This window comes from Brasilonema octagenarum UFV-OR1, from assembly GCF_963888615.1.
GTDB classification, from domain to species: Bacteria; Cyanobacteriota; Cyanobacteriia; order Cyanobacteriales; family Nostocaceae; genus Brasilonema; species Brasilonema sennae.
On sequence record NZ_CAWPKW010000050.1, the window covers coordinates 57,672 to 110,356 of the forward strand.

A 52,685-nucleotide genomic window follows, 5' to 3' on the forward strand; every position below is an offset into this window, starting at 1 on the left:
GATTTTTTGCATAGTTGCTTATACCTGTCGGTTGAGAAAAAACAATAGATAGGTTAAATAATATATTAGTCATTTATATGAAAATTAACCCGCTCATAAATCTGACGGTGTGAGATTTGACAATTAGCCGAATTTAAAGTCAAAACTCCATCCTCAGCATCAGACTCACTAAATAGCCAGTTATTTTCTGGGGTTTTACTAAACTGCTCAAGATGGGCTTGATATTGATTAATGAGAATGTATTCTTGAAAGTGAGGAATAGAACGATAGTATGTGAATTTATCACCCCGATCCCGGCTACTGCTAGATTTAGAGAAAACTTCAAAGATAATGCAGGGATTAAGTATAGTGTCAGTACGTCCTTCCTCAAAAATCGGTTCACCTTTGATAATTAAGACATCTGGATACACATATTGGCGATAACGAGGAATCCACAAGCCTAGGTCATTAGCATAAATATGGTAATTTTGCTCTTTGAGTGTCAGGCTAAGGGCAAGAGTCACTATTAAGTTAACAACGATTTGATTATGGTTAATCGAACCACCTGTCATGGGAACAATTTCTCCATCACGGTATTCGGTGCGGTAATTGGTGTTTTCCTCAATTGCAAAATACTCCTCTATCGAGTAAAGACGGGGTGTAATCTGTACAACCATAACACGAGTCTGTCGGTTTTTGAATTTTACGCTATGACCTTAGCCTAGCATTAGAGAGAAAGCTTTCACGCCCTTAGCGATTACCTTCGGTAGAGCTTCGCTTAACGCCTCCAATACATCAACATTCCAGCAAATTTCCCAAATGCTACTTGAGGTTTGACAAACATCAAAACCAGAGCATGAGAAATCAAGCGAAGCAATCTAATCTTGACAATCCATTGATTTGTATATCTATCTAAAGATAACAAATAACCATAAGTACTATTTTTTATTTTCCTAAAAACATATCGATTTGTAATTGAAGAGGGCTGATGTATGACACCAAACTGCTTAGTCACTGCAATCAAATGTCCTTGATTGGCATAACGTCGGCAAAAGTCAAAATCTTCATAGTAGAGAAAATAAGCTGGATCAAACTGAGGACAATCATCGAAATTCCGAAGATTAACTATCAAGCTACAACCTGTAATCCAATCACAAACAACATAATCTGTATCTGTATTCGTCAACAAATCTTGAGTGACAATTGCTCCTGTTGAGAGAATAAAGCGACCACCGGCAAACCAAACTTCACCTGTCGTAGTATGATCAATTGTTCCAAGCAGAGAAATATTGGGATGAGTTTCAAAGAATAACGGAACTTTCTCTATAGTATTTTCTACAAAATAAGCATCTGGATTAATTATCCAGACAATTCCTTGGGAATCTTGGGTATAAATCCATTTCAGTCCGAAGTTGCAACCACCACCGAAGCCAAGATTACTCTCAGCATTAAAAATGACTACCGATTCATTTTTTAGATTATATATAGAGTTGTCATCGGGAGAGTTATTAACGATGACCACTTTATAATCATAACTGTCATAACTCGGGAGAGAACTAATCAATTTAGTAATGAGATTAGTAGAATAATAATTAACGACTAAAAAATAAATCACGTTAGCTTAATTGATAATTACCAACAATCAGATAATTTTTTTCTAATTATGAAACCATAAATAAAGACAGATACACGCAGATAAATGATCTGTACTCATCTGCGTCAGGGTGTGTGCATCTGCCGTTCTAAAGAACCTTAAACCAAATTTTTCCAAAAAATCTAATCTCCCTGCGGACAATCCTCCCATAATGTTGTAATCTCTCGCAAACTTTGATGATTACCATCGCCTAAAATCAGATGATCCAAAACAGGAATGCTCAAAAATTGTCCTCCCATTAACAACTGTCGCGTCAATTCAATATCTTCTTGACTCGGTTCCACATTTCCGGACGGATGATTATGTGCCACTATAACTCGTGTTGCTCCTTGGCGAATCACTTCACGGAAAATTTCCCGAGGAGGAGCTAAGGTTTCCGTAGCTGTACCAATGGTAATCACTTGCGTTCCAAGCAGGCGATTCTTCACATCTAACAATAACACCGCGAAACGCTCCTGATTTTGCCACATCAAGTCTTGACTCAAAGCCGCCGCCGCAGCTGCGGGACTATCAATTAACGTGCGTTCTCCTGGACGGGATTGAAAGGCTCGTTTCCCTAATTCAATCGCCGCCAAGACAGTCGTCGCTTTTGCTGGACCAACACCTGGAATTTGCATCAACTCGGCGGCGCTGACATCTCGCAAAACTGCTAAGGGGTCTCGCTGGTGTTTGCTCAGTTGCTGTAAAATATATTGCCCTAGACCCACGGCAGAAAGTTTTCCGTGTCCTTGACCAGTACCTAGCAGAATTGCTATTAACTCGGCTGTAGCTAAAATTTTTGGGCCATGCGTTAACAGCCGCTCACGCGGACGCTCAGTCACAGGTATATCGGCAATTCTGAGGCTATAAGTCATAGACTAATACAGGGGAAAAATCATCATATATAGACTTATTCCTAGTTATCCCCTGTAATTCTGAAAACATCTAAAGATTTGACAGAATATTTAATTTTATCGTTTTTTTTGACTTTATCTACTGGTTTCTACTGATACATTTGTGTAGCCTTGAGCATATGATACGTGATTAAGAGTTGAGTGAGGGCAAGCGGGTAACTTTGGATTGTTTCTCCTGTTGTACCAGCGACTTTGCCTAACTCTGGGTTTCCTTCGCGATCGCATATACTCTTGAGATGAGGCATATCACCACAAATAATATGTTCTAACTTATTGACCTGTTCCAAAGTGGCATGACCATCTACTTCCAGAACATCAACTGGTTTGCTCATATCCCGATCTAATCCCAAGCGGATTGCTGACTCTAAATGACCATCGCCATAATTGATAATCTGGAGAAAATCTGGATGAGGAATTGTCGGACGCAGTACCAAACGTACATTTAGGTGTCCATTAATTTGCTCCACTTCGTCATTTGGAGGGTAAAAACTCACCACAATATCCGACCATTGACGTTGTGGACGGATAAATTGCTCAGAATCTGGTTCGCGTTTTCTAAGTTCTTCAAGCACTTGTTCTTCTGTATACCCTCGTTTTTGGGTATCCCGCTTGACTTTCCACTGAGCACGCACAGATTCAGGGGGAGCAAGGTAAACTTTCACATCGTAGGAGTCACGAGCACCACGAGTAGAATAACCCAGTAATCCCTCCACAATCACAAATTTATTTGGTTTTATATAAACTGGTGGCTCAAAGCTACCAGTTGTGTGGCTGTATACAGGTTTCAGAATTGGCTGTCCTGTCCTAAGTTGCGACAGGTGTTGCTGCATAATATCGAGATAGTTGCAGTCAGGATGAAGAGCAGTGATACCAATTTCAGCACGTTGCTTACGGTCGTACTTATGATAATCATCTGTACAAATAACCGTAACATTCTCCGGTCCAAGAACCTGAGCAATCCCCTTAGTCAGTGTTGTTTTCCCAGGAGCACTGTCGCCAACAATACCAAGAATTATAGGACGGCTCATAACTTCCCCTTCTGAAAATACAGTAAAGTTTAATTTTAAATTGTATGTTATCTTACTATTTTTCAACAAAAAATAGAAGATAGCTTAATCAAGAAAGTGATGAAATTTTGACATGATTACTAAAAATGAAGATATTTATCTTTAAGAAATATCTGCATCTATGTTTGTAACAAAATACTTTTATAAGTATTATATGCTGTTTTCCTGCACACTTTAGTTAGTAAAATTCTGAGAATAACGTCATGCAGCCAGTTGCTAAGCTGCATTGTTAAAATGACGAATCATACTGGTATTTCTATTGAAATTTGTATAAAATTATGAAATTTGAAAATTTCTGATAAATAGTTTTCAGGTGCGTTAGCTTAAGCTAACGCACCTGAAAGTAAATACCTTATCGGAGATACATTTTTTACCTAGTTTGTTGGAGAATGACAAACTGCATCGGTTCAAGATCTATGTGTACAAATAAGCATGGATTACCCGGATATGGGTGTTTTTCTACAGTAACGCTTCCCTCCTTACCGTAAAGAAACTTCATTGTGCCACCGTTTTTTTGGATGGTACTGTCTACAATCACGAAATCACTGCGTCGTTCAGTGGTGGAGGTGTTGTAGGCAATCAGAATCTCTTCACTATCTAAAATGCGAGAAAAAGCTAGGGTACAAGATTGTTCTGCTATCAACTTGGGTAGGTGTATTTGGACTTGTATAGCGATGGATAGCGTCATCCGCACCAACTAACTCGCCATACAAGAAAAACCAGCGTTTACCCAAGCGGTAAGCATATTCACGAATAGCTGAGCAAAACCGGGAAATTGTTAACTCTCCCATATGTTTGACTGCATCCAAGCGAAAGCTGTCAATATCTGCCTCACGCATCCAGTAACAATGGGCTTTGATGAGAATATCCTGAAGCTTTAGTCCATCTGGATCGTCATCGTTATTGAAGTCTTTGAGAGAGAAGAAATCGCCATGTTGAGTTTCTGGATAACCATCCCAATTGTTAATCTCACCTCGGCGATGATAGTAATTTTCGTTTCTTAGTTCTTTGGGAATTGGTCTGTCTTCTGGCCGCCATCCACCAAAAGGAAACTGCTGGTCATTGGAATAATGGTATGAGTCATGATTTGGGTAAAACCAGTTGTCTGCGGAATGATTAGCGACGACATCAAGAAATACTCGGATTTCCCTATGATGGGCTGCGTCTACTAGGTCGATCAGGTCTTGTTTTGTACCGAAGCGCGGATCTACATCCAGATAATTTTGAATGGAAAATACTCTTTTCTAGATACATCTTGCTTTACAACAGTAGTGAGAACTACTAAACAAAGCTTTTCTAGCTTTAATAGAATTACGGAAATTTAACTTATGCAGTTTCAGTTCTCCTTAGCAATTAGGAAAATATGTCAAATAAAACCTTAGGACTCGATGAAAATCTTTATGAGTACTTGCACTCAGTCTCATTGCGAGAGCCACAAGTATTAGTACAATTGAGGGAGGAAACAGCACAGCATCCACATAGCAGAATGCAGATTGCTCCAGAACAAGGACAATTTATGGCACTGCTGGTGCAGTTGATGGGAGCAAAGAAAACTTTAGATATAGGTGTTTTTACAGGTTATAGCTCTTTGGTAGTGGCGTTGGCATTGCCAGCTGAGGGTAAGGTTGTTGCTTGTGATGTCAGTGAGGAGTATACGGCGATCGCCCGGAATTATTGGCACAAAGCAGGAGTGGCACAAAAAATTGAACTACATATAGCCCCAGCGCTAGAGAGTCTGGATCGTTTCATAACTGCTGGAGAAGCAGGCACCTTTGATTTTGCCTTCATTGATGCAGATAAAAACAACTACGAGAACTACTACGAGCGTTCTCTACAACTTGTGCATCCAGGTGGGTTGATTGCGATCGATAATGTCTTACAGTCAGGACGAGTCGCAAATCCCCAAGAGCAAGATAAAATAACCAATAGTATACGCGCTTTTAATCAGAAACTGCATCATGATTCACGCATCGCAATAAGCATGGTGCCAATTGCAGATGGCTTAACATTAGCGCTGAAGCTTCATTAATTCATAGAATGTCTGGACGGCAGCTGCGTCAAATTACGGTGATTCTAAGATCTCGATCACCAAAATCTCATATCTCGTTTGCTACACTTGTATAAGCAAACATTTAGTTTGCTCCTCACACCACACTCTAGCTCTCTTGTTCGTTAATGACAAGAGGGCTATTTCTTTACTAGACCTCTCCAAAAATGGCTATGAAACCAATACCCCGCGCTTGCACTAAAAATCATTTTTGGAGAGGTGTACTGGCAAAAAGTTTAGTTATGCATTCGATCTCCAGAAAACGAATAGTTTCAGCAAAAGCATAATTAACGGTAATCCGAAGTGTCAATATTAGTTATCAGGCAGAGGGGCACAGTTAAAAATTTCCAGTACGTGCCTGCAAAACTGTTTAAGTTTTTCTCCAATCTGTGGCGAAGGCAAAGATGTTCCCACAAAACTCCAGTTTTCGACTGTGGAAATTCGCCACTGTTCACCAAGATGGCTGAAACCAGCAACTTCTACGCCAATTGCACGACGTGAATCGTTTAAAAGGTCTTGATAAAAACGGATTTGTATTAATATACTGCGGCTTTGCCATGATTTACTGACCCCAGGGAAGTGAAAGCCGATGTCTATGGAATCTGGATCGACTAACTCTCTGGTTTGGGGATCGTTTTTCCAAGGTTTGAGATCTGATCTAGCATCTGGAAACTCAGATTTGAATAAATTAACTACGGTAGCAATCTTGCTGGCGAATTCAAGGTTTGTTGCCATCTCAGCTGCGTTCACGAAAACACTCCTATGTCGCTATTTCACCAGGGGTGTGAGGGAGAGACGGTTTTTGTCATAGTATATATATGTTAAGCAATTGTACTCAAATTTTGACGAAAATAACATCAAAATGTACCTTTAACAGAAAAAATTGTATGAAGATACAAGATTTTCAGCAAATCCGTCTTAAATAAGAACGATGTGATACGCCAGCGATCTAAAATGACACTGATCATTGATAAATAAAATAAGTTTAGCTTATGGCGCGTCAACGCTCAATTTTGTCATTATTTCTGGTATTGGTGGCAACCTTTCTGATTAGTTGTGGTGGTCCTGGTGTCGCAACACCACCTCCGACATACACACAAGAAAAACTGGCGAAAATTCAGGAATACGTTCCTGAGATTCAGGCTGTACAAAAACGCTCACAAGAACTGCAAAGGCTCATCCAAACAAAACAGTGGGTGAATGTTGGAAACTTCACACACGGTCCTATGGCAGAAGCAAGGCTGTCAATGAACTATGTCACATCCAATCTGCTATCCAAAGACCAACCAGCAGGGCGTGAGTTAGTGCGTGATTTATTAGATAAGCTGATAAAAATCGACAAAGCCGCTGAAGTTGGTAACATTAATGGTGCCTTGAATAGTTCTTTCGCTGCTTTCGCAGACATTGACAAATTCTTAGATCTGGTTCCAACAAACAGCAGCCCGTCGTCAGAAGAAAGCTAAGCGTGATAGGCTGAAGAGGAAGATAGGGAGTGAGGGAAAAAGGAATTTGGGAGTGTGCGAGTTAGGGAAAAGAATTTTTGAGCATTAACTTTTGCCTTCCTTCGTTCTTTCCCTCCTTCCCTTCCTCGCTCTTGTTGTACCCCCCACTTCCCCATGTTGTGTCTGTTGTGTTGTAGAAACAATGACTCATGTAGTTATCATTGGTTGCGGCGTGGTTGGGGCAGCAATCGCCTATGAACTTAGTAAAGTAAACAGGCTAAAAATCACAGTTGTTGACCAACAACCACCAGCACTTGCTTCTACAGGAGCAGCATTGGGTGTTTTGATGGGTATCATCAGCCAAAAAACCAAGGGGAAGGCTTGGCAGATGCGACGAACAAGTATCCTGGCTTATGAAACTCTGATTAGTGAACTAGAAGCGCTCACAAATCGTAAAATTCACTTCAATCGTCAGGGAATCCTCATGCTGCTACCTGAACCTTCTATGTCTTGCTTAGAAAAAGAAGATGAGGAGATCTCGCGATGGGAAAAGTTGCAAGAAATTCGCCAATCTCAAGGTTTTTCCCTAGAAATTTGGGATACTGATAAACTCAAGCAAGTTTGTCCTCAGGTTAATCACGAAAGGATGGTGGGCGCTGTTTACTCTGCGTGCGATCGCCAAGTTGATCCCACTTCCCTCACCTTAGCTTTGATTGATGCTGCAAAGCATAACGGTGTTGATTTCAAATTTGGTGTTCAGGTTTTGGCTATCGAACCCCAGCCGTTGTCTCCTTCTCAAGAAAGAGGTTCCGAAAAATATTGCAACCAACTTCAGACGACAGACGGAAAGATTACAGCTGATTGGTTTGTTGTCGCGGCTGGGTTGGGTTCTTCTTTATTGAGTGCGCAATTAGAGCAAATGGTTGATATTCGCCCTGTGCTAGGACAAGCTTTGTGTCTTCGCTTAGGACATTCTCTTGGAAACTGCGACTTTCAACCGGTGATTACAGGTGATGATGTGCATATTGTCCCCATCGGTGGTGGGGATTACTGGATAGGTGCAACGGTTGAATTTGCGAGCAACAAAGATGAAATTATCGCTGATAAAGAACTGTTGGAGTTGGTTAGACAACAAGCGATCGCCTTTTGCCCAGGCTTAGCAACAGCGACAACTATCCGTACTTGGTCAGGATTACGTCCCCGTCCTGAAGGACGTCCAGCACCTGTGATTGGTAAACTGCCTGGATATAATAACATCCTCCTTGCGACTGGACATTACCGCAATGGCGTTTTACTTGCACCAGCGACAGCTTACGCAATTCGTGAGATGATTATTCCTAATTAATCATAATTGTTCATCTCATCTTAATCTGAGGATAAACAGTCGTGATTGAAAAAACAAAATCTACCTACGAGGTTCCCAATAAGTCCATTCATCTCAGGTTGGTTTAATTACTTAGTCAGAAAACGATCTCACTCGCTAGCCCTCCTTTGAATTAAGCGGAGGGGATGGGGGTGAGGTGAAACCAATGCTCAATATCAATAACAAATTTCTTTCTTTTTTTCTTAACACCTTTGTTTAAAACTTTTCATTTGTAAATTAAAATGCCAATAACAGAAAAAAAAATTCAAGTCGGCTCCTTAGAATGGTTTTACCGGGAAGCAGAATCTACTGGTAGAACTGAGTTACTTCCTGTTTTACTGCTACATGGTTTACCATCACAAAGTTACAGTTGGCGCAATATTCTGCCAGCTATGGCAAACCAAGGAACAAGAGCAATAGCCCCTGATTGGATTGGCTCTGGTTTTTCTTCCAAACCAGACAAAAGAGATTTCGCTTATACACCTGATGCTTTTGTGACAGCTTTAGAAGGATTTATAAAATCCATAGAACTTGAACGTTTTTCTTTAGTTGTGCAAGGCTTTTTAGGTTCTGTTGGTTTACAATATGCCTTGCGTCATCCAGAACAAATTGCCAATATAACCATACTTAACACACCAATTTCCAGTCAGGCGAAGTTACCCTGGAAAATTCAACAAATGGGATTACCTTTTGTTGGTGACATGATAACTCAAGATCCGCTCCTAGTTGATAGGACTTTAGAAGGTGGCTGTCGTTACGTCATTACAGAAGAACATTTAAATGTTTATCGTAAACCCTTTTTGAAAAGTTCTGCTCCTGGAAGAAGTCTCCTAGCAACTATCCGTAATTTGCAGTTGCATTCAGCCATGACAGAAATCGAATTAGGCTTTAAAGAATTGCACCAAGAAATTTTAATCCTCTGGGGAATGATAGATCCTTGGCTACCTATAAATATAGCTCAAGATTTTGTAAATTCCCTGGAAAAAGGGAGTTTGATTAAACTTAACAATGTTGGTCATTATCCTCAAGAACATTATCACGAAACAATTCTTGAAGATCTTTTGCCTTTTGTGCGTGTTAAAGATAGTGATTAATAATGATAGCTATTGAACTTAAAAAGTGACATCACTTTTAGATCTTCTTAAGATTTCAACATTTGTAGAGTAAGCATTTTATGCTCATCTGTTTTGCAATTCGTTAAATAACCAGAGTTAAGTTTCATAAATCAGATAGGATTTCTATAGCACCTTTACATTATTTACGTGTGCCTAAAATCCATTGATGGAGAAAAAAAATTATGGCTTATTCCTGGTTTAAGGCTTTTCACATTGTGGGTATAGTTGTTTGGTTTGCTGGTTTGTTCTACCTCGTGCGTCTTTTCATCTACCATGTTGAAGCCAACCAAGAACCGGAACCAGCGCGCACAATACTGAAAAATCAGTATCAGATAATGGAAAAGCGTCTGTACAATATCATCACAACTCCAGGGATGCTGGTTACAGTCGCAATGGCGATTGGTTTATTAACTACGGAACCAGATGTTCTCAAAGAAGGATGGTTACACATAAAACTCGGATTTGTTGTCCTTTTACTTGGCTATCATCATTACTGCAAGCGTTTGATGAAGCAGTTAGCCCAAGACACGTGTAAATGGAATAGTCAGCAGCTCAGAGCCTTAAATGAAGCACCTACAGTTATGTTAGTGGTGATTGTATTACTAGCTGTGTTCAAAAACAATCTACCTACAGATATCACAGCTTGGGGTATTGTGGCCATGATTATTGCGATGGTGGCGACAATTCAGCTTTACGCGAGAAAACGCCGTAAAGATAAGGAAAAGCTGACAACAGAAATGGTGCAGCAGCAAAGCAGCTAAATAACCCAGCAGACACGCTGCGCTAACACTAACTGTGGGTTTTGTACTTACACACACCCTAGGCTAATGACTAGCCTCTCACCAAAGAGATACACAGTCGCGTTCATCGCGGCGCTGTTTGAGCATACTACCCTCAATTATACATACAAACAAAGCCTGCTTCGGCAGGCTTTGTTTGTATGTTCAGAAACCATACCTTATACAAGGTGATTATAAATACTTATCTCTTATACTTTATTCAAACATTATATATATATAAATTAAATAAAATTTAAGTGAAGGTTTTTTTTAAAAAAGTTATTTTTGTTAAAGTCATGATTAGGGATGTATCTACAGCTAAAAACTTTAAAGCTGTGGTTATTACTGGTTGAAGTTATTTTTTCTATACTAATTGATATATTTACTTACGAAATATCCCTAGGACGGTATTTACTTAATGAAAATTATTTATTTTAGTCAATTTTTAACAATCTGGTTATTTGTAGAATTCTTGCTGACCCTAAGCTTATCTGCTCACGCTCAGCAAAAATTTGAAGCGAGAAGCGGCACTTTAGCAAAACGGCTGATATCGCAGCAGAATTTTATACCACCAAGACAAGGTAAGCCAAAAGATACCTCTGGTGCAGGTTCCCGCAGTAGACTTATATGTTCTAAACAAGATGATCCAATTCAACCTTTAATGTTAAAGCAAAACCATCAATTAAAATTCCAGGAGCGTCCAACGAGACTCGTCAGTATACCGAAAACGTCAGCACATCAAGTTGTGTTGATGTTTCCGAATAAAACAGGTAAATCTAATCAAAGAGAATTTATACCAATAAACACTGATAGTAGATTTGTTGATTTTACACAGTCAAAGCAAAAACAGCCTTTAGCAGAGGGCAAAAATCACCAATGTTTTTCTATGGTTATTTGTGGAGAAATTGTACAACTAGACTTGCGTCTGAATAGTTAAAGTGATAAGGTTTAGTTAAACTCTTGGCGAAGTATTTGCTCAATTAATGCCTGATTATCTGAGCTTTCAGCTTGTTTGAGATACTCAAGAGCAATCTGTCCGACCGCAGGTTCCTGACGCGAAATAGCAACTAACAGCTCTACAGTTTGGTAAAGTTGAGCTTTTTCAGATTGCCTATGAGTGACTATTGGCAAAGTCACTGCAGCAATAGCAAATCCAATCATCGGGGGAACAACAGGAATCCACCAACCTTGTAAAAAAGCTAGGTAGGTAATTCCTATAAGTCCTCCCTCCGCAATAGCAACGCTAGTAACTATAGATTTAGGTGACTTTATTTGCCAAGCTAGCGCAGTTCCCACACCACACCAAAGCAAAATCCAAAGCCACTCCACTGGTTTCGAGCAAACTTTTAGCAGGGGTCGCCCAGAGAGCGCACCACTCAAAATCATGCTAGTGATATTGGCGTGAATCATCACCCCTGGCATTTGTTTTAGAGAAGCAAAATTATGACTGCTATAGGGTGTTTGAAACATATCCTTGACGCTCTGGGCAGTCGAGCCAATGAGGATAACGCGATCGCGCATCTTGTTTTGTGGTATCTTATTTGCTAACAAATCTATTATTGAGAAAGTCTCAAAGTTTTGCTCTGTACCATGAAAGTTAAGCAAAACTTGATACCCTCCAGCATCAGCCTGGACATAGCCACCATCATTGGGTTGAAAGGGAACAAGCACTGCTTTGCCAAGCTGAATTTGGTCGCGATTGTTGGTCTGAGGTTGAGGGGTGATACCTTCAGCTTCTAGATAGCGAAGTGCTAGCTGCAAACCAAGATTAAGGTGTAATGAAGAGTTTTCCAGTTGAACTGAAAGCAACGCTCGACGCAACTTGCCATCTGCATCTAAAACCTGATCAGCAAGACCAACCTGACCTAATTGGGCTAAAGTTGGTGGTGGAGCCACCTGACTACCCACTGCCTTTTCAATACCAATTAGATTCTCAGTTGTTTTATAAACTTCTACTAATTCCTGATGACCAGGTTCTATCGGGAAATCTCGAAACAAATCCAGCCCGATCGCTCTAGGTTTATAGCTTTTTATTGTCCGGATTGCTTGAGCAATCACCTGATCCGACACAGGAAATTGACCTATTTGCTTAATATCTGGCTCATCAATTGTAATTATAGTAATACGGGGGTCAACTGCTGCTGGAGGACGCGCCTGAAAAAACCAATCTAGCATTGACCACTCCATCCTTTGTAGTAGTCCGGTCAAACATACAAGAATCACAAAACTGGCAACTCCCCCACCAATACATCCCATCCAACACTTACTCAGACGTAGCTTTTGGGCTTTTCGTTTTGCTGCTTTGCGTGCGTTTGCTAATATTCGATTCGCTTGTTGGGCAGCAAGTACGGCAAATTGAGCTTTTTCTCGTTCAATTTGTCGTGCGTGTTTTTCTACAGCTAAATCGGTTTCAACTTGTCGCTTTGCCAGTTCCTGACTAGAACCCAGAAAGCGATAATCTAAGTCACTGAGCCTTTTATTTTTGGACCAAGCTAATGCTTGTTGCAATTCTATCCCCACCAAAAGTTGGGACTCATCTTTCTGATTTGAAGTCATCCAAGCTTTAAAGCGTTGCGCGTAAGGGCGCAAATGTTCCATTTGTAGAGCAACCCATTCTGAATTAAAGACTATTTGATAGATTGGGTTTTTCACCCTCAGATATCCCTGATCGTTGATCACCAAACCTGACAAAAGAAGTTCAATCTGTTCTCGACTATCATTGGTTAGTATGTCTTCCCCAGCCAGAATTTGTTGATATATTCCCAAGTTACGCCCTGCGACTTGCTCATTAGCGAGCAGGCGATCACTAATCGTCCGCAAGTGTTCTGGCTGATCCTGAGATTCCCACTTGTGGATTATACGTGATTTCACAATACTTTCTACCCAAAAAGCCTCAGTCCCAGGGGGAACGATCAGCCTTTGACTCACTGAATCTTGACTTGAACTTTGTACCAAATGACACAGTTTTTGTGTCAGAAAAGGTTGTCCCCCTGTCCAAGATAAGATTTCTCTAAGAATTGTCTGAGCATTACCTTGCTCAATTGCTAATCCTTTTACCAATGGCTCCACTTCACTCAGTGTAAAACCATTCAGTTCTATAGCTTTTCCAATATTAAAAGGAGTTCGCTTTGGATTTTGAATTAAATCTGATGGTGTTGTTACTCCAAAAATGACAAACGTAATACGATTATATTCTGGATCGACTGCTCTGCGATTGTAGCAAAACCGAATGAACGCAAAAAAGTCATCAACAGAAAAATCAAGGCTCTTGATACTATCAACTTCATCAATAAAAATAAACAGTCTTTCTTTTGGAAATTGAACTAACAGGACTTCAGAAATAAACCGGCTTAGCCTTTGAAGTACAGAGAGATCTTCCTGCTCTCGCCACCAAGCTTTTAAGTTAAATTTTCCTAAAAGCTTGAAACCCAGCCATAACTCAGCAACAACTCCCTTATACCACTGCTCTGGGGTAATATTTTCACAACCAATGTTGGTCATATCCACAGTCGTGCATTTAAAGCCATCTTGTTGTAAGCGATGCCGAGTTCTAACTAGAAGCGAGGACTTGCCCATTTGCCGAGAGTTAAGAACGTAGCAAAATTCACCTTCTTTGAGAGCTTCATAAAGTTGCTTGTCAGCCTGTCGTTCTACATAGCTAGGAGCATTAATGGTTAGACTACCACCGACTTGATATGTGTAACGGTTCATTTGATAATCTGAAGGTGTAGTAGACTGAAGATCTCAGCAGTCAATTATACTAAAGCGCACGCTTGACTTAATGAAATTATTATAATATACCAAGAAAAACAAAATATTATTAGCGTAAAACTTGAATGAAATTTTAGTTCACGTTTTCCTTTTTTATCTTCTATGTATTTTGTTTGTCAAGCTTATACTTCTTGGAGTGTATTTGTTCAGTTATGTCCATAAGTCTCCCAGCTATTGTTGTAAAAATAAGTAATTTCAAAGAGCTATAGCAGCGTTTTAGTTTATAGAAAAATGTGTTGGCAGATACTGTCTATAAGTCAATAATGGCTGGATCATACGAAAACATTCTATGTTATAAGCAACTAACACCATCAGTTTTAGGAGCAAACATGAGGACAAATACAATATTAAGTGTTTTTAGTATGTTGAGAGTATTCTAATTAGAAACATAAATTAGCAAATAAAGAGAGTAAATATATGTATCTCAGGGTATATTCAGAGTCAATAGATAAATCTAAGTAAAAAGGTATGCTGCTTGGTGGTACTGTCTGAATCATGTACTTTCGTCGATTTATCAGCTAAAGTTCTACATATTTTTCTTATCCTTAGGATGATTTATCAGCAAGGACGATAGGAAAGCCCATTCTTTATGGGGACGATACTAAATATCTATGATGTTGCACTTCATAAAAGAGAATATCATCCCACCCACAAATAGAACTGAGGGCTTCTGATGAAATGGAACTACTAAAAACTTATCATTGGGCATTTGTACAAAATTTTCCATATACCTGGTGTTTTGTCGCATTCATTCTGCTGGGTTGTAAAGATTTTGCATCCGAAAGTTCTACAGTATTTTCAGGATACACAAACCAATCAAAACTAATGCTATAAACCACCAAAGTAAAGTCTTTACTGCTCCACATCATGGGTATTTCAAATAATTCTGTATAAAGAACAACTTTTGACTATCGTGCTTATTGATACTAATGATTGATGACTCAAATTTCTTAGCGAAAATCTAGGGAATAATTTATTTTTTCTAAAAAATAGATTGATGAAGTAAGTAAATTACCTACTTTTATTACTTTTCCCACTATTTCATTTTGAAAGTAGTTATTTGAGGTAGCAATTATAAGATAAAAGAATCATCTTAATTCAATTATAAAATTAAGCAGGTTGATTGTCTAACAAAGATACGATGCTGTATGATAAATAACCAAGATAGGTACTTGCCAATAAAATGATATATGCTGTATGATGAGCGGAAACGCAACAAGGTTTGAAAAATTATTGGAATCTGTTATCAGAAAAGTTTTTGAGATGATTCCGTTCGAAAGAAGAAAATTAAAAAACTAAGTTTGAGATATTGTAGATATACTTTGAAAATGGCTTAGCTGTAACTTTCTGAGTGACCAAAAAATAAGTGGCGAATTCTTTAGATATTCAGTTCGCAAGAATTGGTAGCTTATTGCCTACTAAGGCTGATAAAATGTGGTATCAAGTGTATTCTCCTATAAACACATTTTAGGAGAGGTTATGATGACTACTAGCCTGTTAATTACTAACTAGCAATTTGAGTTCAAGATTCAAATATCCCTGGTTTCGGTTACATTTATCTATATGTTCAAAAACTCGTCACAAAGCAGGCGTCGTTTTTTGTACATTGGTCTATCAGGTTTGACAGGAGCCACTGCTCTGGCAGCGGTGAAAAATAGTAACCCAATGTACTTAAGGCATGCATTAGATAACCCAAAAAGAGATTTTCAAGTAGCGGGACTTGCTTCCTTAAACAAGCGTGCGGCAGCAAAAGGACTAATTTATGGAGTCGCCTGTGGACAAAATGTTCTTGTGTCAGACAAGATTTTTCAGGCTAACGTTGTTCGCCAGTGCGGTATCCTGACACCAGAAAACGAGCTCAAGTGGCAATTTGTGCGACCTCGTCCAGACGTGTTTGACTTTAGTAAAGCAGATTGGATAGCTGGATTTGCCCGCGCTCATAATATGCTTTTTCGAGGACATGCTTTAGTCTGGCATGAGCAACTACCTGACTGGTTCAAGGAAGTCGTTAACCGCCAAAATGCAGAAAAATTTTTTGTGGAACATATTACAACTGTAACTAAACACTACGCGGGTAAAATACACTCTTGGGATGTGGTGAATGAGGCTATTAAACCAGATGATGGACTAAAATCAGGTTTACGACAAACTCCGTGGCTCAAGTTTCTAGGTCCAGATTACATAGAGCTTGCCTATCGAGTTGCGGCGGAAGCTGATCCCAAAGCCATGTTGGTCTACAACGAGAATGGACTGGAGCATAATGGTTCTGAATATGAAGCGAAAAGAACTGCTGTTCTGAAACTTCTAGAACGTCTGAAATCTAGAGGGACACCGATTCATGCTCTGGGTATTCAATCTCACTTGTTAGGTCAGGCTTCCTTGAATCCCAAAAAACTACGAAATTTTCTGTCTAACGTGGCGAGTCTTGGTCTGAAGATTATCATTAGCGAACTAGATGTAACAGACCAAAAATTACCTTTGGATACCGTTGTGCGCGATCGCATTGTCGCTGCTAAATACGAAGACTATCTTTCGGTAGTGCTAGATGAGCGAGCAGTGATTGCCGTCTTAACTTGGGGATTGAGCGACAGATACTCTTGGCTTTCAACGTTTGGTTCCCGTTCAGATCGTGCACCAGTACGTCCTTTGCCACTCGACTTAAACTTCAAATCCAAACTGGCATTGAATGCGATCGCAAGAGCGTTTGATAAAGCCCCGAAACGTTGACCAAGAACCTTTATGGTGGATGTAAAAATGTGGTTGAAGACCAGTTGTGGAATTTTTCTGAAAGCCTTGCATTGTGAATCAGCGCGATCTTGGGGTTTCCACGCCAGGTGGCACCGTCCTTGGGAACCCCAACCCCCTTCGGCTATGCCTATGGCTGACGCCACGGCTATCGCCGTATGCGCAAAGCGCACGCCTTACGGCGAACGCGCAGCGTCTCCGTTCGCGAAGCGTGTCCGAAGGACATAGGAGATACGGCATGTCTGAGCGCAGATCGCCCGAGAGCGGGAGACAAGGACTACGCCGTGCTGTCTCACCAGATACCTGGCCGTCGGGAAAACGCCACATGCTAACTCCTGCCCAGACGCTCTTGCAAGAAGCCGGGAAACCCTAGTCGAGCAGTGGCTCCCCTCCCGCAGCCGGTTGTCGTCACCTCCTGCGCCGTGCTAGCTCCCTCCGGGAACGCCCGTCGCCTCTGTCGGGAAACAAAGACTGCAGCGCTGGATTAACCGCAACGCACTGGCTCCCCATGAGCGACCTCCGTTAGGGTTTCCCGACAGTCGCGCATCTGTCCGCCCTTGCCAGTACTGGCGTCCGGGTTTCCCGACTTGTAGACGCCAACCAGAAGGCGCACCCGTTGGGTAGCGACGGGCGTTCCCGTAAGGGTGAAGTGTTGCAAATTTAATTGCCTATTCAATTCAAATTATGGGACAGATGCTTGCTAATCCACAAATTGTAGTGATTCGACCTCATGGTTCTTTAAATGCTACAAAAGCTTTGGATTTTGAGCAGCAGCTAACAACAGCAATTGAACAACGTCATTGTTCCATCTTGTTAGTAGATTTCAAGCAAGTAGAATCTTTAGACAGTGCTGGATTGATGGCTTTGATAGCTGCTCTGAAGAAGGCTCAAAGCTTAAGTCGGCGCTTGAGTGTTTGCTGTGTTTCGCCCACAATCAAACTCATTTTTGAACTGACCCAACTTGAGCGGGCTTTTGAGATCTTTGAATGTCAATCTGAATTTACGCGCACTTACGGCTTGAAGCTATGAGTGTGGGTGAAAACTATTTCAACAATATAAAAGGAACTATCTAAAATGCAAAAATTTGATGAAATTTCCTTACTCGGAACAAGGTTTCATAAAATTAAAGTTAATGAGCTGATCGAGTACGCTGTCCAAGCCGCAAAACTAAAGAAGAAAACAATCATAGGTCATGTCAATACTCGGGCAATGAATTTTGCCTACGAACTGCCTTGGTATAAAGACTTTCTCAATAAATCCGATTTAGTTTTCTGCGATGGATTTGGTGTTCTCTTAGGAGCAAAACTCTGTGGTGGCTGTGTTGATTCATCTCATCGCATGACCTGTCCAGATTATATAGAAGATTTTGCCAGAGCTTGCGATCGCGAAAATGTTTCCTTGTTCCTACTTGCTGGTGAGCCAGGAACCGTAGATCAAGCGATCGCTAAGCTCAAAGTGATTGCACCGAATTTAAGAGTCAAAGGACATCATGGTTATTTTGACAAGTCTGGTGAGGAAAATGAATTTGTTATCCAACAAATCAACCAATTCAAACCAGATATCTTGTATATTGGCTTTGGAATGCCGTTACAAGAACGTTGGATTCTCAATAATTCAGAAAAAATAGAGACAAAAGTTTTTCTCCCTCTTGGGGCATGTCTTGATTTTTATTCTGGTACTGTCTCCAGAGGTCCACGCTGGATGACTAGTAGTGGTCTAGAGTGGTTAACAAGATTAGCTACACAACCAAAACGTTTGTGGAAACGTTATGTACTGGGTAATCCGTTGTTTTTTTATCGAGTCCTACAGCAACAGTTGATGAAATTGTTCAGAAAACGCTCTCGAACCTCATCCCAATATTAAACTGATACGTGTATATATTACACTTTTTTTACGTTCTCAAGTATCAAGAGTTGAGAGTACTCCGAATTCTGATTACTTGATAAACTCAAAAAGGAATGTGCTCAATATAACACTTGAAAAGGTTCCATCTAGCCAGGAAATTTATTTTGTAAAGTGCAACTACAGGGGTCAAAACTATCGTGGCAGCATATAAATCTTTATCAGTTACAGAGTTCAAGCCAGATTTAAGGTCGGCAAATGGCACCAGGATACAGAAAGGATTAACCAGCAAGTTTCTGCGCGTTGGAACACTTAGTTGTACAGATGTATTGTTTTTGAGCCTCGCATGGAAGTTGGCAGTCTTTTATGGTACTCCATTAGATTCGCCTTGGACACAAAAAGTCTCTTTTCTACTACTGATTTTGGCAGTCGAAATAGGCGTGATTGCCACTAAAGGACTATACAAATCAGGCATCAATCGTCGTAACTATCTTGGTCTGATCAAAGCAGTCACACTATCAGATCTTTTACTGTTGATGATTGCCTTTCTCTACGAACCGGAGAGTTACATCTCGCGCTCAACTTTTCTACTTTTTTGGTTGTTGTCTGTTGTTTTCGTCTGTACTGGTCGCTTGATCTGTGATCTAGCTACTAAATTACTTCGTAGTAGAGGAGCAATTCGCCATACCGTTTTTTTGATTACAGACCCAGAAGACAAAGACAGCCATATTCGATTAATAGAGAAAGAGAATTGCTACACCATACACAGAATTGCTGATTCCAGCAGTTTGCATCTGATGAACCGAGAAACAACCTTTGAATATCTACGCACACAAGGCATAGAAGAGGCTTTTGTTTCTTGGAACGCCATTAAGAATCGTCTCTATGTTTGCTGGCGTTTCCAAACAGCTGGCATTACCCTACGAATACTGCCAACAGAGGGTCAAGTTCGTCACCCCAAATCCGTATTTTGGATGATTGGTGAAGTTCCTTGTATGACGATTCCTGCACCCATCATTGCAGGCAGCGATTTTTGGGTAAAGCGGAGTTTTGATCTTTGTTGTTCAACAATATTGTTACTTTTGCTGTCTCCTGTCTATGTAGTGATAGCTACACTGATTAAGTTAGATTCTTCAGGACCGGTGTTCTTCCAGCAAAATCGAGTTGGTTTGCATAGTAAGAGTTTCAAGATTTGGAAATTCCGCACAATGGTTGCCAATGCAGAAAAGTTGCAAGCAAAGCTAGAAGCAAAGAATGAAATCAAGGATGGGGTTCTTTTTAAAATGAAAGACGATCCTCGGATCACACGGATAGGCAAATTCCTACGCCGTTACAGTTTAGACGAACTGCCCCAGCTGTTTAATGTTTTCCTTGGAGAGATGAGTCTAGTTGGTCCGCGTCCTCTGCCTATGAGAGATGTAGAAAAATTCAAAACAAAGCATTTTATCCGACAAGAAGTTTTACCCGGTATTACAGGATTATGGCAGGTGTCTGGTCGCTCGGATATCGATAATTTTGAAGATGGGGTAAAATTAGATCTATCTTACATAGAGAATTGGTCTGTATTGTTGGATCTGCAAATTTTGCTGAAAACTGTCAAGGTAGTTTTTAGTAAGGCAGGTGCCTACTAAGTATTTCATGAAACTACCGCCACCAAAGTATCAGCTTGGTGGCGGTTTTTGGTCTGATCAAATTTTACGGAATTTTGGTAAACCTAGTATGATGTACCTAAAGAGTGTTGACACATGTGGACATCAGAGATTGTCATGAAATTTGAATGTAGTGATTGTCTAGAAGATAGTATTCGTAATCGTGGTTAATACTTAAAGGTTTGTAGTAATTAACTTGAATGTTATTTGTGAAAGTATTGCCTCACAAAACATACCTTTCTTACTTTTCCCACTTAATGAATAAAACAGCAAACTTTACAGTATCTTTAAAGATAAAACTCTAAAAATGCTTGAAACTACTTAAAAATAAAGTTATAGTTTTGGTGATTATTATGCCAGCTTAACAAAAGCATGTCAAAATAGATAGCAATAGTCAAATAATTTATGGATCAATGGCTAATATTTCAGTACACAAACGATCAGTTTTGTGTACGTATGATAAAGCTAAAAATATAATATTTGATGAGTTGCAAAGATAGCCTATACTATGAAGCTAATGTGTTTATATAATTAAATTGAATTCATTAGCTCACAACTCGTACTGAACTATGATTAGGGAACTTCTATGGAGACTAGAGGCTATCAAGAAGAAGTAGAAATTCAAAAATACTGGCTGGTTCTGAAACGCCGTTGGCCAATTGTGGTAGGAGTCCTTCTAGCTTCGATAGGATTCTCGTCGTTTCTTATATTCCTGCAAAAACCGGAATATCAGGCGAGTGGAATGCTTCTTTTTAAATCAGATCGAACCTCGTCGCTGACAAAAGTGGGAGAAAAGATAGGCGATCTTGAATCTTTAATGCGGGAGGGTAATCCTCTAGAAACACAAGCTGTTATTTTGAAATCAGAGCCAATCTTAAAACAGGTTATTGATACTCTAGGGTTAAAAGATAAAAAAGGAAACCCCCTGGGTCCGGAGTCGCTTCAAATCAAGGTTGAACCAATTGTAGGTACAGATGTACTGAAGGTTTCCTACACTTCAGGAAATCCCGAATTGACAGCGTCAGTGGTGAATCAGGTGATGAAATCATATGTAGCAAAGAACATTGAGTTTAATCGAACTCAAGTCGTTGCTGCGGGTGAATTTATCAAAAAGCAAATACCACAGGCTCGAGCAGAATTAAACCAGGCAGCAGAGGCATTACGTGAGTTTAAAACTCGCTATAAGATTATCGAGCTTTCAGAAGAGGCAAGCGCCGCTGTTCAAAATGAGGCTAGCATAGATGAGCAAATCAACCAAGCTAAGGCAGCGCTTGCAGATACGAGTGCTCAGGAAGAAAAAATCCGCAGTCAACTGAATTTGGCAGGTTCTCAGGCTGTAGAAATTACTTCCATAAGTCAGATACCTGGCGTACAGGAAGTTTTAAGTGAGTTACAAAAGGTACAAACTAAACTAGCAAATGACGAAGCACGCTACACCAGTGATCATCCAGCTATCACTGAGCTAAAAAATAAAGAAATAACTTTAAATGCTTTATTACAACAGCGGGTTGAACAGGTTTTAGGACCATCTGGAGTTAAGCAAGTTTTAGGAACTCAACGAAACGTTGCTCCTGGTAAATTGCAGATAGGGCAAATAAAGGAAAATCTGACGAGTCAATATGCACTGATACAAGCGCAACGCCGGGGTCTGGAAAGCAAGATACAAGAATTGTCTAATATTCAAGGAAGTTATAAGCAGAGACTTTCTGCCCTACCAAATTTAGAGAAAAAGCAAGGAGATTTAGAGCGAAGGTTATCTATCGCCCAAAAGAACTACGAAAATCTTGTCAGCAGACTACAGGAAATCGAAGTAGCAGAAAAGCAAACTGTTGGCAATGCTAAAGAAATTCAACCGGCTCAGGTTCCCAAAAAACCATCTGTCTCGAAAATAACATTCCTTTTAGCAGGAGGCAGTGTATTTGTCGGGTTATTACTCGGTACAGCAGCTGCATTCTTTGTAGACTTGATAGATAGAACCTTGAAAACGGTTAAGGAAGCAGAGACATTTTTCGGTTATACTTTGCTGGGATTAATTCCTAGGTTTGAATCAAAGAAGACATCATCTCCTGTTAACTTGATGTCAGACAAAGCCTCCGCCCGAATTATTGTAGCAACCTCTCCTCGTTCAGTGGTTCATGAAGCTTATCAAATGCTCCAGGCAAACCTGAAGTTCATTAGCCATAGAAAAGTTCGCACCATTGTAGTCACCAGTTGTGTACCTGGCGAAGGAAAGTCAGAAGTTTCGGCCAATTTAGCAGCAGTATTGGCTCAGGCGGGACGGCGAGTTCTCCTAGTCGATGCAGATATGCGTAAACCATCGCAACATCACTTGTGGGGTCTGGTAAACTCAGTCGGTTTAAGCAATGTGATTGTTGGTCAGGATCAACTTCCGCAAACTGTGCAAACAGTGACAAAAGAGTTATCAGTCCTCACAGCTGGAGTGCAACCTCCAAATCCCCTTGGGTTGCTTGACTCTGAGCGCATGGCCACTCTGATTGAAACGTTCTGCGATCGCTACGATGTGATCGTGTTTGATACTCCTCCTTTAGCTGGTACTGCTGATGCAGCAGTTTTAGGAAAAATGGCAGATGGAGTATTGCTGGTTGCTCGACCAGGTGTTGTGGATTCAGCAAGCGCCACAGCAGCAAAATCGTTGCTGGGACGTTCAGAGGCTAGGATTTTGGGAATGATTGCCAACGCTGTAAACTTGAAGCAGGAATCTGGCAATCACTTTTACTATTCAAACGTTCGAGGAGAGCAGGATGTAGTAAAAACTGGAATGGGGAATGAACAATGGGTGTACAAGTAAACTTGATGGTCAATACAGACCAAGCAGAATCTTCTCATGGTCTTTGGCAGCTGATTAAGGAAGACTGGATCGCCCACGGACGTGATTGGACTAAGCCTGGATTCCGAGCAGTGGCTATTCACCGTTTTGGAGTTTGGCGGATGAAGATAAAACCCCTACTATTGCGAGCGCCTTTGAGCATTCTCTATCGAATGCTATTTCGCAAGGTTCGGAATCATTACGGAATAGAGCTACCCTACTCTGTGGAACTTGGTCGTCGCGTGATTGTTGAACATCAAGGAGCAATAGTCATTCACGGAGACTGCTCGATTGGAGATGAGTGTATTATTCGCCAAGGAGTTACTTTAGGCAACCGTTACCTGGATCGCCCGCTTGATGCACCGAAATTGGGTAAACGTGTCAATGTCGGTGCTGGTGCGAAAATCTTTGGCAACGTCAGTATTGGAGATAACGCAAGTATCGGTGCTAACGCTGTGGTTCTGAGCGATGTTCCAGCAGGAGCAACAGCAGTTGGGATACCTGCAAGAATCATTCATTCTTCAAAAGTTGGCAATTCACATCTTTGAGGTAACAATGCCATGTCAATCAGCCAATTCATGGCTTCGTTTACTGATGTTGTTCTGTTAGTAAGCGCTAGTGGTCTGTTTATTGTCTGCCTATTTTTTTTAATTGAATGTACTGCGGCTCTATTGCGAATAACTTCTGATATTAATAAAGACAATAGCCAAGATCTCAAAGTGAGTGTCTTGGTTCCCGCCCACAATGAAGAAATTGTTATCGGCTCAACAATCGAAAAACTGTTGCCAACCTTAAACAGACAAGATAGTTTGGTTGTTGTTGCTGACAATTGTAGTGACACAACAGCAGAGATTGCTCGTGCCAAAGGTGCTACAGTTATTGAGCGTCACGATCTTGAGCGAAAAGGCAAGGGATACGCCTTAGATTACGGCTTACAGTTTATGGAGTCGGCTCCTCCTGATGTGGTTGTGATTGTTGATGCTGACTGTACAGTCGAACCAGATGCAATTTCACTGTTGAGTCAGCGTGCGATCGCCTTGAGGGCACCTGTCCAAGCCACCTACTTGATGAGTAGACCGAAAAACTCACAGTCATCAAAAGACTTTGTTTCACAATTTTCTAACATCGTCAGGAATTTAGTTCGTCCCCGTGGATTAGCACGCTTGGGACAATCCTGCCCGTTGCTTGGCACAGGTATGGCTTTCCCTTGGACAGTGATTCGTTCAGTTAATTTAGCCAACTCTCACCTTCTTGAAGATTTAAAACTAGGCTTGGACTTGACTTTAGCTGGACACAGACCAGTGTTTTGCCCAGAAGCAAAAGTCACTGGATATTTACCACAGCAGTCGCAGGCTGCCAAAAGTCAGAGAACTCGTTGGGATCACGGTCATTTACAAATCATGCAGACCTATGTCCCCATCTTGCTTAAACAAGCAGTGTTTCAAAAAAGGTTCGACTTGTTGGTGAGCGTTCTGGATTTATGTGTGCCACCTTTATCCCTACTAGTTCTGATTTGGTTAGTGCTAATGGCACTTTCTTTGGTTTTTGGGATTTTGGAAACATCTTTGATGCCAGCAGTTATTGTTGGCACAGCTGGACTTTGTTTCCTCATTGCAATCCTAACAACTTGGGCTAAGTTCGCTCGACAAGACCTTCCTTTGCGCGAACTTTTAACTGTTCCTTTTTACATTCTCTGGAAAATTCCAGTTTATTTCAAGTTTTTAGTCAAGCCTCAAAGCGTGTGGGTTCGTACCGAAAGGGATTCAGTTAATCCAACAGATTCTTAGTTGAGTTCTTAAGGTGAAGTTGCTAATTCGTGTCCATGAACGGTATCTGAATTTACAAAAAAGCTATTTTCAGTACCCCTAAATACTAAAAATTAAAAATTTGTACTTAACTAAAAATGCTTTTTGATAGCTAGCAACTTGGGTTATTATACAAAGCGTTGAGACTATAAACGTTATGAATAAAATTCCAAAAAATAGTCTTTTGCTAGTAAATTCAGTTCCGCTTCGGGAAATAGACGGTCAATTGGGGTTGGATGACCAAACCTGCGCAGGTTTGGTTCGCTGGGCAGAAAATTTTGAGCGAGTTGTGATCGCTGGTCCTTCCTTACCAGAACACATAGCTGTAACAAAAGAGTCTTCCACTGCTAGAACAGTATGGCAACCACTCACAGATTTGCCATGTGCAGACCAACTAGAATTTGTACCACTGCCCTACGCGTATAAGTTGCGAGACTTTACAAAGGTATATGCAAAAACACGTCGCTTATTACAAGAAAAAATACACCAAAACCAGTATCTTTGTTTCGTAATAGCTCGACCTATTGGAGATTGGGGAGGAATTGCTGCTTTGGAAGCCATAAAGCTAGGACGACCTTATACTGCTTGGTTAGATCGCGTTGAGTATGAGGTCATCAGTCGAACGTTGCAAAGTTTGCCTCTGGTGAGCCGCACTAAAGAATTTTTGCAGCTACCATTGATGAAACGCTATCAACAATACTTGATTCGTCAAAGCAGCCTAGGACTTTTTCAAGGGCAAGATTGCTATCAAGCATATTCACCTTTTTGCAAACAGCCCCATTGCATTTACGATGTTCATACAAAAAAGTCTGATCAAATTGACGAATCAAGCATAGACCTCAAAATCGAGTCATTAAAGTCTAATGAACCTTTACTGATTTGCTATGTCGGACGAGCAGCTGACATGAAAGGACCATTCGATTGGCTACATATCATACATCGGATTTGTCAAGCTGGTGTTAATGTCAAAGCCACTTGGGTTGGAGATGGACCACTTCTTTTGAAGATGAAGTCGTTAACTCAAGAGTTGGGTATTGCTGACCATGTTAATTTAGTTGGGTTTGTTGATGACCAAACCAAAATTTTGCAGACGATGAGAGAAAATCACATCTTTCTTTTCTGCCATAAAACACCAGAATCACCTCGGTGCCTGATTGAGTCAATAGTCTCCGGTTGTCCTATTGTCGGTTATGATAGCTCCTATTGCCAAGATCTCGTCTCTCGATATGGAGGTGGTGCATTTGTGCCCATGAACGACTGGCAAAAACTGGCTGACTTAGTTATTGAACTGAATTTAAATCGAGCAAGATTAAGTAGGTTGATTCAATCGGCTGCACTATCTGGTCAGTTTTTTGATGAAAAAACTGTTTATCAGCAGCGAAGTGACCTAATTCAGAAATATTCAGGATTCACTTTTTAAATGTTTAACTAGCCGACATATTTTATGATGACATGTATTTAGTATTAAATAAAGAAAGTAAAACCCGCGTATAGCAATATACAGTTGTGAAAAAATATCTAAGAATTGCTGAAAAAGCTTTTATTGTTTTAGGCTTATCTTTTTTATCCGGCGTATTTGGTGTAGATTCTCTAGGTCTTGTCCTGTCAAGCGCAGTTGTCACATTTATTAGATTCTTTGTTTGGGGAATGTCAACCCTTCTGGTTGCTGTCTTCTGGAAAAACACAATCATTACATGCAGAAACAACATATTACTTTGTATATTAAGTGTCATAGCTCTGCTATCATTCTTCTGGTCAGAATTTCCAGACTTTACGTTATTTAATAGTAGAGATGTCTTGATGATGACCTCGTTTAGCTTATACTTTGCTACACGATTTAATCAGAAACAGCAGGTACAAGTCATCGCCAATACTTTATTGATCGGATGTTTCTTAAGTATAATTGCGGCTTTTGTGTTACCTTCCGTTGGTATACATCAAGCAAGTGATGCAATGGTAAGTCATCCGGGAGCATGGAAGGGAGTATATGGACACAAAAATAACTTTGGAAGCATGATGGTTTTAAGCTCAGTAACATTTTTTACACTACCAAAAGAAAACTCTTTTTTATACAAATGGTTTGGTTTTGGTTTTTCGCTCGTATTGATGCTGCTTTCAACTTCCAAAACTTCTCTTGTTCTCTCTTTTGTACTTATTTTTATAATAATGTTTTATAAAAATTTTCGTTGGCATGGAAAAATAAGCGTCATTTTCACAAACATTGGAGTTCTTCTTCTAGGATGTATTATCGTACCACTTTTAACTTATTGGGTAGAACTCTTGACTGGTTTAGGAAGAGACGCAACTTTTACTGGAAGGACACCCATATGGACTTATGCACTAGGTAGATTAATGGAAAGACCATTATTGGGTTACGGGCGTGGTGCATTTTGGGCACCGAAAAGTCCGTATGCAATCGAAGCAGGTCAAGCACTAGGTACTGGTTGGGTTGCACCTCATGGCCACAATGGTTTTCTTGATATAGCACTTGATCTTGGGTTGATTGGTTTTTTACTTTTTTTAACTATTTATTTTACAGCCTTTGTTCGCGCATTAAAACAAGGTTACGCAACGAAAAATCTAGAATATCTTTGGCCATTAGCTTATCTCACTTTCCTGAGCATTAATAACGTGACAGAAAGTATTTTGTTACGTGGAGAAAACGTGTATTGGACTTTGTTTATAACAGTTGCTTTTACTTTGAGCCAACGAAAGACTGTTCAACCAATTAATATTCCGAACCAGAAAAACTATCTGCATGTTACTTAAACTTGTCTAAATAGATAATAATTACAGGAGGTCTAGCTTTGCAATCTATTGGAGTTGTTGTCATCGGACGCAACGAAGGAAATCGTCTGCAAGCGTGTTTGCGATCAGTGATAGGAAAAGGAACAAGTGTAGTCTACGTTGATTCAGGCTCCACAGATGGAAGTGTAGCACTGGCTCGCTCCCTTGGTGTCCATGTTATCGAACTCGATTTGTCTATTCCGTTCACTGCAGCCCGTGCTAGAAATACAGGGTTTGAACACTTATTACAAATACAACCAGAGTTAGAATTCGTCCAGTTTGTGGATGGAGACTGTCGGGTTGTAGAGGGATGGTTGGAACGTGCTGTAAATGAATTAGTTGCGAAACCTGATGTTGTGGTCGTATGTGGGCGACGTCGAGAAGAATTCCCAACTAACTCTATTTATAACCGCCTGTGCGACATTGAGTGGAACACCCCAATAGGTGAAGCAAAAGCCTGTGGAGGTGACTCCATGATGCGAGCGATCGCATTCAAAAAGGTGGGAGGTTTCAATCCAACATTAATTGCAGGAGAAGAACCAGAACTGTGTGTGCGACTGCGTCAGGCTCGTGGCAAAATTTTACGTATTGATGCAGAAATGACATCACACGACGCCCAAATCACTCGTTTCCGACAGTGGTGGAAACGAGAGATTCGCAATGGTCATGCTTATGCTGAGGGGGCTTGGCTACATGGTGGCAGTCCCGAACGCCATTGGGTGAGAGAAAGTTTAAGAAGTTGGTTATGGGGTTTACTTTTGCCTGTGTTGACCCTTGCTAGTTTATTGCCAACTCGGGGATTAAGCATACTATTACTATTAATAGCTTATACTTTGTTAGGTTACAGAGTGTATCGACTGGCACGGTTTAAAGGGTTTGAGAAAAAAGATGCTCTTTTCTACGCCCTGTTTTGTGGTGTGTTAGAAAAATACCCGAAATTATTGGGTCAAATCCAATTTCACATCAATAGATTGTTGAAGCGACAGCGCACCTTAGTCGAATATAAAAGCGCGCCTTCAGTCAGTTAAGCTCATCTCTGTTTTACCGTATATTGGTATCTATAGTTACGCGCAATGTTTAACGAAAATCATGGCAAAATTAACTTACAAAACACTTAGTTTTTTGATTTCATAAAGTATCAATGGTAACAAAACTTAAATCAGCCGTCATTGGCACAGGGGCAATCTCCAAAGAACATCTCAGTTTTATTTCCAAATCTGAACGCGCACATCTAGCCAGTGTTTGCGACCTTTCAAAAGTCTCTGCTAAATATGCAGCCCAACGCTTCGGTGCAGACTCAGCTTACACTGATTACCGCCAGATGCTCGATGAAGTTAAGCCTGATATTGTACATATTCTGACTCCGCCTCACACACACAAACGGATTGCCAAGGACTGCTTAGAAGCTGGTGTACACGTGTTCTGTGAGAAGCCTATTACACCGACTTACGATGAATTTAAAGAACTTTGGACTTTTGCACAGTCTCACAATCGTTGGGTGATTGAAAATCAAAACTACTGTTTTAACGAACCAATCCTTGCGATTGAGAAATTAGTTGCAGATGGGACTTTGGGTGAAGTCCAGGAAGTTGAAGTCCGGATAGCACTTCCGGTTCGCGATGGTGGAGCATTTGCAGACGAAAACCTGCCTAATCCCATTCATAAAATGCCGGCAGGGGTCATCCATGATTTTATGACACACTTGTGCTCCATGACAGTACGCTTTTTACCAAAATTTGAACGCGTCAGCGCTGCATGGAGTAATCATGGTGGTGGAGACTTGTTCCGGTATGATGACCTTGATGCGATCGTCATCGGAGGCTCGGCACACGCTCGGATTCGATTCAGTTGTCACACACCACCTAAGACTTTTACCGTTACGGTACGAGGTTCAAAAGGCTATGCAGAAACTGATTTGTTTCAGCCGCATTTGCGTTGTGTCATACCTCGCGCTGGAGAACAACTCTCTCCGCTGATCAATCATTTTTTGAATGGATGCGATTTGATTGGAGCATCATTCACGAATTTTCGTAACAAAATTATGCAACAAACGACATATGAAGGTATTCATCGACTTTTAGACAAAACCTACGAAGCAGTCATCGACGGTAAGGAACCACCAATCAGTTTTGAAGATATGGAGCGTACACATCACTTAATTAATGCCCTACTATTGGAGGTGAATCACGTATGAAATTATTGATAACAGGTGCGTCCGGTTTTCTCGGACAATATGTTGTTGCCCAAGCACTACGACAAGGACATAAAGTACGTGCAGTTGTGCGACCATCTAGTGATGAAAAGCGCCTAGCATGGCACAATCACCCAAATGTAGAGCTGATCCGTATCGATTTGCGTTCGCCCAATGGTATTGTTGACGCCCTCCAAAGTGTAGACGCAGTCATCCATTTGGCAGCCGCAAAAGAAGGCGACTTTTACACACGCTTTGCTGGCACAGTCATTGCTACTGAAAACTTGCTCAATGCCATGCTTTCAGCTAATGTGCTGCGGTTGGTTGATATTAGCACTTTCTCGGTGTACGATTATCTTCGCACAACCTCTGGCACAACAATCACGGAAGATACACTCGTAGAGTGCGATCCTCTTGAGCGGGATGAGTACGCCCAAACCAAGATTCTTCAAGAAGAACTTGTTCGCGAATTTGAGCAAGAACACAAGGCACAGGTGACAATTGTTCGTCCAGGATTAGTTTATGGACGAGATAACCTCTGGAGTACCCTGCTTGGAGGAAAATTAAGTGGCAATTTGTGGTTGCGAATCGGGGCTTATGCAACGATGCCATTGACATATGTCGAAAATTGTGCTGATGCGATTGTCAGCGCAGTAGAACGTGAAGAGGCTATTGGTCAAACTTTGAATATCAATGATGACGATTTGCCCACCCAAAGAGCTTATGTCAAGGAACTCGCGAAACGCAAATACTCTTTGCCCCGGATGATTCGGATCAATTGGACATTGATGCGGGCGATCGCCTGGTTATTCTGGATCTACAACAAAAAAGTGCTGAATGGGCAAGCAAAGCTACCTGGCATATTCAACCCAATCATACTGGATGCTCGGTTTAAGTTATTTAGCTACAGTAATGCCCGTGCCAAAAAAGTTTTGAACTGGAACCCCAGGTATTCACTGAACACCGCACTTGACCGCAGTTTTAGCAATACTGAATTGTTGCAGGTATCGCAGCCGACACCCTCGTTGCAACCTTTAGGAAGCTGAATACCATGCGTATAGCTTACCTAACTGGTGAGTATCCCAGAGCAACAGATACTTTCATCCAGCGAGAAGTCACAACTTTGCGAAAAATGGGGGTGGACGTCCAGACATTCTCTGTTCGCCGAACAGGGGATGAACATATAGTGGGAGAGGAACAGAAGTTAGAGCGCGATCGCACCTTCTACATTCTTCCCCCCAATTTCATCAACTTACTGCTAGCGCACCTCAATTTACTCCTTGCTTCCCCAAAAAAATACTTGCAAGCAATCAAGCTCGCATTCTCAACCAGCCAACCGGGGTTGCGAGGTGGGTTCTATCAATTATTTTACTTTTTGGAAGCAGGCATCCTTGCCAAACAAATCAAACAAAGACAAATAGTACATCTACACAACCACATTGCAGAAGCTAGCGGTACCGTAGCCATGATCGCCGCTGAAATGGGCGGTTTTACTTATAGCTTCACCTTGCACGGTCCTTATATTTTCTTCCGTCCACATCAATGGCGACTTGACGAGAAAATCAAACGAGCGTTGTTTGTTTGTTGTATTAGTCATTATGCTCGCAGTCAAGGAATGATATTCGCATCCACCGAAAGGTGGAATCGAATGCATATCATTCATTGTGGTGTGGATCCAGCTTTATTCGATGTCGTTTCCCATAACGACTCAGGAAAACGCTTGCTTTTTGTTGGACGACTGGCTGCAGCGAAAGGTTTACCTATTTTACTAGAAAGTTTGGTTACTTTAAGGCGATCGCATCCAGACATCATATTAACAGTCGTAGGTGATGGTCCAGACCGTCAAAATTTAGAACTTTTGACAACTCAGTTGGGATTAAATCAGAATGTCAATTTCGTTGGCTATAAATCCCAAGCTGAAGTACGCAATTACTTTCAGCAAACAGATATTTTCGTAATGTCCAGCTTTGCTGAAGGGATACCAGTTGTACTAATGGAAGCAATGGCGGCTGGTGTACCTGTGGTAGCCACCCAGATTGCAGGCGTCAGTGAGTTGGTAGAAGATGGTGTGAATGGGTATCTTGTTCCACCTGGAGATACTGTTACCTTGACACAGCGCATCGAAAAGTTACTGAATGATGAAAAACTTCGAGCAGCATTTGGTAAAGCAGGTCGAACCAAAGTAGAAAAAGACTTTAATATACACCATGAAGTTGCACGACTGCATCGTTTAATGACTAGCGCCTTGCAAGGAAAACTAGAACCTATTCGTCCTGATGATCAACAAAAGCAAGTTTTTCTGAACGAATATCAGATCGTAACAACATCTGGTTACGAATCTAGTAACCCTCCTTAAAACAGTGAACACTGAACAGTGAACAGGAACTGATAACTGGTAACTGGTAACTGGTAACTGTTAAAAAGGTAGCGCTAATATCATCCAAAAAATATTTCCCAATGCTTTTGTAGAAATGAACCCCAAAGTCTCATCAACAACTTCAACAGCTTCAGCATCTAAGCCCAAAGAGTATTTCTATTTTCTTGATGCCCTACGGGGTATTGCAGCTTTATGGGTAGTTTTATTCCATGCTCCTTTAGATGAGCGTATTGCCTTATTAACCAGCTCCTTGCCCCACTGGCTTGTCGTTGGCGTCTTTGAGTGGGGTGGCTTAGGTGTAGCCATCTTCTTTGTTCTAAGTGGTTTTGTGATTGCGCACTCGCTACGTGAGGCAAAGATTGACTTATCCTACTTTGGACGTTTTAGTTTGCGTCGTCTTGCTCGACTAACTCCACCGTATTATGTCTCAATTGTCGTTGCTCTAGCTTTTGCATTCCTATCTTCCCATGTCAAAGGTGAGGCGTTTGCGCCAGGAAAGGAGCCTTTATCTTTCCCGAGATTGCTGACACATCTATTCTATTTACAAGATATTTTTCGACTTCCACAGATCAACGAAGTTTACTGGACATTGTGTATAGAAGTACAGTTCTATTTAATCTTTTGTGCACTGTTAGGATTAGCACAGTGGCTTAATTCTTCGTGGAATTTACGTTATGCTCGATCAGTTGTATTTGTCCCTGCTGCAGTCCTTGCTGCTCTTTTTCCTATAGGTCTGCTTGGAGATAATAGCAGACCTTTTTTCTTTTTGCCGTTATGGTATGGATTTTTGCTAGGGGTGTTTGCTTACTGGTCATGGCGTGATAAGTTGAAGCCTATCTTGTTTTACTCTTATTCAGCGCTGTTGTTGGCTGCTGGAGTGGTAAAATCAACACAATTTACTATTGGGTGTGTGATTGTCGCCGTACTCATACTCGAAGTTGCACGAGCCAATCGCATGCAAGTTTGGTTAAAGTGGCGAGGGCTACAATTTCTTGGTCATATTTCCTACAGTCTGTATCTGACCCATAGTGCTATCTACGGAGCAGCATTTTTCCTCGGTATTAAACTGCTTCACAATAGCGCTTTTAGCCAAGGGTTTTCTTTATTACTAGGAATCATTGCTAGTGTTGGCTTTGCCGCCCTTATGTGGGAATTGGTAGAAAAACCATCCATCAACTTGAGCCAAAAGGTCAAGCTTGTAAAGAAGAAGGGCGTTATTCGTGTATGAAGTTAAAGTAGCCATACTATATTATCAGAAAGTGCATCACTCGCTCTATAAGAACTACAAATCATACCTAATTTATGAAATAAATTATGACATCTCTAAAAAAGCTTGCTATCCGTGGTGCAATCTGGACAATTATTGGTTTTGGAGGGATTCAAATCCTACGGTTTGGGAATAATTTGATTCTAACTCGCTTGCTTCAACCAGAAATTTTTGGTTTGATGGCTTTAGTCACGACCCTAAGAGTTGGTCTTGAGTTATTCTCAGACGTTGGCATTGCTCAAAATATAATTAATAGTAAACGAGGTGATGAACCTGCTTTTTTAAATACTGCTTGGACTATACAAGTTATTCGTGGTGTTGTCATTTGGATTGTTTGTTTACTTGTTAGCTTTCCAATGGCAAATTTTTACAATGATCAACGCTTAGTGTGGCTGATTCCTATCAGTTTATTATACGCAATTTTTGATGGATTTAGCTGTACTAGCCAACATACTCTTCATCGCCGGATGGAATTAGGTAAACTTGCTGTATATGACCTATTATTGCAAGCAAGTTTTTTGTCTACCTTATGTATCTTGGTTTGGCGCTATCCAACTGTCTGGTCTTTAGCTGTTGGGATGGTGATAGGAGCAATATACAAACTAGTTAGCAGCTATTGGTTAATACCAAAATACTCCAATCGCTTTGCATGGGAGCCAGAAGCTGTTAAAGAAATTCTATCCTTTGGCAAGTGGATGTTCATTGCATCAGGACTGATGTTTGCAGCTGAACAATCTGATCGCCTGGTTTTGGGTAAAATCCTGTCACTTGAAATGCTAGGCGTTTATACAGTAGCCTATACCCTAGCAAGCATACCCCGAGAAGTTATTAAACAACTTAGCTATAAAGTCATTTTTCCTACAATTTCCCAACAAGCTGACTTACCAAGGTCAAGTTTGCAAGCAAAAATTATCCGTCAACGGTGGGTGATTCTAATAGGGTGTGCGATTGGATTAGCAAGCTTGGTTACTGTTGGTGATTTAATTATTACTGTACTGTATGACAAAAGGTATGCCGCAGCTACTTGGATGATGCCAATTTTGTGCAGTGGCATCTGGTTTTCTCTACTGTTTTATACTATAAGTCCTGCTCTATTGGCAATTAGCAAGCCCTTATATTCAGCTCAAAGTAATTTTGCTCGATTTGGAATAATTACTCTAGGTGTACCTCTGGCATATTACAGTTTTGGGGAACTGGGGGCAATTATCGTGATTGCACTCAGCGATTTGCCTTTGTACATAGTCAATCTTTATGGCCTTTGGCAGGAAAAACTTACTTGTTTTGCTCAAGATATTCAAACTACCGCATTTTTTATAGCTATACTTGCTTTATTTTTAGTCATTCGGAATTATTTGGGGTTTGGTTTACCAATTAAAACACTGCTTGGAAGCCATTTATAAAGTAAATCTTTAAAATATTTTGTAGGTTGGAAAGTGCCCGTATCGGGGATTATACCCAACAAGTCTACTAAATGTTGAGTTCCACTTGGTTCCACTCAACCTACAAAGTCTTGATGTTTACTTTATAAATGAGGATATTTGGTAAAGACAAAAGTTAATATCTTGATTAGAGAATCAAACAGCAGTATCCTTAGGAATCAACTAGGTTCTTTCCCAATGTGGCAGGCAACTTCACTAGCGATAAGCCCGCTAGCTTTAGCTTGTGCGTATCGTAGCAGTGGATGTGGAGCCACAAAAGTTGTGTACTAGTAAACAATTCTTGGCTGATTATATCTTGGTCATCAGCAAAGGCTGGATATGATCGTAAGCGTTTAAAAAGTTTTGAGCGCAAGCTCTTGCCAGTTAACATAGTTTATCGGTTAACAATCGCGTTGCAGTGTTAATATCCAGCAAATATCCCTGAATCATGATATGAACGTCTTGAAATACCATATAGCTTTATGCCCTTCATGTGATTTAGAAGCGATCGCCCGAAATGCCCAAGCAGGAAAAAATCCTAGGCATGCAATATGGGATTTGACTCAGCTTTTGGGGGCAACCATTCATCAACCAGCAGGTGAGCCAGTCCTGCCCATAGATAAAATGCGTGCAAGGATTATTGGTCGTCCTGAACACTGGGCTTTAGCACGCAAGTTATCCTCACAGCTTCAAGAGGATGATGTTATATATTGCACTGGTGAAGTCATAGGCTTTCCAATTGCCGCACTTTGCGGTGCTAGACACAAGCGACCCAAAATTATTGTTTTTGTTCACAACTCTAATCGACCACGAACTTCTCTAGCATTGAACTTGTTTCAACTAGCTGACCGAATTGATTTATTTGTCACACACAACGCTAATCAGGCTGAATTCCTTAGTCACTACCTGCATTTAAATCAAAACCGAGTTTGTCTATTACCTTCAGTATGTACAGACCTATCGTTTTTCACACCAGGATCGGTTTCACCAAACAAGTCGCGTCCAATTATTGGTAGTGGAGGTTTAGAGAAACGGGACTATGCAACTCTAGCTGATGCCACTAAAGACTTAGATGTCGATGTGAAGATTTGTGCTTTTTCACCCAGCACAAGAGCACCAAGAGGAGCATTTCCAAAAGTCACACCAAGTAATATGTCGTTTCGCTTTTACGAGTGGTGCGAGTTATTGCAGCTTTACCGGGATTCTGACATAGTTGTTTTAAGCCTTCTTGAGAATAATTTTAACGCTGGACTCACCACTGTGTTTGAAGCAATGGCTTGTCGGCGACCTGTAATCATCACTCGCTCACCAGGAATGATTAGTGATCTGATTGATTCAGGTGTTGCTATTGGTGTAAATCCTCATGATCCAATAGGGCTCAAGCGAGCAATTCAGGATCTTTTAAACAATCCTCAAAAAGCTGAAATGTTGGCTCACAGAGGCTATGAACTGGTACATAACCAACACAATCATGATAAGTATGTTCAAGTTTTGGGGACAACATTTCTTTCTAAATTTGGAGATAGAAAAAACTTCTCAGGCTCATTAAGGGAAATAGAACATTCTAAATGATGAATTCAAAATAATTAATCCCCATATCTTCCTGCGCTTGATTGATAAGGTACGCCATTATCAATGATTTGTGAACTTTGTAAAGTACGTGGCTCTAAGTAGGTAAGCACAAAAAAAGAACTACATAAAAAATATACAGTGGTCTAAACCATTGGGATTGCAGCTCATGATGGCTACTTAGGGCATATTTCCGATTAGGGAACTCCAAAAAATAAATTATCCAGTTTCTGGACTCAAAACGATTTTTCCTCTACCTGCTCCTGTGCTCCAGTGCTCCCTACCCTCCAAGCAATGGGATGTTTTTTTATTTGGAAGTCGTTTCATCGTCGCCTTCATCGCAGCCCGCCCCATAGACTCCAAGCGATGGGATGTTTTTTTTATTTAGAAGTCCCTTAGAGGGTGCGATACGCACAAGCTAAACCAAGCGGGCTTATCGCTTTTGCGCGCCTTATACCCCACTGTGCAGAGCACAGGGTCGTCCAAACCGGAGATTTGGGGAGAAAGTTTTCGCAAAAGTTAACCTTCTGGACACATAGGGGCAATTGCGCTCGTGATTGTTTTTGTATTAATTATCACAAAGACAGAAAAACTCAAACAAAATTTATGTCCGTGGACTGAAATTGTGTGCTGCTTGTTGAGAAGGAATTAGGTTGGGCGGAACGCAGAACTTAAAATATCCCCACGAGTTTATTCTTGGATCAAGTTATTTGAATGACGACAGTTCTACGGTAGCTAACCTGCCCTAGGGAACTGTCCGTCCCTTTGTGCTTTAATCTTTGTAAAAATTGTCCTTTAGATGTATATTATTACTAGTAAAGAAAATATGCGTAAAATTACTTAACTTTAACTTTAACTTTTTATTAACCGTGGAACATCTACTGGAAGCTTTAGGACAAATTTTCCAAGACAAGCCCCTTGGTTCCATTCAGCGGTTTGTACTTGATCAATCATTACTAGGAAAAACTTACGGTGAAATGGCCAAAGGCTCAGGCTACGCTAGCGACTACATAAAGGAAGTTGGCTCCCAGTTGTGGCAAGACCTTTCAGAGGCACTTGGCGAAAGAGTAACCAAAAAAAATCTGCATCTAGTTTTGAGTAGATTCCAGCAAGACAACGTTGTTGTGCACAACAAGCCGCCTCAACAAGAGTTTCAAGCACATTATGATGCACAAAAAACTTCGCTAGATTTAGTTAGAGTAAGCAAGGCAGACTTTCCAGGTGGCCCAATACCCGTGGCTTCTCCTTTCTACGTCCATCGCCCTCCGCTTGAAGAACTTGTTTGTGCAGAAATCATGCAACCTGGTTGCTTGATCCGTATCAAAGCACCCAGAAAGATGGGCAAAAGTTCGTTGCTCAACAGGATGATTTTTTACGCTAAAAAACAGGATTATAAAACTGTTTATTTAGACTTTCAAGAAGCTGATGAAGGCGTTTTTGCATCGATAGAGAAGTTTTTGCGTTGGTTCTGCATCAATGTCAGTAGGCAGTTGAACCTGCCCCCCAATCTGGATGATTTTTGGGACGCCGAAATGGGCAGCAAGGTAAGCTGCAAAATCTATTTCGAGGGGTATGTGCTGCAATGTATCGAGAATAGTGCAGTAGTCTTGGCTTTGAATGAAGTCAATCGAGTTTTTGAACACCCCAATATTGCTCAAGACTTTTTGCCAATGTTACGATTTTGGCATGAGGTGGCAAAACAAGATAGCATCTGGCAAAAATTGCGTTTAGTGGTGGTTCATAGCACAGAAATCTATATCCCGCTTAAGCTTAACCAATCTCCTTTCAATGTTGGGTTGACAGTCTCCCTACCACCATTTACTCTCAAGCAAGTACAGAATTTAGCACAATGCTATGGAATAGATTGGGCAGCAAACGAGCAAGGGGCAGGACGGCTGACACCGTTACAAACAATGATGGGAGGGCATCCCTATCTGGTGAGTCTTGGGCTTTATCATATTTCTCAAGAGGGCGTGACGCTAGAGGAGTTATTACAAACAGCTGACACACTCGGTGGAATTTATAGTCAACATCTCAGAGAACTCTTAGCCCTACTGCAAGCTGATCCACAACTAATATCAGCTATGCAAGAGGTTGTGATGAATAATGAGACAGTGCAGTTCGATGCGATCGCTGCTTACAAACTAGAAAGCATGGGTTTGGTTCAACTAGACGACAATCAAGCAAAACCAAGTTGTGAGTTGTATCGGCTTTTCTTTACCCAACAGCTTGGAAAGCAAAATTGTACTAGAAATTATTTTAAGTCGTTAAAGGAAGAACAACGAGAATCCAATTACACAAGTCAGACTGATGCCCTAAGTCAATTCCTGCTATTCAAAACCTAGACAACTTATAACAGAGGTTTGAATTGACACTTTCAAGCAGCATGGGAGGGGTTCTGAATGCCCGAGTTTGCTGGTTTTCATTATTCATCATTTCTAGCTACTTGCAGCCCCCATCCACGCAATAGGCTGATTTATAAGTACTAGAACGCTTGCCAAAGATGGTGTAACGGTTATCCCGGATTTGTTCGTAAAAGCGATCACCCGTCCATTTTACTCCTGGTAAAGCGCGATATGCATCTACAAATACACTACCATTAGGCAACAATTGCCCAATCTCCTCAGCTGCTGCACTGCCTTGCCACCGTCTTTCTGGTGCATCTGCATCTATGAGAATCATACCCAACTCACAATCTTGGGGTGTAATTCCCCACTGTTGTACAGTTGACTCGTCTTGCATAGGAACGTAGCGAAAAAGTTGTCCCTTATCAAGAGTCTCCAGCATTTGCACTCCTGTGACACAAAGATTGCAATTCCCATCGTAGATAACTATGTAACTCATACAAGTTGCAGATTATGTTTGAGCGCTAGATGTTTTAGTTAGTGTGTTAACATTTATAGCATTAAACTTTTGCTTTTGAAGACAGCATCCAAGCTGTATAAGAAAGCAAGCATACAAGCGTACCTTTAAAGCAATTGTTTATGGGGTGAAAGCGATGCCGACAGAGGAAATCATAAGTGTTGATTTTACTCAGGAAGATGCATATACGCAAATTCTTCCGCGATCGCCCCTAATGAGCAGTTACCATGCTAAGTGGGATCACATTCGCCTAGATTATCATCAACAACCTGCTTACGAGACACCAGAACATAGTTCTCAACAGCACGTCATTAGTATAAGTCTGACAAAAGAACCTATCTATGTACAACGGGTATTGAACGGACACGTCCATCACGAGTGTATTAAATATGGCGACGTTGTCGTCATTCCAGCAAGCAGTTATCAAAAATTAAGTTGGGAAATAGAAGCTGAATTTTTAGTTCTTAGTTTAGAAAAAGCTTTATTTGCTCGCGCTGGTTGTGACTTGATAGATATGCAATCGATAGAGATTATACCACATCTTGCTGATTCAGATCCGTTGATTCAACAAATTGGACTAGCACTACAATCAGAACTGGAATCAGATGGCATGGGTTGTCGTATTTATATAGAATCTTTAGCAACAACTCTATCAATTCATTTAATAAAAAACTATTCTGTATCTTCTGTGAAAGTTACTAAACATCCAGAAGGACTTTCGCGTTTCAAGTTGCAACAAGCTATTGAATATATCAATCAAAACTTAGAAAAAGATTTAGGCTTAGCTGAGATGGCGACAGTAGTAGGGATTAGTATGTATCATTTCTCGCGTATGTTTAAACAATCCACTGGTTTTTCGCCGCACCAATACGTTATGAATTGCAGAATAGAGAGGGCGAAAAAGTTATTAAGTAAAACAGAACAAGCCATACATCAAATCTACCAGCAAGTAGGTTTTCAGAGTCAAAGCCACTTTACAAACGTCTTTCGCAAATTTATAGGTACAACACCATTAGCGTATAGAAAACAAGTAAAAATTTAGCTTTATGATATAGGCGCGTTGCTGGAGAAGAGCGATCGCTTTTATTGTGATACTTTATCCAAGAACAGAAAAGACAGCAACACACAACAAACGAAGTCAGTCAAATTGAGCTTGGGTTTCCTCACGACTTTTTGCAAAATGACACCAATCGACTTCGCCTCTTTGGACGAACATTCAGTGCCATAGATAACCATCGCGATTAATTATAGAGGTAACAGTAAATAATTAACAAAAATTCTAACTTTTTCCGTAAAAATTCCATCTGTCGGTAGAGGGTTTCCCAGAGCATAGTTGTATTTATAGACTTGTTTTGTCGTACCAATGAGAGAGGCGCACCACCCGCTACGAATGAAAGAAACACCTTTTTCCCTGTTAAGCGTTAAGCGTGTTTCTTCACAGCGACTAATCATCTTCTAACGCGAGCAATTGCTCATCAATATTTTTAAGTCGCTGTTGTACAACTTCTTCTGAAAGAATTTGTTTACGTATTGCCTCGTTGAGTGCTCCTTTCTCTGCCAATAGCAAACGGCGGCGAATGGCTTCGAGTTTCCTGTGCCCATCACTTTTAAGATCAAATTCATCTGGGCGGCGATTGTACAATTCCCGCAAAGCTTTTTCTGCTCCTGCGACTCGCACCTGATAAGCTGAGCGCATCTCTTCGTAAATGGCTTTTGGTAATATTCCTGACTTTAACAAACTATCTAATTCATCTTGGGCTGCCTTACCTGTGATTAATTGGGCTTGTAATTCTTCAACCTGCTGACGAGATTCTGAAAATTGGGACAAGCGCAAACGTTTCACTATCCACGGCAAACTCACTCCCTGTCCGAGCAAGGACAGCAACACTGTCCCAAATACTATGGCAATGATTTGTTCTCGTCCTGTTACTGTTGCTGGGATGCTGAGTGCTAACCCCATAGAAAGAGAACCTTTGATATTGCCAAGAAACAAGACGTGCTGCCAGCGCCACGGAATTGGTCGGTCAAACCAACGTAATATAGCTAACAGCGGATAGACGCAAAGTATACGCCCCACTTGATAAGCAACGATCGCCAGCAACACTGCGGGCAGAGTTCTCCAGAGAGTGAGTAAATCAACTTCTATACCTATGAGTAAGAAAATAAAGCTATTGACACCAAAAGAGATAGACTCCCAAAAGCTGAGCAACGTCAATCGAGTAGAAGCTGATATTTGACTTGAAAGTCCAATACTTCCAACAATTAATCCCGCAACAACCACAGCTACCACACCAGAAACGCTGAAAGATTGCCCAATTTTAAATGCTCCTAATGCCACAGCCAGCGTCAGTAAAATAGTACTGAGCGGCTCATCCGAGCGAACAAATAAACTCGTACTCAAATAACCCACAGCAAGTCCCACTAGGGTTCCACCAACAATAACCACAAACAATTCTTGTAATCCACTGAGGATTGTCAGTGAGCCAACGTCATGAATTTTTACAATTAGGCTAAATAAAACTAGCGCCACTCCATCGTTAAACAAGCTCTCTCCCTCAACTATGGTGGAAAGACGGGGAGGGACAGCCACTTCCTTGAATACAGCAATCACGGAAACGGTATCAGTGATTGCCAAAATCACCCCTGCCAGTAGTACTGCTGTCCAATTCAGTCCTAGTTCCCATTTCAACAGCGCTGCTGTTATACCAGAGGAAATCACAATCCCAGGTCCGGCTAGCAAGGCTATTGGTTTGATGGTGCTGCGGAGGCGGCTGAGATCAGTATTGATAGCTGCCTCGAATACCAGAATCGGCAGAAACAGATTCAAAATTAGGGAATCGTTTAAACCGATGGGGCGCGGCAGAAGTTCTGTAATTGCTAAGCCCGCTAAAACTAAACCCGCAACATAAGGGACTCGCAGCCAGCGTGTCAGCAAAGCTACGCAGGTAGCAACCAGTAGCAAAATAATTGAAACAGTGACTAATTCAGCAACATTCACTTTTTGCTTAACCCCTGAGTTCTTCTGTTAAAAATGGCGAGCTTACAATCTTAAACTTAATCGTACACAGAATTTATTTTAAATACTGCGTTGGCGTGACCGGAGCTTGACAGTCTTTGGCTCCGCTTTTGAGTTGTTTGTTAAGTGTTTTTGATACCGAAAGACAAAGTATTGATAGTTACTATCTAAATGAAAATTGTCACAAGTCAAGCACTGATGCCAAAATTGGCTCAGGCACTTACCAGTAAATAAATCTCCAGCCGTGTGTGTGAATATTGCGCGAAGCTCGCCGCTTGGGTTGCTTCCCCCGGCAGACTTCGCGCAAAGTCTTGTGGGGGAAGCTTCCCCCACAGAGCTTCGCGACTACGACCAGAGATCTAGTTTGACGGCTGGAGATTTATTTTTTTGGATCTCCCTCAATAGATGATATAGATTATGCAGAAAGTGAAAAATTTAAACTTCTCAGTATTAGATAGCCACGGCTTTGTCGTACTCACACGCTTGGGACTAACCTTTTTGCTTTTGGTCGGACTGCTCAGTTGTGGTAGTTTAGGGTACTTGGGCATAAATGCCATAGGAGCCAACATCACCCAGATTCAAGATTTGAAAGCACAACAAGAGGATGGTAAAACACTTTACGTGCAAGGTAAGGTGGAAAAGAGAGTTCCCCTTCTCAATCGATACGCATATGAAATTAATGATTCCACAGGAAAAATTTGGGTTGTCACCAATCAAACTGCTCTACACCAGGGAGCACAAGTGGTGATTAAAGGTAAAGTTCGTTATCAGAGTATTCCTCTAGGAGACAAAGAATATGGGGAAGTTTACATAGATGAAGAGTGATAATTAAAACATTCTTTTGTAAACACTCTGGGAACTTCTAGCTCAAAGAAGCTCCCAGCAAACAGGAGTTTAGACTAGTTCGCGGTGCGAAACGTAAAATAGAACAAATGCACTATCATGATCTTGACTCAGCGAAGTCGAAACTTAGAAGCTATTCGCAAAAAAATGTTGCTTTTTCTCAACTATCTCAGCTTAACCGTCTTTTATCACTTTAGGAGAACCTAATTACCGAAAGCGTTTCAGCGCTTTCATCTCAAGGTTTTGGCTATAAATTTTAGTTACTGGAGCGAAAATAAAGGTTCAAAGCTTGACTCAATCAAAGTTTTAGAATCTTGCTGAAATTATTGTTTTCCGAGAGTGACAAAACAGGGTTAATGAAAGTCAACTTTGGATCAAAAAGAGTTTCGCACCGGAAACTAGACTAAATTCTAACTCCAACGACAAAAAATATCTCAATTTATAGCATTTCCACATATCCGTCCGTTCCATTCACCCGGATGCTTTGTCCGTCTTTGATCAGCTTGGTAGCATTCTCCACTCCGACAACTGCTGGTAACCCATATTCACGTGCGATAACTGCTCCATGGGTCATCAGTCCACCAACTTCGGTGACCAGGCCTTTTATGGATACAAACAATGGAGTCCAGCTGGGGTCTGTAAATGCGGTGACTAATATATCTCCATCTTCGAGAGCAGCATCTTCCAAGTTTAAGATGACACGTGCTCGCCCCTCTATAACGCCGGAAGAAACAGGTAAACCTACAATAGCTTCGGCTGGGAGATTTTCTCGTTGGTACTTACCCGCAATGATTTCACCATCAGACGTGATCACACGTGGGGGAGTGAGTTTTTCATATAATTTGAACTCGTCTTTTCGTTTGGTGATAATCTGGTAATCCAGTTTATTTGTGAGTACGACTTCGCGAAGTTCTTGAAAAGTGAGATAGTATATATCTTCTTTTTCATTAATAACGTTGGCTTGTACGAGTTGTTCGGCTTCTTTCAGTAAAGCCTGCTTATAAACGAAGTAGCGATTGACTATGCCGTATTTTGGATATTCACGATAGCCGATGAAATTCCGGACTAGGCTGATCATTCGTTTTGCCTCTCTGGCTTTTTGTTCACCATCCGGTAATTGCTTCAACCGATCTAATAACTCTTGTTCTTTTTTCAAAGCTTCCTGTCGCCCTTGCTCAAATTTCTGATTGCTGGCATTAGGCTCAAGGTTTTTGATGTTACTGAGAATGATGGGGACAAGTGTAGTTGGTTTTTCGCTCCAACGAGTTTTCGTAATATCGATTTCCCCGGCACATCGCATTCCGTATTTGTTGAGAAAAGCATAGATAGCGTCTTGAGTTTCCTGTCCACCATTAAACTTAACCAGTTCATCCAAAAAGCTATCATCTTTTACATATTGTAAATACTCAATGACCTCCCGATAAGGGCGAATCACATCTGCGACATCCAATAGTCCCAGACCCATTTCTGAAGTAATATTGTTGGGTACAGATTGAGAAAGCGTGTCTGCTACGCTTTTTTCACCTAGCCACTCCTTCATCTTTTCATTGATCCATGATGAAGCATTCATAGCAGTCATAATCACACCAAAACTTCGTGGATCAGATAAGCTCTTCCTTAATTGCTGGATATCTTCCAAGATAAAATCAAATAGATCTGGTCCTAATTTCGTTTGGATGTTATGTTTTAACTCTTTTATCGATGATTCACTACGCTTAATCAAATCAGAAACGACTGTCGGATCATATTCGTTTAGTGTTTGAAAATCCGCAGGCGGCGGACCTTGATTGCTTTTACTGGAACTCTGTTCTTGCTTATCATCTGGTGAAGATTTGATAAAATCTCCCCGCTCTAAGATGGTCATAAGTGCGTCTTTTATGAGCGGATCGGATTTCCCCAGGACATTTACTAGAATGTCTCTTTTAACAGGTGAAGCCAAATCATCTATAACATCAACAAACAACCTTCCGCCAGCTTTATACATGGGTCGGGCAGCTGTTAACTGCCATAACGACAATCCCAATGGTTTCATGGGATCGGTCATCATTTGCTGGTGACCGACAGATACATAAACGTGATTTTCTCGATCATTTGCTTCAGGGATGGGATATAAAGTAGTGATCGGCCGACTCTGGACAATATAAAATGTGTCATCAACCAAACACCATTCGATGTCCTGGGGGTAGCCGAAATGTTCTTCGATCTTCCTACCTATGTGCTCAAGCTGCAAAATCTGCTCATCCGTCAGCGCTTGGCTATTCTGCTGCTCAAGCTCAATCTCCTGTTCTTTCGTACCGCCATCTTTTAAGGCATAAATAGCCAGCTTCTTGGTAGATATCTTCTTATCGATAACCTTGCCATTACGCACTTTATAGTTATCAGCATTCACCAGTCCGGAGACCAAGGCCTCGCCAAGTCCGAAGCTGGCATCAATTGATAACACTTTCCTGTTATAAGTGACGGGATCGGCAGTAAACAGAATTCCTGCCACCTGCGGGTAGACCATCTTCTGAACAACTACAGCCAAGTGGACTTTGCGGTGGTCAAAGCCGTTTTGTATCCGGTAGATTACCCCACGATCCGTAAAAAGGGAAGCCCAACATTTACTGATATGCTTTAGGATTGCCTCCTTTGCGATAATATTCAAATACGTATCCTGTTGGCCTGCAAAGGAGGCCGTCGGTAGATCTTCCGCCGTAGCACTAGACCGTACAGCAAAAGCATCTTTTTTACCAAACTTTTTGAGATAACCCACAATCTCTTCTGCTATATCCTCATAAATGGGCATTCTTTCGATGGCCATACGGATTTTTGCACTGATGTTGCTGATATTTTTTCGATCTTCTGCCTTAAGACGCATTAATGCATCCAGCAAGCTGTTAAGCTCCTGATTATTTTCGGTTATTTTTTTATATGCTTCGGTGGTAACGCAAAAACCCTCCGGCACCTGTACCCCCTTGATTCTGGACAGTTCGCCCAGATTAGCGCCCTTGCCTCCAACAACCATAAACTTTGATCTGTCGATCTTCTGAAAAAAAAGTATATATTTATTCATATTTTTTTCTCCTTTTAACAGTCAATCAAAGCGCCAAGTTGCTCTGGTTGGCGAGCAGTAGCAAGCAGGTAGTCGCCCCTCTTCAACACAGCTTCTGCTAGGGCACGTCCGAATAAGTACCTCTATATCAAGTGATTATACGTATTTATTCGATCTAACATTGATATTCGGGTGTAGTAGACAGTTTTCCGTATAACTACCTTAAGTAAGCTGATTATATAGCACAAGATTAAGAAAGCCTTCAAGTTGTAGTCATCGTACAGGTTTCGACGCTAGCTGAGCGTATTCTTCTATCAGTCCTGGATATTCTTCGTAAGCGGGCCAGGTCTCGAAGCTATGAACCGCAGGGGTTGTCGCCCATGACAGCCTTTCCTTTGTCCAAGTTTCGATGAATGGCATGAACCATGACGCATCGTCCAGCATCGTCACCCGAAGGTTGACGAACTCGTCCATTCCTTCCGGACGAGTAAACATCCAACTCATGCAGTGCGGGCAGAAGTAGTGGCGAGCCGCGCCGTGCAAACCGCCGATAATTGGCTGACCTTTCAGTAGCGAGAAGCCAACGCTTGGGATCGCGACGCTTAAAGAAAAAGCGCTAGCGGTCATTCGCTGGCAACCCGTGCAGTGGCAAGCCATAGTAAGCAGAGGCGCAGCACTCACCTTAAACCGCAGTTGTCCGCAACGGCATCCGCCTTCCCAGGGCAAATTCCAGTCATTCATAATACCGCTGTCTCCATTCTCTATACTTAATATTATGTAATTACGCACGAGTTACGAAAGAACAAGACTGTGAGATTGCGCACTCCTTGTCGCAATGACAGAACTACGTTTCCCTTGGGTAAGTCCTGTTATGCTTAATTTAGCGGACATGAAATGACTCATCAATTGGGCAACCAACCTGAAATCACAGCCACTATCAAAAATATCCCCATCCCAAAGCGATAAAAGATAAAAATCAAAGTGCTGTGTTTTTCCAAGTAGCGTAGAAGTCCCCAAATTGCTACAAAAGCAGAAATACTGGCAGAGATTAAGCCGATAAGAAGTGTCAACCAACCAGCCCCACTCAATCCTGCTTTGAAAAGAGTATGCAATTCCAAAGCCCCAGCTAAAATCACTGCTGGTAAGCCTAACAGAAAAGAAAATTTTGCGGCTGTCTCCCGTTCCATCCCTAAAAATAGTCCAGCTGTGAGAGTGGAACCAGAACGAGAAACGCCTGGTATCAGGGCAAAGGCTTGAGCAACACCTACCCAAATTCCATCCCAGAGAGTAATTTTTTCAAAAGTGCGATCGCGTTCTCCTCGTTTTTCCGCGATCGCCAACAGCAAAGACATCACAATAGATGCTGCACCAATGACAACTAAACCTCGCATTGGGGAGTCACAGGCGTTGAGAATTGGCTTGAGTAGTAAACCCGCAATTGTAATGGGTAAAGTTCCTAGCAACAAGCCTACCATGAGCCGAAAAGAACTCGATTGATAGTCTTGCCCAGTTATTGCTCTAAACGTTTCTCCCGTCAATTTTTTTAAGTCTTTCCAGAAATAACTCAAAACAGCTGTTAAACTGGCTAGTTGCATTGCTGCTGAAAAAGCAGAGCCAGGATCTTGCAGTCCTAATAAAGTTGGTACTATCCGCATATGAGCAGTACTACTTATCGGTAAGAGTTCTGTAATTCCTTGAACAATGCCCAAAATAATCACATCAATCCAGCCTAAGCTAGTAAAGTCCAGATTAACCTCGCTACCGTTGGCACAGCCTGTAGTCGCCACTATAAGAGAAAGCATAATTTAACTGGTTTAATGAATTTGTTTGCAAATAAATTACAGACAAATTAACCTGTGCTTGTGTTGTTACTGTGACTAATGAATGGCGACAGTATGACGTGTGGCAAACTAGCACTTTTTACGAGGTTGGGCAGATGAAAATGACATAATTTACGTAACTTGATAGCACAAAAGCTAATAGTGTTGTGAAAAATTTGGAAACAAGTTAAATATGTTACATCAACTCTTCTAAATAGCTTGCAGGTGAGAAGTGACGCAAAAAGACAACCCTCGGAAATTCAATATGGAACGACTGCCATTTTACGTGGGAATCATCACACTAATCTCTATAAGTTTAGGAGCAATCTTTCCCTTTGTCTTGAATTTAACTCCCTTGAAAAATTATGCCGCTTCTCACTTACCTCACACTCATGCAAGCTTGACAGGTTTTCTCCCTGCAACCCTGAAACATCCTGTTAACATTTTGATTCTTGGCATTGACAATTCAGGACATCCGCATCAAGGAAAGTTTACCCCCACTGAAGCACTTGCTGGTAACAGTGATACATTGCTCCTAGTGCGCCTAGTGCCAAATAAGCATCAAATCAATGTTTTATCGATTCCACGAGATACACTCGTGCGTTTACCAGATATCGGTATTGATAAAATCAATGATGCAAACGTGCGAGGGGGATCAAAACTGGCAGCAGAAACTGTAAGTCAGTTGTTGAATGGTGTTACTATTGACCGCTATGTCCGAGTTGATACTGAAGGATTTATTCATTTAGTCGATGCATTGGGAGGAGTTGAAGTAAACATTCCCAAAAAAATGGATTATATAGATCACACCCAACACTTGGATATTCACTTTTCCCCTGGACGCCAGAAGCTGAATGGACAACACTTGCAGGAGTACGTCCGTTTCCGCCAAGATGCTTTAGGCGACATTGGTCGCGTGCAGCGTCAGCAAGAAGTGCTCAGAGAAATTTTACGTACGGCGCTTCAGCCTGCAACTATTGCAAAGGTGCCTCAAATTATGCAGGTTGTGAAAGAGAATGTGGAGACTGATTTGTCGGTGCAGGAGATACTGGCCATCGCTCAAACTGTAGCAACAAACAATCGCCACCAGATGCACTTAATTATGCTTCCTGGGCGGTTTAGTAGCAACAAAGAATACAAACGTAGCTACTGGATTTCCGACTCTAGTGCCACTGCTGGTATTCTATCACGTTATTTTGATGTGCAAACTGCCAATGCTCTAGACACTCAAGTCAATTCAGTTCAGCCGCAAACATTGAGAATTGCTGTAGAAAATGCAACAGGACAACCAGAAGTTGCAAAAACTGTAGTTTCTGTTCTCAAAAAACATGGTTTCACAAACGTTTACGTTACTCATCATGAGATTGATACAGGTGTAGACTCGGCTGGCCGAACTCAAATTATTGCCCAACACGGTAATCCCGAAGCTGCAAACGCAGTTAGTAGTACTCTTGGTACAGGTCAGGTGATGGTTGCTTCTGTGGGAGATATTCTCTCTGACGTGACTGTTGTGATTGGAGCAGATTTAGTTGAGAAACTTAAACTCCAGTATGACGTAGTTCCTAACTGAAAAAAGCCTGGAAAACCAGACTTTTTAAATGGGGCAATAATTGTTTAGAATATCAACGCTCTAGGACAACGTTTGAGGTTTGTTCATCACAAATCCTATCACTGGGGTTATGCTCTGTAGGCTGTACACTAAATTTCCCAATACGCCAGTCGTCTGCCGTGTCTTTGATAAAACTGGCGATGGGTATAGCAACCAACAAACCCAGCACTCCTCCCAGTTTTGTTCCCAATAACAAAGAAATAACCACCCACACCGGATTTAAACCAGTCAAATTCCCCAAAAGACGCGGAGCAACAAAATTACTATTGACTTGGTCAATCATCACTGTAACAGCTAAGACTTCAACCCCTAGCCAAAAGTTTTGCAATCCCAGCAACAAACTAACTATACCGATACCTATGCCTGTACCAAAGGGAAATAAAGAAAAAAATCCAATCACCAGACCAAACAATAAAGCCAAAGGTATTCGTAGCGCTATAAATACAAGTATCAGAATCACCGCTAGCAAAGCAGCGACTGTTGCTTGACCGATAAAGTAATTTTGAAAGTCTTCACGCAACAATCGTCGTACTTGCGAACCAGTATGAGGCGGAAACCACTGAAAAATTCCATCCCAAAGACGTTCTCCATTTAAAACTAAGTAGATTGTCAACACAACCGTCAATAGCACGTTGAGCAGACTACCAATGGTATCCACCGCAATACCAAGAATTTGACCAGTAAAGGACTGAAGTTGATTGGAGAATCTGTCTAACAGTTGAGTTAAGATGCCACTTAAATTAACAGGAAGCTGTTGGGTTGCAGCCCAGTTTTGGAAAGCTTGAAGTTGTTGCGCTCCAGAATCAATCCAACTTGGTAAAAAATTAGCTAGTTCATTAAGCTGTTGCAGAATCAAGGGAAATAAGGTGAAAGTCAAAGCCACGACAAGTACTACAGCTAACAACAACACGCCTCCCACAGCTAAGTTGCGTTTAACCCTTTGTTTTTGGAAAAACCGAATTGGATAGTCCAGAACAAAAGCTAGCAAACTGGCGGCGACAAAGATATTGACCAAAGGTTGAAAATACTGCACAACCAGAAGCAATACCCAACCGTTGAGTGCAATCAGGGGAAACGCTAGGCTCAAACTTAACCATTGCGGTAGTTTGTAGTTAGTCATTCGTCATTAATTATTAGTTTGATGAACCGTTTGTTTCCATAAAATCTAACAGAATTTTTTGAGGCACAGGTGCAAGGGGTCGTACGTCTGTTGACACAGATGAATAACTCGCACCCACACGAATGTCTTCTGGTGTCATTAAACTCATTTCCCAACCTTCGTTGAGAACTAATTGATTTAATTCTACTGTGAGTGGTGCACAGAACACATGACGAAAGACTTTTTCATCAGGATAACAGCCAAACTTAGAAAACGTTGATGGTAAAGTGTAGCCAATTTCTTCTAAAATTTCCCGTTGTACTGCAACTTCTGGGGTTTCACCCGCTTCAATGTGTCCACCAAATAGTGCCCAGTGGGCAGGATAGACAATATTAGGGTTATTATCCCGCAACTGCATGAGAAACTTGTCTTCTTGGTAAAGAATGGCGATCGCTACTTCGGTTTTCATATTCACTTCTTATAATAAAGCCCTTGCAGTGCAAGGGCTTGATCTCTTACTGAGCAATACTACTTAGGAGCGCTAAAGCCAGCCTTTCCAGCAGTAGCTACATCCGCAAAGCAGATCTCTGGCTTGACCTTTGCATAATCAGGTGTGTTGGGAGCACGATATATGTTGCCCCGCTTCTTAGTCACTAAGCCCTTAACAGGAGCACTGCTGGGACACGTGGTTTCTCCTTCGGGCTTTACACCTAACTTTTTAGCTTCTGCTGAAAGTGTTCCCTCTGTTGAGGTAGTAGCTCCACCAGACGGAGCTGTTGTAGATGTAGATCCGCCAGATTCGCCAGATGGAGAAGAAGTCTTAGTTGACTCTTCAGCCTTATTCCCGCAACCTGAAAGGACTAAGATAGTCAACAATGCGATGGACATTATCCATCGATGTTGCAACGGATGTTTCATAGCTTGTTCTTTTTGCCGAAATGTAGAAGTTAAACCCTATTTAACCAACACTAACTTGATCAGTTTGTACGTCTGTTGCACCAGTTACACCCTGAGCAACTTGTACCAATTGGTCGAGAATATCTTGACTGGGAACTGACCCTTTGAGAACAACTGTACCGCCGGTTTGTGCTACGTACAAGGAGTCAATATCATCAAAAGAGCCGTCTTCATCAAATGCTAGAGCAACCCGCTTTGCCAGACCACTCTGGTCATATTCTCCGTTTAACCCCAATCGCTCTGGAGCAATGCTTTCTTCACCACCTGTGTCATCTGATGTTGCTGGCTCAGGATCTACTTGAGCATCTGCAGGCTTTTCCAAGCCAAAAAGTCGTTGTAACCAACCCATAAGTTTTTTCTCCAAATTTCAAAAACTTCAAACACTTGGTCTATTTCAAATCAGGGTTATTTCCTTTTCAACAACCCGCACAGTTTTGTATTCTCTACCATCTGTTAATCAATTGCCTAGTGATTTGGAACACAAAAAACAACCCTGCTTTTAAACCAGAGTTGTTGCTTTATGAAAAGGCAGGCAATCATTATAAGTCAACAAATCGACAAGTTGTTTTTTTCTTTATACTGAAGTCTATCTCAAGTTGTCTCTAAAACAACGTTAACGAATGATGACTTCATAAGGTATAGCAGATACGTACAAAAAATGCTAAAGAAAAAATAAACTTTTTAATAGATCAGAATTCCCGAAAGAGTTAATCTGTTTAAGTTACAATTGTCAATCTCAATAAATAATTAAAGTTTCGACAAAACCTCTCTAAGAGGATGTCTGAAAACTATATGAGTTCTTCGGGTCTTTTAGGCGTTCTTCTAAAACGGCGATCGCTTCTGGAGGAATAATCTTTT

46 protein-coding genes and 1 pseudogene (1 of these 47 only partly in view) are annotated in these 52,685 nt (G+C 41.2%); 28 read left to right on the forward strand and 19 right to left on the reverse strand.

The annotated features are described in order from the left end of the window. From AC5590_RS03615 to AC5590_RS03645, 7 genes are all read right to left on the reverse strand, one after another. Positions 1 to 73, reverse strand: partial view of a glycosyltransferase family 4 protein gene (locus AC5590_RS03615; RefSeq protein ID WP_169263062.1) — the 5' portion only. Its footprint begins 1,022 nt before the window's first position; only the first 73 of its 1,095 coding nucleotides appear in the window; its start codon is at positions 71 to 73; the stop codon falls past the left edge of the window. Continuing rightward, positions 66 to 656, reverse strand: coding sequence for a Uma2 family endonuclease (locus tag AC5590_RS03620; RefSeq protein WP_169263063.1), 591 nt, complete (start codon positions 654 to 656; stop codon positions 66 to 68). Before AC5590_RS03620 ends, AC5590_RS03615 begins: the two co-directional genes overlap by 8 nt. Positions 657 to 757: 101 nt before the next feature. Further along, positions 758 to 1,594, reverse strand: a complete 837-nt coding sequence (locus tag AC5590_RS03625) for a glycosyltransferase (RefSeq protein ID WP_169263064.1) — start codon at positions 1,592 to 1,594, stop codon at positions 758 to 760. A 161-nt stretch (positions 1,595 to 1,755) separates the two neighbouring features. Further along, on the reverse strand, positions 1,756 to 2,487 hold the full coding sequence (gene radC, locus AC5590_RS03630; protein WP_169263065.1) for a RadC family protein: 732 nt from the start codon (positions 2,485 to 2,487) through the stop codon (positions 1,756 to 1,758). Positions 2,488 to 2,615: 128 nt separating this feature from the next. Next, the gene (locus AC5590_RS03635; protein ID WP_169263066.1) at positions 2,616 to 3,554 is read right to left on the reverse strand and encodes a phosphoribulokinase; all 939 of its coding nucleotides are present in this window, start codon (positions 3,552 to 3,554) and stop codon (positions 2,616 to 2,618) included. A 409-nt stretch (positions 3,555 to 3,963) separates the two neighbouring features. Further along, the gene (locus AC5590_RS03640; RefSeq protein ID WP_169263067.1) at positions 3,964 to 4,281 is read right to left on the reverse strand and encodes a hypothetical protein; all 318 of its coding nucleotides are present in this window, start codon (positions 4,279 to 4,281) and stop codon (positions 3,964 to 3,966) included. Continuing rightward, a complete protein-coding gene (locus AC5590_RS03645; protein ID WP_169263111.1) occupies positions 4,187 to 4,822 on the reverse strand; it encodes an alpha-amylase family glycosyl hydrolase in 636 nt (211 codons plus the stop codon). Before AC5590_RS03645 ends, AC5590_RS03640 begins: the two co-directional genes overlap by 95 nt. A gap of 134 nt (positions 4,823 to 4,956) precedes the next feature. On the opposite strand from AC5590_RS03645, the gene AC5590_RS03650 reads away from it, so the two are divergent. Beyond that, on the forward strand, positions 4,957 to 5,622 hold the full coding sequence (locus tag AC5590_RS03650) for a class I SAM-dependent methyltransferase (protein WP_169263068.1): 666 nt from the start codon (positions 4,957 to 4,959) through the stop codon (positions 5,620 to 5,622). A 330-nt stretch (positions 5,623 to 5,952) separates the two neighbouring features. Here the strand turns inward: AC5590_RS03650 and AC5590_RS03655 are convergent, their stop codons facing one another. Continuing rightward, the gene (locus AC5590_RS03655; RefSeq protein ID WP_169263069.1) at positions 5,953 to 6,390 is read right to left on the reverse strand and encodes a Tery_1686 family protein; all 438 of its coding nucleotides are present in this window, start codon (positions 6,388 to 6,390) and stop codon (positions 5,953 to 5,955) included. 242 nt (positions 6,391 to 6,632) lie between these two features. On the opposite strand from AC5590_RS03655, the gene psbQ reads away from it, so the two are divergent. The 5 genes from psbQ (at position 6,633) to AC5590_RS03680 (ending at position 11,276) form a co-directional block, all read left to right on the forward strand. After that, positions 6,633 to 7,103: a photosystem II protein PsbQ gene (gene psbQ, locus AC5590_RS03660; RefSeq protein ID WP_169263070.1), complete on the forward strand. Its 471-nt coding sequence runs from the start codon at positions 6,633 to 6,635 to the stop codon at positions 7,101 to 7,103. Between the two features lie 181 nt (positions 7,104 to 7,284). Then, the gene (locus AC5590_RS03665; RefSeq protein WP_169263071.1) at positions 7,285 to 8,427 is read left to right on the forward strand and encodes an NAD(P)/FAD-dependent oxidoreductase; all 1,143 of its coding nucleotides are present in this window, start codon (positions 7,285 to 7,287) and stop codon (positions 8,425 to 8,427) included. Positions 8,428 to 8,687: 260 nt separating this feature from the next. Next, positions 8,688 to 9,539 carry an alpha/beta fold hydrolase gene (locus tag AC5590_RS03670; protein WP_169263072.1) on the forward strand — a complete coding sequence of 284 codons (852 nt, stop codon included), beginning with the start codon at positions 8,688 to 8,690 and terminating at the stop codon, positions 9,537 to 9,539. A 203-nt stretch (positions 9,540 to 9,742) separates the two neighbouring features. Next, complete coding sequence (gene hemJ, locus AC5590_RS03675) at positions 9,743 to 10,321, forward strand: protoporphyrinogen oxidase HemJ (RefSeq protein WP_169263073.1); 579 nt, start codon at positions 9,743 to 9,745, stop codon at positions 10,319 to 10,321. A 436-nt stretch (positions 10,322 to 10,757) separates the two neighbouring features. Continuing rightward, positions 10,758 to 11,276: a DUF928 domain-containing protein gene (locus tag AC5590_RS03680; RefSeq protein WP_169263074.1), complete on the forward strand. Its 519-nt coding sequence runs from the start codon at positions 10,758 to 10,760 to the stop codon at positions 11,274 to 11,276. A gap of 11 nt (positions 11,277 to 11,287) precedes the next feature. Here the strand turns inward: AC5590_RS03680 and AC5590_RS03685 are convergent, their stop codons facing one another. Then, a complete protein-coding gene (locus AC5590_RS03685; protein WP_169263075.1) occupies positions 11,288 to 14,050 on the reverse strand; it encodes a CHASE2 domain-containing protein in 2,763 nt (920 codons plus the stop codon). Between the two features lie 1,623 nt (positions 14,051 to 15,673). Between AC5590_RS03685 and AC5590_RS03690 the strand changes: the two genes are divergently transcribed. Together AC5590_RS03690 and AC5590_RS03695 are read left to right on the forward strand one after the other, a co-directional pair. Continuing rightward, a complete protein-coding gene (locus AC5590_RS03690) occupies positions 15,674 to 16,837 on the forward strand; it encodes an endo-1,4-beta-xylanase (RefSeq protein ID WP_169263076.1) in 1,164 nt (387 codons plus the stop codon). Positions 16,838 to 17,093: 256 nt separating this feature from the next. Further along, positions 17,094 to 17,228, forward strand: coding sequence for a hypothetical protein (locus AC5590_RS03695; protein ID WP_256379333.1), 135 nt, complete (start codon positions 17,094 to 17,096; stop codon positions 17,226 to 17,228). A gap of 111 nt (positions 17,229 to 17,339) precedes the next feature. Here AC5590_RS03695 and AC5590_RS03700 read toward each other — a convergent pair whose 3' ends face one another. Further along, on the reverse strand, positions 17,340 to 17,531 hold the full coding sequence (locus AC5590_RS03700) for a hypothetical protein (RefSeq protein ID WP_169263077.1): 192 nt from the start codon (positions 17,529 to 17,531) through the stop codon (positions 17,340 to 17,342). Between the two features lie 8 nt (positions 17,532 to 17,539). Between AC5590_RS03700 and AC5590_RS03705 the strand changes: the two genes are divergently transcribed. The 16 genes from AC5590_RS03705 (at position 17,540) to AC5590_RS03780 (ending at position 38,932) form a co-directional block, all read left to right on the forward strand. Further along, positions 17,540 to 17,884, forward strand: coding sequence for an STAS domain-containing protein (locus AC5590_RS03705; protein WP_169263078.1), 345 nt, complete (start codon positions 17,540 to 17,542; stop codon positions 17,882 to 17,884). Positions 17,885 to 17,929: 45 nt separating this feature from the next. Then, positions 17,930 to 18,718 (forward strand): WecB/TagA/CpsF family glycosyltransferase, encoded by a 789-nt coding sequence (locus AC5590_RS03710; RefSeq protein WP_169263079.1) that lies wholly within the window; start codon positions 17,930 to 17,932, stop codon positions 18,716 to 18,718. Between the two features lie 179 nt (positions 18,719 to 18,897). Continuing rightward, on the forward strand, positions 18,898 to 20,328 hold the full coding sequence (locus AC5590_RS03715; protein WP_169263080.1) for an exopolysaccharide biosynthesis polyprenyl glycosylphosphotransferase: 1,431 nt from the start codon (positions 18,898 to 18,900) through the stop codon (positions 20,326 to 20,328). 604 nt (positions 20,329 to 20,932) lie between these two features. Continuing rightward, positions 20,933 to 23,155: a GumC family protein gene (locus AC5590_RS03720; RefSeq protein WP_169263081.1), complete on the forward strand. Its 2,223-nt coding sequence runs from the start codon at positions 20,933 to 20,935 to the stop codon at positions 23,153 to 23,155. Continuing rightward, positions 23,140 to 23,721, forward strand: a complete 582-nt coding sequence (locus tag AC5590_RS03725) for a serine O-acetyltransferase (RefSeq protein WP_169263082.1) — start codon at positions 23,140 to 23,142, stop codon at positions 23,719 to 23,721. The genes AC5590_RS03720 and AC5590_RS03725 overlap by 16 nt, the downstream gene beginning before the upstream one ends. Positions 23,722 to 23,733: 12 nt before the next feature. After that, on the forward strand, positions 23,734 to 24,960 hold the full coding sequence (locus AC5590_RS03730) for a glycosyltransferase family 2 protein (protein ID WP_169263083.1): 1,227 nt from the start codon (positions 23,734 to 23,736) through the stop codon (positions 24,958 to 24,960). Between the two features lie 175 nt (positions 24,961 to 25,135). After that, positions 25,136 to 26,398 (forward strand): glycosyltransferase, encoded by a 1,263-nt coding sequence (locus AC5590_RS03735; protein ID WP_169263084.1) that lies wholly within the window; start codon positions 25,136 to 25,138, stop codon positions 26,396 to 26,398. Between the two features lie 86 nt (positions 26,399 to 26,484). Continuing rightward, the gene (locus AC5590_RS03740) at positions 26,485 to 27,747 is read left to right on the forward strand and encodes an O-antigen ligase family protein (RefSeq protein WP_169263085.1); all 1,263 of its coding nucleotides are present in this window, start codon (positions 26,485 to 26,487) and stop codon (positions 27,745 to 27,747) included. A gap of 38 nt (positions 27,748 to 27,785) precedes the next feature. Further along, positions 27,786 to 28,793: a glycosyltransferase family 2 protein gene (locus tag AC5590_RS03745; RefSeq protein WP_169263086.1), complete on the forward strand. Its 1,008-nt coding sequence runs from the start codon at positions 27,786 to 27,788 to the stop codon at positions 28,791 to 28,793. A 113-nt stretch (positions 28,794 to 28,906) separates the two neighbouring features. Then, on the forward strand, positions 28,907 to 29,959 hold the full coding sequence (locus AC5590_RS03750; RefSeq protein ID WP_169263087.1) for a Gfo/Idh/MocA family protein: 1,053 nt from the start codon (positions 28,907 to 28,909) through the stop codon (positions 29,957 to 29,959). Then, complete coding sequence (locus tag AC5590_RS03755; protein ID WP_169263088.1) at positions 29,956 to 31,002, forward strand: NAD-dependent epimerase/dehydratase family protein; 1,047 nt, start codon at positions 29,956 to 29,958, stop codon at positions 31,000 to 31,002. The genes AC5590_RS03750 and AC5590_RS03755 overlap by 4 nt, the downstream gene beginning before the upstream one ends. A gap of 5 nt (positions 31,003 to 31,007) precedes the next feature. After that, positions 31,008 to 32,312, forward strand: a complete 1,305-nt coding sequence (locus AC5590_RS03760; RefSeq protein ID WP_169263089.1) for a glycosyltransferase family 4 protein — start codon at positions 31,008 to 31,010, stop codon at positions 32,310 to 32,312. A gap of 115 nt (positions 32,313 to 32,427) precedes the next feature. Further along, on the forward strand, positions 32,428 to 33,561 hold the full coding sequence (locus AC5590_RS03765) for an acyltransferase family protein (protein WP_169263090.1): 1,134 nt from the start codon (positions 32,428 to 32,430) through the stop codon (positions 33,559 to 33,561). Between the two features lie 86 nt (positions 33,562 to 33,647). Then, positions 33,648 to 35,000, forward strand: a complete 1,353-nt coding sequence (locus AC5590_RS03770) for an oligosaccharide flippase family protein (RefSeq protein WP_169263091.1) — start codon at positions 33,648 to 33,650, stop codon at positions 34,998 to 35,000. Between the two features lie 471 nt (positions 35,001 to 35,471). Then, on the forward strand, positions 35,472 to 36,590 hold the full coding sequence (locus tag AC5590_RS03775; protein ID WP_246163038.1) for a glycosyltransferase family 4 protein: 1,119 nt from the start codon (positions 35,472 to 35,474) through the stop codon (positions 36,588 to 36,590). Positions 36,591 to 37,456: 866 nt separating this feature from the next. Next, complete coding sequence (locus tag AC5590_RS03780; protein ID WP_246163037.1) at positions 37,457 to 38,932, forward strand: AAA-like domain-containing protein; 1,476 nt, start codon at positions 37,457 to 37,459, stop codon at positions 38,930 to 38,932. A gap of 97 nt (positions 38,933 to 39,029) precedes the next feature. Here AC5590_RS03780 and AC5590_RS03785 read toward each other — a convergent pair whose 3' ends face one another. Continuing rightward, complete coding sequence (locus AC5590_RS03785; protein ID WP_169263092.1) at positions 39,030 to 39,431, reverse strand: thiol-disulfide oxidoreductase DCC family protein; 402 nt, start codon at positions 39,429 to 39,431, stop codon at positions 39,030 to 39,032. Positions 39,432 to 39,585: 154 nt separating this feature from the next. Here AC5590_RS03785 and AC5590_RS03790 point away from each other — a divergent pair, with 154 nt between their 5' ends. Then, positions 39,586 to 40,491: an AraC family transcriptional regulator gene (locus AC5590_RS03790; RefSeq protein ID WP_169263093.1), complete on the forward strand. Its 906-nt coding sequence runs from the start codon at positions 39,586 to 39,588 to the stop codon at positions 40,489 to 40,491. An 89-nt stretch (positions 40,492 to 40,580) separates the two neighbouring features. Next, positions 40,581 to 40,694: pseudogene (locus AC5590_RS03795) on the forward strand (aldo/keto reductase); the annotation flags it as partial. Between the two features lie 199 nt (positions 40,695 to 40,893). Here AC5590_RS03795 and AC5590_RS03800 read toward each other — a convergent pair. Next, positions 40,894 to 42,447: a cation:proton antiporter gene (locus AC5590_RS03800; protein WP_169263094.1), complete on the reverse strand. Its 1,554-nt coding sequence runs from the start codon at positions 42,445 to 42,447 to the stop codon at positions 40,894 to 40,896. Positions 42,448 to 42,882: 435 nt separating this feature from the next. On the opposite strand from AC5590_RS03800, the gene AC5590_RS03805 reads away from it, so the two are divergent. Then, entirely contained in the window at positions 42,883 to 43,290 is a 408-nt protein-coding gene (locus AC5590_RS03805; RefSeq protein WP_169263095.1) for a hypothetical protein, read from the forward strand. A 457-nt stretch (positions 43,291 to 43,747) separates the two neighbouring features. On the opposite strand, the gene ppsA is transcribed toward AC5590_RS03805, so the two are convergent. The 3 genes from ppsA to AC5590_RS03820 all read right to left on the reverse strand — a co-directional run bounded on the left by ppsA (position 43,748) and on the right by AC5590_RS03820 (position 48,144). Continuing rightward, positions 43,748 to 46,363: a phosphoenolpyruvate synthase gene (gene ppsA / locus AC5590_RS03810; RefSeq protein WP_169263096.1), complete on the reverse strand. Its 2,616-nt coding sequence runs from the start codon at positions 46,361 to 46,363 to the stop codon at positions 43,748 to 43,750. Positions 46,364 to 46,615: 252 nt separating this feature from the next. Beyond that, positions 46,616 to 47,083: a GFA family protein gene (locus tag AC5590_RS03815; protein ID WP_169263097.1), complete on the reverse strand. Its 468-nt coding sequence runs from the start codon at positions 47,081 to 47,083 to the stop codon at positions 46,616 to 46,618. 161 nt (positions 47,084 to 47,244) lie between these two features. Beyond that, positions 47,245 to 48,144 carry an undecaprenyl-diphosphate phosphatase gene (locus AC5590_RS03820; RefSeq protein WP_169263098.1) on the reverse strand — a complete coding sequence of 300 codons (900 nt, stop codon included), beginning with the start codon at positions 48,142 to 48,144 and terminating at the stop codon, positions 47,245 to 47,247. 283 nt (positions 48,145 to 48,427) lie between these two features. On the opposite strand from AC5590_RS03820, the gene AC5590_RS03825 reads away from it, so the two are divergent. Next, on the forward strand, positions 48,428 to 49,732 hold the full coding sequence (locus AC5590_RS03825) for an LCP family protein (protein WP_169263099.1): 1,305 nt from the start codon (positions 48,428 to 48,430) through the stop codon (positions 49,730 to 49,732). Positions 49,733 to 49,784: 52 nt separating this feature from the next. Here AC5590_RS03825 and AC5590_RS03830 read toward each other — a convergent pair whose 3' ends face one another. The 4 genes from AC5590_RS03830 to AC5590_RS03845 are packed head-to-tail and all read right to left on the reverse strand — an operon-like array spanning position 49,785 to position 52,176. After that, positions 49,785 to 50,891: an AI-2E family transporter gene (locus tag AC5590_RS03830; RefSeq protein ID WP_169263100.1), complete on the reverse strand. Its 1,107-nt coding sequence runs from the start codon at positions 50,889 to 50,891 to the stop codon at positions 49,785 to 49,787. A gap of 13 nt (positions 50,892 to 50,904) precedes the next feature. Continuing rightward, positions 50,905 to 51,339, reverse strand: coding sequence for an NUDIX hydrolase (locus AC5590_RS03835; RefSeq protein ID WP_169263101.1), 435 nt, complete (start codon positions 51,337 to 51,339; stop codon positions 50,905 to 50,907). A 59-nt stretch (positions 51,340 to 51,398) separates the two neighbouring features. Further along, a complete protein-coding gene (locus AC5590_RS03840; protein WP_169263102.1) occupies positions 51,399 to 51,788 on the reverse strand; it encodes a sunset domain-containing protein in 390 nt (129 codons plus the stop codon). A 40-nt stretch (positions 51,789 to 51,828) separates the two neighbouring features. Further along, a complete protein-coding gene (locus tag AC5590_RS03845) occupies positions 51,829 to 52,176 on the reverse strand; it encodes a BON domain-containing protein (RefSeq protein WP_169263103.1) in 348 nt (115 codons plus the stop codon). Positions 52,177 to 52,685: the final 509 nt, after the last annotated feature.

Bases quoted from the DNA above. Each gene is read 5' to 3' on its own strand.
- AC5590_RS03695 (WP_256379333.1), top strand. From the start codon at position 17,094: ATGTCTGAGCGCAGATCGCCCGAGAGCGGGAGACAAGGACTACGCCGT.
- ppsA (WP_169263096.1), bottom strand. From the start codon at position 46,363: ATGAATAAATATATACTTTTTTTTCAGAAGATCGACAGATCAAAGTTT.
- AC5590_RS03775 (WP_246163038.1), top strand. From the start codon at position 35,472: ATGAACGTCTTGAAATACCATATAGCTTTATGCCCTTCATGTGATTTA.
- AC5590_RS03665 (WP_169263071.1), top strand. From the start codon at position 7,285: ATGACTCATGTAGTTATCATTGGTTGCGGCGTGGTTGGGGCAGCAATC.
- AC5590_RS03830 (WP_169263100.1), bottom strand. From the start codon at position 50,891: ATGACTAACTACAAACTACCGCAATGGTTAAGTTTGAGCCTAGCGTTT.
- AC5590_RS03845 (WP_169263103.1), bottom strand. From the start codon at position 52,176: ATGGGTTGGTTACAACGACTTTTTGGCTTGGAAAAGCCTGCAGATGCT.
- AC5590_RS03840 (WP_169263102.1), bottom strand. From the start codon at position 51,788: ATGAAACATCCGTTGCAACATCGATGGATAATGTCCATCGCATTGTTG.
- AC5590_RS03730 (WP_169263083.1), top strand. From the start codon at position 23,734: ATGTCAATCAGCCAATTCATGGCTTCGTTTACTGATGTTGTTCTGTTA.
- AC5590_RS03680 (WP_169263074.1), top strand. From the start codon at position 10,758: ATGAAAATTATTTATTTTAGTCAATTTTTAACAATCTGGTTATTTGTA.
- AC5590_RS03825 (WP_169263099.1), top strand. From the start codon at position 48,428: ATGGAACGACTGCCATTTTACGTGGGAATCATCACACTAATCTCTATA.
- AC5590_RS03820 (WP_169263098.1), bottom strand. From the start codon at position 48,144: ATGCTTTCTCTTATAGTGGCGACTACAGGCTGTGCCAACGGTAGCGAG.
- AC5590_RS03620 (WP_169263063.1), bottom strand. From the start codon at position 656: ATGGTTGTACAGATTACACCCCGTCTTTACTCGATAGAGGAGTATTTT.
- AC5590_RS03760 (WP_169263089.1), top strand. From the start codon at position 31,008: ATGCGTATAGCTTACCTAACTGGTGAGTATCCCAGAGCAACAGATACT.
- AC5590_RS03710 (WP_169263079.1), top strand. From the start codon at position 17,930: ATGCAAAAATTTGATGAAATTTCCTTACTCGGAACAAGGTTTCATAAA.
- AC5590_RS03690 (WP_169263076.1), top strand. From the start codon at position 15,674: ATGTTCAAAAACTCGTCACAAAGCAGGCGTCGTTTTTTGTACATTGGT.
- hemJ (WP_169263073.1), top strand. From the start codon at position 9,743: ATGGCTTATTCCTGGTTTAAGGCTTTTCACATTGTGGGTATAGTTGTT.
- AC5590_RS03755 (WP_169263088.1), top strand. From the start codon at position 29,956: ATGAAATTATTGATAACAGGTGCGTCCGGTTTTCTCGGACAATATGTT.
- AC5590_RS03720 (WP_169263081.1), top strand. From the start codon at position 20,933: ATGGAGACTAGAGGCTATCAAGAAGAAGTAGAAATTCAAAAATACTGG.
- AC5590_RS03670 (WP_169263072.1), top strand. From the start codon at position 8,688: ATGCCAATAACAGAAAAAAAAATTCAAGTCGGCTCCTTAGAATGGTTT.
- AC5590_RS03650 (WP_169263068.1), top strand. From the start codon at position 4,957: ATGTCAAATAAAACCTTAGGACTCGATGAAAATCTTTATGAGTACTTG.
- AC5590_RS03785 (WP_169263092.1), bottom strand. From the start codon at position 39,431: ATGAGTTACATAGTTATCTACGATGGGAATTGCAATCTTTGTGTCACA.
- AC5590_RS03735 (WP_169263084.1), top strand. From the start codon at position 25,136: ATGAATAAAATTCCAAAAAATAGTCTTTTGCTAGTAAATTCAGTTCCG.
- radC (WP_169263065.1), bottom strand. From the start codon at position 2,487: ATGACTTATAGCCTCAGAATTGCCGATATACCTGTGACTGAGCGTCCG.
- AC5590_RS03815 (WP_169263097.1), bottom strand. From the start codon at position 47,083: ATGAATGACTGGAATTTGCCCTGGGAAGGCGGATGCCGTTGCGGACAA.
- AC5590_RS03640 (WP_169263067.1), bottom strand. From the start codon at position 4,281: ATGACGCTATCCATCGCTATACAAGTCCAAATACACCTACCCAAGTTG.
- psbQ (WP_169263070.1), top strand. From the start codon at position 6,633: ATGGCGCGTCAACGCTCAATTTTGTCATTATTTCTGGTATTGGTGGCA.
- AC5590_RS03835 (WP_169263101.1), bottom strand. From the start codon at position 51,339: ATGAAAACCGAAGTAGCGATCGCCATTCTTTACCAAGAAGACAAGTTT.
- AC5590_RS03790 (WP_169263093.1), top strand. From the start codon at position 39,586: ATGCCGACAGAGGAAATCATAAGTGTTGATTTTACTCAGGAAGATGCA.
- AC5590_RS03770 (WP_169263091.1), top strand. From the start codon at position 33,648: ATGACATCTCTAAAAAAGCTTGCTATCCGTGGTGCAATCTGGACAATT.
- AC5590_RS03685 (WP_169263075.1), bottom strand. From the start codon at position 14,050: ATGAACCGTTACACATATCAAGTCGGTGGTAGTCTAACCATTAATGCT.
- AC5590_RS03805 (WP_169263095.1), top strand. From the start codon at position 42,883: ATGCAGAAAGTGAAAAATTTAAACTTCTCAGTATTAGATAGCCACGGC.
- AC5590_RS03635 (WP_169263066.1), bottom strand. From the start codon at position 3,554: ATGAGCCGTCCTATAATTCTTGGTATTGTTGGCGACAGTGCTCCTGGG.
- AC5590_RS03750 (WP_169263087.1), top strand. From the start codon at position 28,907: ATGGTAACAAAACTTAAATCAGCCGTCATTGGCACAGGGGCAATCTCC.
- AC5590_RS03725 (WP_169263082.1), top strand. From the start codon at position 23,140: ATGGGTGTACAAGTAAACTTGATGGTCAATACAGACCAAGCAGAATCT.
- AC5590_RS03765 (WP_169263090.1), top strand. From the start codon at position 32,428: ATGAACCCCAAAGTCTCATCAACAACTTCAACAGCTTCAGCATCTAAG.
- AC5590_RS03705 (WP_169263078.1), top strand. From the start codon at position 17,540: ATGGGACAGATGCTTGCTAATCCACAAATTGTAGTGATTCGACCTCAT.